The 57,671-nt window shown below is 64.7% G+C and carries 43 protein-coding genes (2 of these 43 cut by a window edge); 15 read left to right on the top strand and 28 right to left on the bottom strand.

Annotation, left to right across the window (positions count from 1 at the left end; all coding sequences use genetic code 11):
* A protein-coding gene (locus tag LWH48_RS03160; RefSeq protein ID WP_232911234.1) for an IS1380 family transposase crosses the window boundary here: on the bottom strand, positions 1 to 843 show its 5' portion. 477 nt of this gene lie to the left of the window's left edge; 843 of the gene's 1,320 nt are visible here — the first part of the coding sequence; it begins with the start codon at positions 841 to 843; its stop codon lies beyond the left edge, outside the window.
* Positions 844 to 1,029: 186 nt separating this feature from the next.
* On the opposite strand from LWH48_RS03160, the gene LWH48_RS03155 reads away from it, so the two are divergent.
* The 4 genes from LWH48_RS03155 (at position 1,030) to LWH48_RS03140 (ending at position 4,811) form a co-directional block, all read left to right on the top strand.
* Entirely contained in the window at positions 1,030 to 1,251 is a 222-nt protein-coding gene (locus LWH48_RS03155; RefSeq protein WP_232911233.1) for a hypothetical protein, read from the top strand.
* Positions 1,252 to 1,367: 116 nt separating this feature from the next.
* The gene (locus LWH48_RS03150; RefSeq protein ID WP_232911232.1) at positions 1,368 to 1,982 is read left to right on the top strand and encodes a cell division protein ZipA C-terminal FtsZ-binding domain-containing protein; all 615 of its coding nucleotides are present in this window, start codon (positions 1,368 to 1,370) and stop codon (positions 1,980 to 1,982) included.
* A gap of 372 nt (positions 1,983 to 2,354) precedes the next feature.
* Entirely contained in the window at positions 2,355 to 2,852 is a 498-nt protein-coding gene (locus LWH48_RS03145; RefSeq protein WP_232911231.1) for a DUF3015 family protein, read from the top strand.
* Positions 2,853 to 2,954: 102 nt separating this feature from the next.
* Positions 2,955 to 4,811, top strand: a complete 1,857-nt coding sequence (locus tag LWH48_RS03140; RefSeq protein ID WP_232911230.1) for an Lnb N-terminal periplasmic domain-containing protein — start codon at positions 2,955 to 2,957, stop codon at positions 4,809 to 4,811.
* A 95-nt stretch (positions 4,812 to 4,906) separates the two neighbouring features.
* Here the strand turns inward: LWH48_RS03140 and LWH48_RS03135 are convergent, their stop codons facing one another.
* The 18 genes from LWH48_RS03135 to LWH48_RS03050 all read right to left on the bottom strand — a co-directional run bounded on the left by LWH48_RS03135 (position 4,907) and on the right by LWH48_RS03050 (position 25,482).
* Positions 4,907 to 5,320 (bottom strand): type II toxin-antitoxin system HicB family antitoxin, encoded by a 414-nt coding sequence (locus LWH48_RS03135; protein WP_232911229.1) that lies wholly within the window; start codon positions 5,318 to 5,320, stop codon positions 4,907 to 4,909.
* A 35-nt stretch (positions 5,321 to 5,355) separates the two neighbouring features.
* Entirely contained in the window at positions 5,356 to 5,538 is a 183-nt protein-coding gene (locus LWH48_RS03130) for a type II toxin-antitoxin system HicA family toxin (protein WP_232911228.1), read from the bottom strand.
* Positions 5,539 to 5,631: 93 nt separating this feature from the next.
* Positions 5,632 to 6,606: a sensor domain-containing diguanylate cyclase gene (locus LWH48_RS03125; protein ID WP_232911227.1), complete on the bottom strand. Its 975-nt coding sequence runs from the start codon at positions 6,604 to 6,606 to the stop codon at positions 5,632 to 5,634.
* Positions 6,607 to 6,750: 144 nt separating this feature from the next.
* A complete protein-coding gene (locus LWH48_RS03120; protein ID WP_232911226.1) occupies positions 6,751 to 7,059 on the bottom strand; it encodes a hypothetical protein in 309 nt (102 codons plus the stop codon).
* Positions 7,060 to 7,119: 60 nt separating this feature from the next.
* The gene (locus LWH48_RS03115) at positions 7,120 to 7,473 is read right to left on the bottom strand and encodes a DUF4870 family protein (protein ID WP_232911225.1); all 354 of its coding nucleotides are present in this window, start codon (positions 7,471 to 7,473) and stop codon (positions 7,120 to 7,122) included.
* 80 nt (positions 7,474 to 7,553) lie between these two features.
* The gene (locus tag LWH48_RS03110) at positions 7,554 to 8,000 is read right to left on the bottom strand and encodes a hypothetical protein (protein ID WP_232911224.1); all 447 of its coding nucleotides are present in this window, start codon (positions 7,998 to 8,000) and stop codon (positions 7,554 to 7,556) included.
* 104 nt (positions 8,001 to 8,104) lie between these two features.
* A complete protein-coding gene (locus LWH48_RS03105; RefSeq protein WP_232911223.1) occupies positions 8,105 to 9,124 on the bottom strand; it encodes a YfaP family protein in 1,020 nt (339 codons plus the stop codon).
* 36 nt (positions 9,125 to 9,160) lie between these two features.
* A complete protein-coding gene (locus LWH48_RS03100) occupies positions 9,161 to 9,661 on the bottom strand; it encodes a hypothetical protein (RefSeq protein WP_232911222.1) in 501 nt (166 codons plus the stop codon).
* A 10-nt stretch (positions 9,662 to 9,671) separates the two neighbouring features.
* A complete protein-coding gene (locus tag LWH48_RS03095) occupies positions 9,672 to 10,403 on the bottom strand; it encodes a hypothetical protein (RefSeq protein ID WP_232911221.1) in 732 nt (243 codons plus the stop codon).
* Between the two features lie 33 nt (positions 10,404 to 10,436).
* Positions 10,437 to 12,026 (bottom strand): formylglycine-generating enzyme family protein, encoded by a 1,590-nt coding sequence (locus LWH48_RS03090; protein ID WP_232911220.1) that lies wholly within the window; start codon positions 12,024 to 12,026, stop codon positions 10,437 to 10,439.
* Positions 12,016 to 13,260 (bottom strand): ABC transporter permease, encoded by a 1,245-nt coding sequence (locus LWH48_RS03085; RefSeq protein ID WP_232911219.1) that lies wholly within the window; start codon positions 13,258 to 13,260, stop codon positions 12,016 to 12,018. Before LWH48_RS03085 ends, LWH48_RS03090 begins: the two co-directional genes overlap by 11 nt.
* Entirely contained in the window at positions 13,244 to 13,942 is a 699-nt protein-coding gene (locus tag LWH48_RS03080) for an ABC transporter ATP-binding protein (RefSeq protein WP_332875603.1), read from the bottom strand. Before LWH48_RS03080 ends, LWH48_RS03085 begins: the two co-directional genes overlap by 17 nt.
* A 5-nt stretch (positions 13,943 to 13,947) precedes the next feature.
* Complete coding sequence (locus LWH48_RS03075) at positions 13,948 to 15,924, bottom strand: vWA domain-containing protein (RefSeq protein WP_232911217.1); 1,977 nt, start codon at positions 15,922 to 15,924, stop codon at positions 13,948 to 13,950.
* Positions 15,921 to 17,078, bottom strand: a complete 1,158-nt coding sequence (locus LWH48_RS03070; protein WP_232911216.1) for a hypothetical protein — start codon at positions 17,076 to 17,078, stop codon at positions 15,921 to 15,923. The genes LWH48_RS03075 and LWH48_RS03070 overlap by 4 nt, the downstream gene beginning before the upstream one ends.
* Entirely contained in the window at positions 17,071 to 19,797 is a 2,727-nt protein-coding gene (locus LWH48_RS03065; RefSeq protein ID WP_232911215.1) for a putative virulence factor, read from the bottom strand. The genes LWH48_RS03070 and LWH48_RS03065 overlap by 8 nt, the downstream gene beginning before the upstream one ends.
* Positions 19,794 to 22,859, bottom strand: coding sequence for a virulence factor SrfB (locus tag LWH48_RS03060; protein ID WP_232911214.1), 3,066 nt, complete (start codon positions 22,857 to 22,859; stop codon positions 19,794 to 19,796). The genes LWH48_RS03065 and LWH48_RS03060 overlap by 4 nt, the downstream gene beginning before the upstream one ends.
* Positions 22,860 to 22,877: 18 nt before the next feature.
* The gene (locus tag LWH48_RS03055) at positions 22,878 to 24,365 is read right to left on the bottom strand and encodes an SrfA family protein (RefSeq protein ID WP_232911213.1); all 1,488 of its coding nucleotides are present in this window, start codon (positions 24,363 to 24,365) and stop codon (positions 22,878 to 22,880) included.
* Between the two features lie 409 nt (positions 24,366 to 24,774).
* Positions 24,775 to 25,482: a hypothetical protein gene (locus tag LWH48_RS03050; protein ID WP_232911212.1), complete on the bottom strand. Its 708-nt coding sequence runs from the start codon at positions 25,480 to 25,482 to the stop codon at positions 24,775 to 24,777.
* A 219-nt stretch (positions 25,483 to 25,701) separates the two neighbouring features.
* On the opposite strand from LWH48_RS03050, the gene LWH48_RS03045 reads away from it, so the two are divergent.
* Positions 25,702 to 26,382 carry a transglycosylase SLT domain-containing protein gene (locus LWH48_RS03045; RefSeq protein WP_442908288.1) on the top strand — a complete coding sequence of 227 codons (681 nt, stop codon included), beginning with the start codon at positions 25,702 to 25,704 and terminating at the stop codon, positions 26,380 to 26,382.
* Between the two features lie 15 nt (positions 26,383 to 26,397).
* Here LWH48_RS03045 and LWH48_RS03040 read toward each other — a convergent pair whose 3' ends face one another.
* Positions 26,398 to 28,143 (bottom strand): methyl-accepting chemotaxis protein, encoded by a 1,746-nt coding sequence (locus LWH48_RS03040; protein ID WP_232911211.1) that lies wholly within the window; start codon positions 28,141 to 28,143, stop codon positions 26,398 to 26,400.
* Between the two features lie 260 nt (positions 28,144 to 28,403).
* Between LWH48_RS03040 and LWH48_RS03035 the strand changes: the two genes are divergently transcribed.
* The 3 genes from LWH48_RS03035 (at position 28,404) to LWH48_RS03025 (ending at position 33,352) form a co-directional block, all read left to right on the top strand.
* Positions 28,404 to 30,122, top strand: coding sequence for a methyl-accepting chemotaxis protein (locus LWH48_RS03035; RefSeq protein WP_232911210.1), 1,719 nt, complete (start codon positions 28,404 to 28,406; stop codon positions 30,120 to 30,122).
* Between the two features lie 534 nt (positions 30,123 to 30,656).
* Entirely contained in the window at positions 30,657 to 32,033 is a 1,377-nt protein-coding gene (gene ltrA / locus LWH48_RS03030; RefSeq protein ID WP_232911209.1) for a group II intron reverse transcriptase/maturase, read from the top strand.
* 194 nt (positions 32,034 to 32,227) lie between these two features.
* Positions 32,228 to 33,352, top strand: coding sequence for an RNA-guided endonuclease InsQ/TnpB family protein (locus LWH48_RS03025; protein ID WP_232911208.1), 1,125 nt, complete (start codon positions 32,228 to 32,230; stop codon positions 33,350 to 33,352).
* A 93-nt stretch (positions 33,353 to 33,445) separates the two neighbouring features.
* On the opposite strand, the gene LWH48_RS03020 is transcribed toward LWH48_RS03025, so the two are convergent.
* Both LWH48_RS03020 and LWH48_RS03015 read right to left on the bottom strand, forming a co-directional pair.
* Complete coding sequence (locus tag LWH48_RS03020; RefSeq protein ID WP_232911207.1) at positions 33,446 to 35,182, bottom strand: PilZ domain-containing protein; 1,737 nt, start codon at positions 35,180 to 35,182, stop codon at positions 33,446 to 33,448.
* A 183-nt stretch (positions 35,183 to 35,365) separates the two neighbouring features.
* Positions 35,366 to 37,348 (bottom strand): sensor domain-containing diguanylate cyclase, encoded by a 1,983-nt coding sequence (locus LWH48_RS03015; protein ID WP_232911206.1) that lies wholly within the window; start codon positions 37,346 to 37,348, stop codon positions 35,366 to 35,368.
* Between the two features lie 367 nt (positions 37,349 to 37,715).
* On the opposite strand from LWH48_RS03015, the gene LWH48_RS03010 reads away from it, so the two are divergent.
* Together LWH48_RS03010 and LWH48_RS03005 are read left to right on the top strand one after the other, a co-directional pair.
* On the top strand, positions 37,716 to 41,120 hold the full coding sequence (locus LWH48_RS03010) for a bifunctional diguanylate cyclase/phosphodiesterase (protein WP_232911205.1): 3,405 nt from the start codon (positions 37,716 to 37,718) through the stop codon (positions 41,118 to 41,120).
* A gap of 116 nt (positions 41,121 to 41,236) precedes the next feature.
* Entirely contained in the window at positions 41,237 to 42,724 is a 1,488-nt protein-coding gene (locus LWH48_RS03005) for a sensor domain-containing diguanylate cyclase (RefSeq protein ID WP_232911204.1), read from the top strand.
* A 111-nt stretch (positions 42,725 to 42,835) separates the two neighbouring features.
* Here the strand turns inward: LWH48_RS03005 and LWH48_RS03000 are convergent, their stop codons facing one another.
* The 5 genes from LWH48_RS03000 to LWH48_RS02980 form a co-directional block, all read right to left on the bottom strand.
* Complete coding sequence (locus LWH48_RS03000) at positions 42,836 to 45,979, bottom strand: putative bifunctional diguanylate cyclase/phosphodiesterase (RefSeq protein ID WP_232911203.1); 3,144 nt, start codon at positions 45,977 to 45,979, stop codon at positions 42,836 to 42,838.
* Positions 45,980 to 45,992: 13 nt separating this feature from the next.
* Positions 45,993 to 46,997 (bottom strand): sensor domain-containing diguanylate cyclase, encoded by a 1,005-nt coding sequence (locus LWH48_RS02995; RefSeq protein WP_232911202.1) that lies wholly within the window; start codon positions 46,995 to 46,997, stop codon positions 45,993 to 45,995.
* On the bottom strand, positions 46,997 to 47,812 hold the full coding sequence (locus LWH48_RS02990) for an alpha/beta fold hydrolase (protein WP_232911201.1): 816 nt from the start codon (positions 47,810 to 47,812) through the stop codon (positions 46,997 to 46,999). Before LWH48_RS02990 ends, LWH48_RS02995 begins: the two co-directional genes overlap by 1 nt.
* Positions 47,813 to 47,873: 61 nt before the next feature.
* Positions 47,874 to 48,485, bottom strand: a complete 612-nt coding sequence (locus LWH48_RS02985; protein ID WP_232911200.1) for a hypothetical protein — start codon at positions 48,483 to 48,485, stop codon at positions 47,874 to 47,876.
* Positions 48,486 to 48,544: 59 nt separating this feature from the next.
* Positions 48,545 to 50,203 carry a methyl-accepting chemotaxis protein gene (locus LWH48_RS02980; RefSeq protein ID WP_232911199.1) on the bottom strand — a complete coding sequence of 553 codons (1,659 nt, stop codon included), beginning with the start codon at positions 50,201 to 50,203 and terminating at the stop codon, positions 48,545 to 48,547.
* A 225-nt stretch (positions 50,204 to 50,428) separates the two neighbouring features.
* On the opposite strand from LWH48_RS02980, the gene LWH48_RS02975 reads away from it, so the two are divergent.
* Complete coding sequence (locus LWH48_RS02975; RefSeq protein ID WP_232911198.1) at positions 50,429 to 51,304, top strand: tripartite tricarboxylate transporter substrate binding protein; 876 nt, start codon at positions 50,429 to 50,431, stop codon at positions 51,302 to 51,304.
* Here LWH48_RS02975 and LWH48_RS02970 read toward each other — a convergent pair.
* Entirely contained in the window at positions 51,301 to 52,041 is a 741-nt protein-coding gene (locus tag LWH48_RS02970) for a putative metalloprotease CJM1_0395 family protein (protein WP_232911197.1), read from the bottom strand. The genes LWH48_RS02975 and LWH48_RS02970 overlap by 4 nt on opposite strands.
* An 88-nt stretch (positions 52,042 to 52,129) precedes the next feature.
* Between LWH48_RS02970 and LWH48_RS02965 the strand changes: the two genes are divergently transcribed.
* The 4 genes from LWH48_RS02965 to LWH48_RS02950 all read left to right on the top strand — a co-directional run.
* Entirely contained in the window at positions 52,130 to 52,351 is a 222-nt protein-coding gene (locus LWH48_RS02965) for a DUF2835 domain-containing protein (RefSeq protein WP_089677059.1), read from the top strand.
* Between the two features lie 215 nt (positions 52,352 to 52,566).
* A complete protein-coding gene (locus LWH48_RS02960; RefSeq protein WP_232911196.1) occupies positions 52,567 to 53,448 on the top strand; it encodes an ABC transporter substrate-binding protein in 882 nt (293 codons plus the stop codon).
* The gene (locus tag LWH48_RS02955) at positions 53,445 to 55,355 is read left to right on the top strand and encodes a diguanylate cyclase domain-containing protein (RefSeq protein WP_232911195.1); all 1,911 of its coding nucleotides are present in this window, start codon (positions 53,445 to 53,447) and stop codon (positions 55,353 to 55,355) included. Before LWH48_RS02960 ends, LWH48_RS02955 begins: the two co-directional genes overlap by 4 nt.
* 127 nt (positions 55,356 to 55,482) lie before the next feature.
* Positions 55,483 to 57,671: the 5' portion of an EAL domain-containing protein gene (locus LWH48_RS02950; protein ID WP_232911194.1), read on the top strand. Its footprint extends 1,810 nt past the window's final position; the window shows 2,189 of its 3,999 coding nt (coding positions 1–2,189); its start codon is at positions 55,483 to 55,485; its stop codon lies beyond the right edge, outside the window.

The following is a 57,671-nucleotide window of genomic DNA, read 5'->3' as shown; positions in this document are numbered from 1 at the left end:
ACGCTCCTTCTCCCAACTCTTCTCGAAGCGGATAGCCGACGTGTAGTCGATGTCCAGAGCCAGCTTGGCCAAGCGCTTGTTGCCGGCGAGGCCGATGATGTAATCGACGCCGTGGCGGTCACACCAGTTGAGGATCAGTGGACGGCAGAAGCCGCTGTCGCCTCGGAAGACGATCTTCACCTCAGGCCACGCCTGGCGCAGCCGCCGAACCAACAGGGCGAGGATGGCACCGGCGTGGTGAGCGGCATCCAGCGAGGCCGGACGCAGATAGCTGACCAGCAGCTGGTCGCCACAGAATACGAACAGCGGCAGGAAGATGTAGTGGTTGTAGTAGCCGTTGAAGTGCCGCCCGAGCTGCTGGCCATGCACCCGATCGTCGGTGGCATCGAAGTCGAGGTAGAGCGGTTTCTTGGGTGGCCGCCGGAACGAGCGGATGAACTGCTCGATCATCTCTTCGTGGATGGTGATCGCCCAGTCCCGGTCGGCTTGCTGCTCGAAGCGGCACAAGGTGGACTGGCTGGCCAGCACGCCATCGGTATCGACGGCGGTCTGCAGGGCGATGTCGTGACGCAGGGCCTGGTGGTCATTGAGATCCTCATAGCCCAGCGCCAGGCCGAACACGCGCTGCCGGACCAGGGTTTCGGTGCGATGCAGACAGCGTTGAGGGTCGCGCTCGTCGCTGAGCCGGCGAGCGACGGCGCGGGTCAGGCCCATCTCGCGATCGAGCTGCCGCAGCAGCAGGATACCGCCGTCGGAAGTGACATCACCGCCATCGAAACGGGCGATGACTTGACGGCCTTTGCAGCGTGGAAAGGAAGCGGACGGCGTGGTACATTTTGTCATGGCGGCTGAGGCGGTTGATTCTGGTGTAGGAGCTTGAATCATAACCGATTTTCAGCCGCCTTTTTCATGTCTGATGCAATATCCAGGCTAGCCCACTGCTGGAACTCGACCAGTCTGAATCCGTCGCCATAGAAAGCGCCAAGAAGCTCTATCACCGCGCGCATAAACTGCAGACGGAGTGAGCGAATGACTGAAGACGAGCACCAGCAGGTGATCGATGAATTGCAACAGGTGATCGGCGAGACACAGGAAACGATCCACCGCTTCGAGCAAACGGGCATGGAGACCGAGATGCCGGAGGATTACGACCAGCTGCTGGCCATTCTGGATGACGCCGTGACCCAGCAGCGGGCGCATACGCTGGCGATGTTGACTTTATCGGACATTGCATTAGAAAAAACGACTTAATCCATTGCTTTCTCGTCTTGTTTGACTTATCAATTAGCCTGCTTGGTTTCGTCCTGAGGCCTTGCGAGGCCCAAGGTGCCTTCCGAAAAGACACGAAAATCGTTGACGAGAGCCCAATGTATACCATGACGACGTTGCTGCTGGTCGCCATCATCGCGATGTGGATCAGCCTCAATTGCGGCCTGGTGCTGGTTTACCTGTTATGGAGCGGGCAATCCCCGTGGCAGCAGCGCGGTGTGGTGAAAAGCCGCCGGGCGAGCTTACCCGCCGGCGCCGGCACCGTTGCGAAAGAAACTTCAATGGCCCCGGTACTGGTGGATGAAAAAACGGGAGCCTGGGGACTTGTCGTGGTGTTCGATAGCCCCTCGGCAGGGCTGAACCTGAACATCGGCAACGTGCTGGCGGCGGCGGGAGGCGTGTTCGAGAGCGAGACTCGCTCGTTCACCATCGCGGGGGTCTCGCCGCGCAACCCGATTCTTGTCGCCAATGCCTATCCCCCAGCGACCCTGCCCTCGTTCAATGACAACAGTGGCCAGTGGCCGATTAAGGGCCTTAGCATCCGCATTATGAAGGAACGCCGCTCCTCTTCACCCAACAAGCTGCAGCTCGTGCGCCTGGTGGCGCTTGCCAAGGATCTGGCGCGGCTTGGGGCTAACGTGGTCGACGCGCAGAACCAGCCGATTACCGAAGCGGGGTTTCAGGCCGTCATCGATGGCAAGGCGAGGTTCTGAGCCGGGGCGGTCTGGTCGCTGGCGCTCCGTGCGATGACACCCTATTGATGCCCAGTCAGGCGTGGCGTTATCACTCAGGTGATTTGATCCAGCTGCGGGCGCATACGCTGGCGATGCTGGACGCCTGACCTCTCCCTGAGCCTTCGACCATCGTCACCTTCCACAAGGCGCAATTCGCTTTATTCCGTGTATCCGAATGTGTAAAATTGTAGTCGGTTCAAAGGGAGCTTGAACTCGCCGCCTGGCCTTTCTCTGGCCATCTATTCCATGGCGAGCCCTCCAGAAACACGCAACGAATATCGGGGGTCGTCGGCCCCTCCCGGTAGCTAAAAGAACGAGGCCGGCATCTGGAAACAAAGGGAACTGAAACGCATGAAATTCGTCACCGTCTCCGCCGCCGCGCTGGCCGGCAGCCTGATACTCCTGGGCGCGACCACCGCTTCTGCTGCCACCCAGGGCGACATCAACCCCTGGCAGCACTGCGGCATCGGCGCGGCCATCTTCGACGAGAACGGCACTGCCGCCGCCATCTCCAACGTGATCTGGGACCTGGGCACCACCGCCGTGACCTCCGCCACCGTCTCCCCCGAGACCTGCAGCAGCAAGGAAGTCGAGGTCGCCCAGTTCGTCGACCAGACCTACGACCAGCTGGCCATGGAAACCGCCATGGGCGAGGGCGAGCACCTCACCGCAGCACTCGGCCTGATGAACTGCGGCGCCGAGGCCCGCCAGGGCGTGGTCAGCCAGCTGCGTGCCGACCTGCAGGAAGCCAGCGCCGTCGCTGGTTACGCCGACCAGGCGCACGCCGACAAGGCCTACGGCTTCTACACCAGCCTGAACCAGGCCGCCGTGGACTGCAGCGCTAGCTAAGCGCTTGCCCAGGCAACTCTGTTAGCGTTTCGCGGGGTCGGGCATCGCCCGACCCCGCGTCGATAGACAGGCCTTTCCCCGACTTCCCGCAAGGACCCCGTTATGCGACGCCACCTGGTGACGCTGCTGGCCCTGCTGTGCCTGAACGCCGCCGGCGCCCAGGCCGCCGAGCGCGCGCTTCATGACCACCCCCAGTGGCAGTCGCTGCTGCACTTCGACCGCGACGGCATGTTCCGCGAGGCGCGCAGCGCCGTGCTGAGCGAGGCCTTCTTCCTGGCCGATAACGGTGCCTTCGACCCCGCCGCCGAGCTCCAGGCCACCCTGGCTGCCCTGCGTCAGGCTCCCCGCGAGGGCGAGCCCCATGCCCGCTGTCGTTTCCCCGCCCGTGCGCTGTGGCTCAACCGCATGACCGGCGAGACCTGGCACGTGGCCGAGTGCCCGGAGTGGGACGCGTGGCGCGATCAGCACGCCGGCGCCGAGGCAGGGCTGATGTTTGCCTCGGGGTATCTCGGCAACCCTGCCTCCTTCTTCGGCCACCTGATGCTGCACCTGGAGCCGCCCGAGGACGGGGAGGGCGAGTCACTCACCCGGCTGCTGGACACCAGCCTCAACTTCGGCGCCGACGTGCCCGAGGAGGATGGCCTGATCCCCTACATGGCCAAGGGTGTGTTTGGTGGCTACGAGGCGCGCTACTCCCGCGCCCCCTTCTATCGCAACACCGCGCTCTACTCAGAGCGCGAGATGCGCGACCTGTGGCACTACCGCCTGGCCCTGCCCGAGGCCGATCGCGAGCTGTTGGTGGCCCACCTCTACGAGGTGATCGGCCAGGACTTCGACTACCTCTTCCTCACCGAGAACTGCGCCTCGCGCATCGCCCGCACCCTGGAGCTGGTGGTGGAGGAGGACCTCACCCCCGGCAGCGCCCCCTGGGTGGCTCCGGAGGATCTGGTGCGCGCCATCGGCGAGGCCGAGGTCGACGGCCGCCCGCTGCTGGAGAAGACACGCCACGTGCCCTCGCGGCGGCTGCAGACCGAGTGGCGCTACCTGGCGCTGGCGCCCGGGGAGCAGGCCGCCGCCCGGGCGGTATGGCCGGAGGTCGAGCGCCTGAAGCTCGAGGCGCCGGCGTTCCAGGCGCTCACGCCCGAGCGTCGCGCCCCGGTGCTGGATACCCTGTTGGGTCACGCCGCCTTCCTCGAGCAGACCGGTGACGAGCCGGGGCTGGCCGAGATCGAGCGCCGCCTGCTGCAGGCCCGCCTGGTGCTGCCGGCGGGCAGCGAGCCACTGGCCCCCGGCGAGCAGGTGCCGCTGCATGAGGCCACGCCGCCGGCGCGAGTCAGTGTGGCGGGTCTCTACAACGACGAACTGGGCGGCGGCGCCCGCCTGACCCTGCGCCCGCTGCAGTACGACCTGCTCGACGCCAACGCCACCCGCATGCCCAATGCCGCGCTGGAGATCGGTCGCACCGAGCTTGACCTCACCGACGAGGGCCCGCGTCTGCGGCGTCTCGAGTTTTTCCATGTCACCAACCTGCACGCGCGCAGCGTGCCGCTGCCGGCGCTGCCCGATGTGGCCTGGCACGCCTCCGCCGGCATCGAGCGCGGCCGGCTGAATTGCCAACGTTGCCTGGAGGGCCATGCCACCCTGCTGGCCGGCAAGTCGCAGCGGCTGGGCCGCCACCTGCCGTTCGCCATGATCGGCGGCCGGCTGCGCAGCGAGCGGCACCAGGCCGGCCCCGTCGCGCCCATGGCGCAACTCGGCGTGCTCAGCCACTGGAGCGCCCGGCAGCGCAGCCTGGTGCAGGTCTCGCATGTGGATGCGCTGAAGGGCGAGCCGGGCCGCCGTACACGCTGGCAGTTCCAGCACCGCCTGGCACTTGGCAAGGCCCTAGACCTGCGCGCCGGCGTGGAGGGCGATGACCACGCCCACGAGGTGAGCCTGGGGATGTCGTGGTACTTCTGAGAAATCTCAGCGCGAGACGCCGCGGGCCCGCTTGCCGCGCAGCAGGGCGCGGTCTCGCGGTTGATAGATAGATGTGACGCCGCTGGGCGATCCATTCATTGGGCATGGCGCTCGAGTTCGTGCAGGGCGGCGCGAGCGAGAAATCCCGAGCGGCTCTTGAATTCGGCGTGTCGCTCGACCGCGGTGTCGATGCGTTTGATCAGCAGGTCGGGCAGGGTGACGTTGACCTTATGGCTCTTTCCCAGATAGGGGGTCATGTCGATCTCGACGGCGGCCCATACCCAGCCGGCATAGTCGGGATTTGCCAGCTGACGTTCGATGGCGCTGGCCGTCGGAATCGGATCTCCATGCTCGGCAAGGCTTTCAAGATGCCCCTCGATGGCCTCGCGGGCATTGATGATGGCCTCGTCAAAGGTGTCCCCGGCAGAGAAGCAACCCGGGAGGTCAGGCACCGCCACGCCGTAAGCGTGCTGCTCGTCGCCGACTTCAATGGCAATGGGGTAATGCATGTTGTGTCTCCTGTGGTGAGCCGGCGTGATCGGCCTCACCTGAGGCCAGCCTGCTTTCTTATTCCCTGTACCAAGCCTTTCTTTAGGTCCTTCTTCGGGTGCGGCACGGTGATTGTTCCGTTTTTGGTTGGGTGCCTGAAGTGATGGTGACTGCCTTTTATTCGATCCAGAGTCCAGCCGTCCGCCTCGAGTTCCTTGATCAGCTCGCTGCTCTTCACGTCAGGCTCCGTTCGTTTATGGGGTTATAGTAACCCTTGGGTAGTGGTTGGTCAAAATAGATAACCCCAATAACTCCGTCATGAGGCAGTGCCTCAGCGCGAGACGCCACGTGCCCGCTTGCCACGCAGCAGGGCGCAGTCGGCGCTCTCCACCAGCGAGGCGAAGTCATCGTGGGGGGTGAATTCGGCGATGCCGAGGCCCAGGGTGCAGCCGCAGTGCTGGGCCACCGACGCGCGCAGGCGCTCGGCGAGGCGCTTGGCATCTTCCGCCCGGGTGTCGGGCAGCACGGCCACGAACTCGTCGCCGCCGAAGCGGCCCAGCAGGTCGCTCTCGCGCAGGGTCTCGGTCAGGGTCTTGGCCACCTCGCGCAGGATGGCATCGCCGGCCAGATGGCCTTGGGAGTCGTTGATCGCCTTGAAGCCGTCGATATCGAGGATCAGCAGCGCCAGAGGGGCGTGCTGTCGACGGGCGCGCTGCATGGCGTGCTCGGTCAGGGCGGTCAGCTGGCGACGGTTGGGGATGCCGGTGAGTTCGTCGCGGCTGGCCAAATCCTCGAGCCGGGCGTTGGTCGCCCGAAGCTCGGCGGTGCGCTCCTCCACCAGTGCCTCGAGGCGGGCGTTCTGTTCCTCCAGAGCCTGGCGCGCCAGGCGCAGCTCGGTGACGTTCTGGGAGATGCCGAAGAGGTGGGTGATGTTGCCCTCGTCGTCGTGTAGCGGCACCAGCAGGGTCAGCCAGTGCAGGAGAACGTCGTTCTCCTTGTGGAAGTGGCCGGTCTCCTCGTAGCGGATCGGGTGGTTGCAGGCCAGGCAGTCGCGGTAGTGGCCGGTAACGCTGCGCGCCTGCTCGGGGTCGGGGAGCAGTTCCTCCATGGTCAGCCCCACGCAGGCGTAGCCGATGGTGGCCTGCTGGGCGGGGTTGACCGCCTCCACCACGAAGCGCTGCGGCGACTCCACGCGAATCAGGAACATGTGTTCGGGGAAGTGCTCCCAGATCTCCTGGAGCAGGGCGCGATCCTGACGCTGGCTGAGCAGGGCGTGAAAGGTCGAGACGGAAGGCTGGAGAGGCATGGCGACGCCGCAGGTGAGGGGCACTGCGGCCAGAGTAGTGTGGCGGCTCGGGTGTCGCAAGAGGGCGACGCTGGTGCGGCCATGCCTACTGCCTTAGTCAGTGAGAATAGTGTCTGGTCCCGCAGCTGCTTACACAGCCAACCGTCATTGGCACTCGGCTTCCCACTCGCCGAGAATATCCATGCGGATCGGTGCGTCGGGGCCATTGTGGTGACGAAATTCGTCGATGCGCTTCTCTACACAGGCTTGGATCGGATCGGCAGACATGCCGATGCCAGCTTCACATTCTTCTTCCCACTCTCCCAGGATATCCATCCGGATGGGGGCGTCAGGGCCTTCGAGTTGATGGAAGGTCTGGATGCGTTCATCGACGCAGGCCTGGACATTTGCAGGGCCAGCATGGGCGATGCTGGTCGCCAGCAGGCAGAGCAGGACGATAGCGATTCGTTTCATTGTTGATCTCTCCTGAGGGCAGGCGCATGACCACTGGCCATACGCCTGCGATCGGCGATGTCAGAACATCCAGGTGGTGGGGGCCGGGTGGGCCTGCTGAGCGGAAAGTGCTTTCCAGCCCTTGACCATGCGGATGACCAGCCAAACGATCCAGGCCAGCCAGACCAGCACGCCGATCAGTACCATCGAGAGCAGACTGGCGACGAGGATCCACAGGCAGCCCATCCAGAAGGTTCGGATCTGGAACTGATAGTGGCTGCGCAACCACTCGGGAGCGTCACTGCGGTTGACGTAGGCGATGACGACACCGATCACCGCGGTGATGCCGGTCAGTAACCCGGCGAGGTAGAGGATATAGACGGCCTTGGCCATGCCATCGGAGGTGTTGGCCGGTGCGGTAGTGCTGTTATCCATGCTCATTTTCCCTTGTATGTAATTCTGCTTGGCTGCTTGGCTGCTTGAGGTGCCCAGGGGCACGAGGTGGTTCGTTTTAGTCAGGCGTTCTTGTCCCGGGAAAGACGCTCCACGTTGAGCGCGATCGACAGGATGATGATCAGGCTCTCTTTCATCAGTGACATGGTAATGACCGAGAAGTAGGTCAGGATCAGGGCGCCGACCATGGAGGTGAGCCCGGTGAAGAAGGTGCCGTAGTAACCGAAGGCGACGGTGAAGAACGTCATTACGCTCAAGATGATGCCAATAAACCAGGAGAGGAAGATCATTCCGTCCCAGGCGGCACGCAGCCAGTCAAACACCGGAAATTCCGAACGAGAAGAAGCGATCACTTCGGCCTCATCACGGTGACGCATGTCGGCAAGGCGCAGCGCGGCCCCCTTCCAGATACTCCACGGAATGGTGAAGAAGCGGACCACACAGACAATCAGCGCACTGATTACGGCAGGTAGCAGGGCAGAAGAGACTTGGTTGCTAGGTTGAGACATGTCCGTTCCTTGAATCGTAGGGTTGGTGTTTGCTGTAGTGTGGTTGAGAAAGGTGGGGCACTCTATCTATGCGGAATACCCCACCGAGGCTTGAGCGCCCCGCCCTATGGGAAGGGGAACTCAAAGACTTGACGGGGAGATGGGGCGTTGACCGTTCCCGTCTGTGTTTCTGTATTACCATTTACGCTGATGGATAACTCGAAGGGGATCGGCTCACGTACCTCATTGCAGCGCGAATACAGAGAGACAGTGGCCGTATACACGCCTTCAGGATTGTTGCCAGAATCCCAGAAGATATTCTCAACGGGGTTCCGGAAGCTGGTTTGGCAGCTGGCGTTGGAATCCACATCGAGCTGTCCACCGGAGGGCGTGGAGGGGCTGCTGAAATACGCCGTGTCTCCGTTGGGATCGGTAACGGCCAGATCCAGGTCAGCGCTGCCTTCCCATCGCAGGGTGACCTGAATATCTCCGGTACCCAGCACAGGCTCCTCAATCGTGCGAGCAGGATCGGCTTCCTGCGCCACCGGGGGCACGACGGGATCCTGGCTTTTCAGCCAGGGCAGAGGGAGCCGCTCCCAATGCTGGAACAGCCACCACAGGCCAAGCAGCACCAGTGCTAGCAGTAACGGCAGGGTGACCGGCACCAGCCAGTGCCTGCGCGGTTTGCTCACAGGAGCCACTGGCATGGCGGAGGCTGCGGGTCCGGTCACTGGCGATGCTGCCGAAGCCGCCACCGGGACCGTAGGCACCCAGCGAATCAGCAGCGGTTCACCGCCTACCGAATAGAGGCTATCTGGCGCCGCCGACGTGGGAAGCTGCCGCAGCTCTGACACTGCTGGGTCACCACGCCGCTCCAGCTCGGCAATCAGATTACCCAGCGCCGCCAGGCGCTGGGCAAGCCGCTCCTGCAGGGCTTTCTGCTCTGCAGGCGTCAGCTCTTCAAGACGACGCGGCTGACCGGGGAGCTCCGTCCACCACTCCAGGTTGCCGGTGCGGCCCTGGCGTGCCACGGCAAACAGGTTGCCGATGCTCGGAGGGCAGTAGCGGTGGACCAACTCTTGTCGTCGCCCGGGTTGCTGCGGGTCGACAAGAGTATGGTCGTCATCACGCAGAATGCGCTGCATGGTCGCCCTCCCTGGCGTGGTCGTGGCTGGCCGAGATCACGGGGTGTAGCCCAGGCTCTGCTGCAGGCGGTTGACCTGTTGCTGCAACGACTCCAGCCGCGCCTGACGTTCTTCCAGGGTCTCTGACTCGGGGCTCGGCGCGTCGGCATCCGGTCCTGTCTGGCTTGCCAGTGCGTTGAGCTGATGCTGAAGCCCGAGCTGGTCCTGGCTACGGTCCTGCAGCTTGGCCACCAGGGCCTGGAGGTCGCGCTCCAGTTCATGATGCTGGGCATTGGTGACCCGCAGTTCGTTGCGTGTGGCACGCTGTTGCTCGGCGATCTGGCGGTCGATAGCGCGGAACAGGGCGTTTTCCTCCCGGTCGAGCCGAACCTGCTGCTCGCCAGCATCGATACGGGCCCGATAGCCGCCACCAGTGTCACAGGAGAACTTGGTCATCAGGCTAGCGTCCCGGTTGGAGGGGTCGCAGGCTTCCGGTGTGGTGGCGCAACCGCTCAGCAGCACGAGGCCGCCCAGGGCAAGAAGGACACGAAGGGGCATGCTGGTCTCCTCAACCCAGGGTGATGGCGGAACGCATGTTGTAGAGGTCATCGACTTCCTGCTGCAGGGCGAGAACCTGCTTGTTCATGACCTCGATTTCCTGCTCGACCTTGGCGATTTCCTGGGGGCTCGCTTCCTGGCGCTCCAGCTCGGCGACCTCTTCATACTCGGTCACGGTGCGCTGCATGTTGCCGAGGTCGCGACGCAGGATGCTGATGTTGTTGTCGATGGCAGCGAGCTCGCGCTCCGCCTCGGCCTGATCGACGCGCTGCTCGGCCATCTCCTGCTCCAGGCGTTCAATACGTGCGCGGTCATCGGCCATGACCTGACGCGCCGTCTCGGTACGTGCCACTACCTTCTGCGTATCTTCCTGGATGTCCTGGCTCATCACCTCGAGGCGCTCGGTGGTGGAGGCATACTCTTCGCGACGCTGGTCAAGGTAATAGTTGGCACCCATGGCGACCCCACAGGCGGTCAGGCCGGCAGATATCATGCAAGACGCCTTCTGGTTACCGCTCAGCAAGCATCCCGCCACGCCAACGGCGGCACCGGCGGCGCAGGCCTGATAGCCCGATTTGCTGAAGAACCTGGCGTCGTTGCCCTGGGTCAGTCGCGAGTCGGCGTTCTGGTCGGCGCCCAGCATGCTGCTGCCGGTGCTGGCACAGCCGGTGAGGAACAGCGCGCTGGCAACGGCGGAACCGATCAGCAGCTTCTTGAAGGTGGAGGGGACAGTCAGTGTCATGGTGGTTTCCCTTGCGTATTGAGGTTAGTGGTTTTATTGGTCTGCCATGGCCTTACAGCTTTCCAGCCAGGCCTCGGCGGTGATGCGCTGGTCATCGAAATACTGGCGTTGGTGCTGCCAGTAGGTCTGCAGGTAGGGGCTTAGCCCGCTCAGCTGGGGGTTGCGCGAGAGGATCTCGCCAAACACCTCCACCTGTTGGGCGATGGGCTCATGGCCATACAAGGTGGCGGATTCCACCAGGCTGCTAGCGTAGTAGCGGCTCAGCCCCTGTAGCCGCTGCTCCTGCTCGGTAAGGCGCGACTGGCGCATGGTGCAACTGGCATCCGGGTCATCGCCTTCACAGTTGAGTTGATAGTTGTCGGCCAGGAAGTCATAGAAGACGCCGTCGTCCTCGAGCTTGGTGCACAGGAAGGCGCCCAGGTTGAGGCTTGCGCGAATGGCCTGGTTGCGGGCCTCCTCCTGGCGCTGGTTACTGGCCCGCAGCTGTCTTTCAAGCGACTGCAGCTCCTCCTGCAGGGCATCGTCCTCGATGCCGGAGGCCAGCTCTGCCAGCTGCAGGACGGTGCCGGGAGAGCCATCCAGTTCCTCCTCGCCAAGGCCGAGTTCAGACCAACCCGCCTCGATGGCGGCAATGCGCTCCCGGGAGGTCAGGGTGGGGGCAACCAATGCCAGGCGCAGGCCGGTGGCACGACCGCGGTTGTGGGCGCCGTTGGCGGAGGGTTCGCTGCTGGTGTAGTAGGGCTCTTCTCCGCGCAGGGCTGAGCGCAGATCCTCGCGTGGCGTCAGGTAGCTGCCGCCGCGCACCACGAAGCCACCTGCCTGGCCGTGCTGGCGGTCCAGCTTGTTGAGCCGGAAGGGCTCGAACATCATCTCGGTGGCATTGCCCAGCATGTCATGAAGGCCCAGCGGGTTGGGGGCCAGCAGGCCGGCAAGCTGGAGGCGGCCATTGGAGGATTGGGCACCCGAATACCACTCGTGGGCGTTGAGCCCTTCGGGCATGGGGTAGCGAGAGTCACGGTACTCGGCGGTACTGACCTCCAGGCCGCCACGGGCGGCGAACTCCCACTCCACCTCGGTGGGCAGGCGCAGGAAGCCCTGAACACCATCTTCTCGCGGCAGGGCGTCGGGGGCATGCTCACGTAGCCACACGTTGTAGGCATCGCTCAACTGCATCGCGTCGAACCAGCTCAGCTCTACGTGCGGGAACCGCTTGCGGTTCGAAGGAGCAGGGCATTCATCGGCGGTCAGGGCCTCAAACTGCAGCTCGGTCAGCTCGTACTTGGCCAGCAGGTAATGGCGCGACGCAGCATCCTCGTCGCCGCTGAAGCTTCCCGAGATGAAGGCTGGGCGAGCTTGCTCCACATAGCCCCAGCCAGTGCCATCCTGGCCTACCTGTACCGGGAAATCGTCCAGTGGTTCGCTGGCTGGTACGTGGATCTGGCGAAACGCCATGGCCCCTCCGCAGGGCATCGGCAGGATGACATCGTCCTCTTGGGGGGATGGGTTGTAGAGCCGCTCGTCCCACTCTTCCTGGGCTTGCGCCGCAAGTGAGACGGTAAGGCCGACGCCTACCGCGGTGAGCAGTGTGGCGAGACGGATGGCAGGGTGCATTTCAGGCTTCACGTAGGCTCTCCGCGGGCTGGATGCCGAAGGCACGCGCCACGCCGATGACCGCCACCAGCAGGGCGACAGCGAGGGTCAGTGCCAGGGCAACGAGGGCGTGGGCGATGGTGATATGACTGACGACGCCGGCCGCCATGTGACTGGTGGCCAGGGCGCGGTTGAAGACGGCGGAGCCGAGGGCGAATAGCCCCAGGCCGACGATGTAGGCAAGCAGTGTGAGCAGGACGACCTGCAACGCCACATAGATGGCAACCGTGCGACGCTGGAAGCCGAGCAGGCGCAACACGGCATATTCACGCCGCTTGCGGTCGATATTGGCTATGAAGGCGCCGGCCATGGAGGCCAGACAGCCGGTCAGGGCGGTGATGGCGATGACACCGAAGATCAGCCCGAGTACGCGGTTGATGGCGCGCACATTGGCGATCTCGGCCAGCCGGCTGGCGGTCTCGATACGGCGGGCCTCGAGCGCTTCTACAACGCCGGCCACGGCGTCGCCGTCGCTGGCATATACGCGGGCCCGCGCGAAACGTAGCGGGTAGTCATCTCGCTGAGTGCCATGTTCCACTCCGAGCATGGGGCTGGCATGGCCGTCGCGGAAGCGTTCCAGCTCGATCAGCAGTGCCAGGTCGACGAAGGCTGCAGGGCGCGGGAAGCGGGTTGCCTCCAGTACCCCTGACACCTCTACCTGCAACTGCCCGCGCTCCTGGCGGTCATCCAGACGGCGACTGGCCGCCAGGGTCAGCTGATCTCCTTCGCTTACTTCGAGGCGTCGTGCGGCCGGTTCGCTGAGTACTACCTTGATGCCTTGCGGAGATTGGGCCTGGCCGCTCAGCAGGGGATCACCAGCGGCAGAGGGAATCAGCTCAGTGCCTTCCAGAAAGTGCTGGCGATCGCGCAGCAGATCGGCCTGGGTGTTGAGTGACCGGGTCTGGCCGATGGCGAAGCCGACGCCGGGCAGCGCACGCAACTCCTCGAGCCAGGCCTCGTCGTAGCTGCCGCTGGTCAGCATGCGGATCTCGAGGTTGCGCGGATCGTCGAGTAGTTCATGCTGAAGCTGACTGACCACCCCATGCTTGAGGCCGAACAGCAGGAGTAGTGGCGCGATGACCGCAACCAGCGCCGCGGCGACACACACCGAGACCTGGCGGTCATGCCATAGATCCTGAATGGCCAGGCGCAGGATCAGTGTCGCGCGGCCCGTTCCTACCGGGTGTGTGCTAGGGCTCTGGCTCAAAGCGACATCCTCCTGACGTCAGATTGGCCACCAGCCTTGGTAGCCTGAACTGGTTCACCAATGAGTGGTCGTGTGAGACCACCAGCGCGGCCATATCGAGCTCCTGGACCAGCGATAGGATCAACGCGAACAGCCGTTCCCCGGCCTGGGGGTCGAGGGCGGCAGTCGGCTCATCGGCTAGAAGCAGCCTTGGCTCATGGGCCATGGCGCGCACGAAGGCCGTGCGTTGGCGTTCGCCGATGGAGAGCTCGCCAGGCCGCTTGTCGAGCAGTGGCTCAAGGCCCAGGGTCGCGCAGGCATGCCTGACCCGCTCGCTACTGGCTGTAAGACCGAGTAGGCGGCGGGGGAGGGCAATGTTGTCGCGCACACTCAGAAAGGGCAGCAAACCGCCGTTCTGAAGCAGGAACCCCAACTCCCGAGAACGGATCCTGGCCAGGGCAGATTCGTCGCCGTCCTGGAGCATGGCGGCCAGGTCGATGGCGTTCGGCCCCAGCGCATACCGCTTCAGCGAGCGCGGCTGGAGCAGCAGCCCGAGGGCCTCCAGCAGGGTGCTCTTGCCGCATCCGCTGGGGCCCACGACGGCCAGCATGTCGCCGCTAGCCAACTCCAGGTGGGGCAGGTGTACCTCATGGCACCCGGTTCCCTGGCCTCGCGTGATGCTCAGTTCTCTCAAGATCAGCACGGTAGTCAGGGCATCATTTCAAGCGGGACCGGGTAGACGTCATCGCGAGGGTCGGCGCCTTCGGCAAGCGATACCCAACGATCCACGTCCTCGTTGTAGCGCTGGTAGTGACGCAGCTTGGTTGCCAGGCGCCGAATGAAGCGTTCCTGTTGCAAGCCGTCCCAGCTCAGCCAGGTGATCTCATCGAGGTTGAGCACCTCGCTCTGGTAGGGGAGATCCTCGAGGTACTCTCCCATCAGGCCCAGCTCGCCGAGTTGCTGACCTTCGCTCTGCTGCACCTGGTTTGGATCCGCTCCCATGGCGGCCGCGACGGAACGCAGGCGTTCGAACATGTCGGTGGGAGAGATCAGTCCGGCATTGGCAGCGTCGAGGATCTCGCTGACCACGTCGCTGAGGTCACTCAGCTGACCCTTGGTAAGGAGTACGCGAACCTCGGTGGTGGGAACGTGCTGGGCGATCAGGTCGCGGTCGCTGATCCATGCTTCAAATACCGGCGGTGCCTGGCTGCCGGTTGCCTCGCCGAGATAGGCCAGGCGCATGGCGTGACCGATCAGCTCCATATCATCCATCAGCCGCTGCTGGCTGGCGTCATCTTCGGTCTCATCCTCAGCGTGCAAGGCGCTGCCGATGGCTTCTTCGCCCAGATAGGCAGAATGCACCTGGTCCGTGATGGCCGTTGCCAGGGCGTCGACCCGTTGACCAAACAGGGCCACGTCGCCGGTATCCACCGGGTAGTAGAGCGAAGTGCCGGTGCCGGCAAAGGTAGAAAGGTTGCTGTATTGACCTTCCGCGACGGCATGGTCGCCACGCTCCTGCCCGCCGGGTGTCTTGAGGTGCAGGGTATACACTGCAATGCCATGCCGTGCGGCCTCGAGTCGAACCTGGTCTGCATCGAGTCCGGTGGAGGAGCGCTCGCCGTTGCCGTCGATGGCACTGGCATCGGTGATCAGCACGATGTATCGCGCACCGAAGTTGCTCCATTCAACGTCGTCGATGGCCTGCATCACACCGGCGTAGGCATCCTCTTCCCAGCCCACTGTGGAGGCCTGGGCCTCACTCAGGCCGGCAACACGGTCAACGAAGTCGTTGCCGTCCTCCACCTCGTTGGGGTCGGCAAACATGCGAGTCACATAGTCGATACCAGGGGCCGCATCAACACTGTCTCGGAAGGAAACCAGGCCGAAGCGGACCTGCTCGGTGAGCTCTTCCTGCTCGATGCGCTGATAGATTCGCTCGACTGCCTCCCGGGTTCGCTCGATATAGGGCCCCATGGAGATGGTGGAGTCGATGACGAAGACCACTCCGGCATTGAACTCACGTAGCTGGGCCGTGATGTCCTCGGCTTGCTGGGTGGTTTCGTCCTCCTGCGTAGCTTCGCTGACCGAGGCCACACGCAGTAGACGAGTCATGAAGCCCGCCTCGGTCATGATCTCCTCACCTTCCAGGATCGGCAGTAGATAGAACTGCTCGTGAAGGTCGACGAAGTACTCTGGCTCCTGGGCAACGATGCCTGGCGCCTCGCCATCCCGCTGCAACTGGGCACGCAGCGGCGCCACCTGGCCGGAAGGTTCGAAGTCGTCGAAGATCGTCATCAGGCCCTCGCGATCGTCGAAGAACATCAAGCGATCGCGGTTGGCTGGGTTGGTGAACGACAGGGTGAGCTGCATCTTCCAGTCGACGGCGCAGGCTTCCGGCAGCCAGCCGCTGGTGCTGCCATAGCTGTCCGGTCCGACTTCCAGCCAGCCCTCACCGTTCTGCTGGCTCCGTTGGTAAACGTAGAAGCGGCTGAATGCCGGCTGCAGCTCGCCGCCATCTCCACCGGCCTGGTCGGTAAGGCGGCAGCCGGGGGTGGTCAGCACACGCTGGTACAGGGTCTGCTTGCCTTCCTGAAGTAGCGGCCGCTGATCGGCCAGAGCAGGTGTAGCGATGGTGCCCATCGGCAGGGTCAGCGCCAGGCTCAGCAAGGTGTTGCGTGGGCTCATCCCTGAAGCTCCTCCAGTCGCTGGCTGGCTTCGGCGTTATCTGCGTCGAGGCCCAGCGCGGTTTCGTACCAGAAGATGGCCGTTTCCGCATCTGCCTCGGGGAAACAGGCGCTGGGTGAGTGTTGCGCGGGGTCGAACTCCTGGGCATAGGCCAGCGCCGCTGCAGCGTCACCATTAAGGGCCTGGTGGGCATATAACCGGCGCGCTACGCCACAGTGGTTGTTGTCCCGAGCGTCAGCGATGACTTCAAGCATGTTGTCTTCCGCGCTGCTGTTGCCTGTACAGGCCTGAATGAACTCGAGCTCACCGACTTCCCCCATGCGCTGCAGCGAGCAGGGGGCGGCAGCGGTGACGGCCTCACTTTCGGCAGGTGCTTGTGGTGCGCTCTCTGTAGTGGACTCAATGGGGTCAGCTTCTTCAGTAGGCTCCGGGTTTGGAGCTTCTGTCGCGCTAGCTTCTTCCTCAACGGCTTCCTCGACCGCGCTCCCTTCGTCGAGCCCCGGTTGGTTCTTGTCGCGCATGTACAGGCCGAACCAGGCGGCAGCGGCCACAATGGCAACGAGGATCAGTGCTGCCAGCAGGATCCATAGCCAACGCTTGCCTTTGCCCGACGGCTCAGATGTGCCTGGCGGTTCTGAGGACTCAGGTTCAGGCTGGGGTTCTGCTGGGGGCTCTTCTGCCGGCTGAGGCGCAGGCTCTGTTTTGGGCTCCGGCACCGTTGCTGCCGGTGGCTCTGAGGCAGGCATTGGCTCAGGCGCATCGAGTGCAGCACTGTCATCGACCGCTGGGGCGCTGCCCTGGGCGCCCGAAGGCATCAGCCCTTTGCCGAGGCGTAGTCGTGCTTGACCCACTTGGGTGCCGTCCGGCCCATAGACCCGCGCCATGTTGGTGGAGTGCGTATTTGCCAGCAGGGGGTCGACGATCTTTCCATCCACTATCGCCCCGAGATGGCCGTCGGTGGTGGGCTGCAGCGCCGGCAGGTGGAAGCGGAAGGCGTTGCTGCGCCACTCCCCGTCGTCTTGCAGGAAGCACTCGTCCTGATTGCGCTGGATGTCGACCGCCAGGCCCTCGTTGTCACCCTGCCAGCCGATGATTACCAGCTGACCCAGGCCGGGTTGGTTGGTGTCCAGCGGACGCAGTTCTACCTTACGCATGAGTCGCCTCCCTGGCGGTGAACATCTCCAGCACTGTGCCGAGACGTTCGTTCTGTTCGATGGAGATTTCACGCCCGCCACCGTGGCCGGCATTTTCCTGGGTCATCAGGCATAGGCCTGAAAGCCAGTCGCCCAGATAGACCACTGCCTGGTTGACCGGCTGCTCGGGTAGATTAGGCGGTTCTCCACTGGGAACTTGGCGCTGCTCATAGCCAAACAGTGGCGCCTTGGCGCCGACGAAGCTTGTTGGGCGCTGATCGGTAGGCAGGTAGTGAAAGCCGAGCCAGGCGATAAAGTCGCCCAGTACCAGCTGAGCCGTGAGTACCTGGCGTGCCGCCAGGCGGTCGCGACGAGCACCGCTCTGCACACGTCTAACCAGGGCTTCGTGTAGCCGCTCCTGTACCTTGAGCCGGCTGGCACCGGTGATCAGTTCATTGACCAACAGCTTTACCAGTTCGCGGTCGAGGCCAAGCATCCTCATCAGACCCTGGCGTTGGGGCAGCTCCCGTACATGGCCGACCCAGGCGTTGTAGACAGCCCGAGCAAAGCGGTGGTCGGCACTTTGCATCACCGGGACTTCAGGGGGAGCAGTGGTGGTGTCCGAAACATTGGCAGGGTCTTCGCCAAAGGGCAGGTCGCCGAAGCCTCCCTCCAGGCCAAAGGCACCTCCACCGTATAGACCGGCATCGTCTGTTGCCGTCTCATCCTCATCGACCTCCTGCTCAGTCACGAGGCTGTCCTCGCTGTCGCTGAGGTAGAGGTCGCGTACCAGCTCATCGTCGAGCTCGAGGTGGTTCTGCAATTCGCCCAAAGAAGGCAGTCGTGTCTGAAGTTCCTTCCAGAAGCGTTTGGCGGTTTCACGCTTCTCTGCCACCTCGCCGGCGGAGTCGCCGAAATGCCACTTGGCAAGGCGTTCCTTGATCAGGGTGTGCTGAGTGGTCTCGAGCTGGTTGGCGATACGCCCGAGCTTGTACTCGAGACCCGCGATGCGGCCCAAATAGTCACCGATACGCGACATGCCGCCGTCGTCCAGGGCCAGCATGGCTTGCCAGGCTTCATCAGGCTGGTTGACATGCTTCAGTACCGAGGGGCTCTCGACAAAGGTGGCTGCCATGCGCTCAAGCGCTTCGGCAGCATCGTCATGAATGGCGATCTCGCGCCCCCCCTCGTTAACCAGGAAGGGCACTGGTAGACGCGGCTTGCGCACCAGGAAGGTGTTGTCGAACGCCTGGCCGGGTGCCCATTCCTGCATCCAGTCGTAGCTGCCAAAGCGCTCGAGCATGGTCATCTTGATCAGCCCTTCCCACCCCTCGCGGAGCTGGCCGTCAGGCTGTTGGAGGGAGCCATTGATGCGCATGTCGAACATGGTCAGAGCCCAGATCAGTCCGGGGTCGCGGCTGCCCCGCTCGGCAGCCGTCTGGCCTTGAGTTTTCTCTATCCAGCGACTCAGCACCGGCCCCACACTGGTCACGTCGCTCTGCTTGCTGGAGCTGGTGCATACCACCAGGCCGTTCATTTCCTGACTGTCGGTGTAGCGCTCGAAGAGGTAGGCGACCTTACCGCGCAGCAGCAGCTGGGAAAGTCCCTCCTGGCTGCCAGGCTCGCCGATCTGACGCAGGCTGAGGCGGCCCCGGTAGCCGGGGAAGTCGAGCAGGTCGACCTTTTCGACTCGCGGGTCGCGGGTGGGCTCCACGAGTGGAAATGTCAGCTCGGCTGTCAGGGCAGCCAGTTGGGCTACAGGTAAGCTTACCGGTGAGCCGAGTTCCGAGCCCTTAACCGGGCAGATGTCCAGGGGTTGATCCTGGGGGGGGCCAAGACGCTCCAGGATATCCACGTTCATGATGCTGTCGCGCTGGCTGAATCCGTCACCATCACGCATCACCAGGCAGCGCAGCGGGGCAAAGACCCGAGAGGCATGGCCGAGAGTGCCGAGAGTCTGGGCGAGCTGGCGATAGAGGTTGGTCAGTTGGGGCTGCTCACCCCATAACAGTGAGAACAGCTCGGCACGCTGGTGGCTGTTGAGCCGTGGGGCCAGCTGGATGACCCGCGGCCAGTAGCGGGCGTTGAGCCTGCTGACCGACTTGGGAAAGCTGGCGTGGAGGTAGTCCCAGAGCTCCACGACCCCCTCCGGCGTTACCCCGGGGAGGATGTCGCCGTCGAGCGTGTTCTCGTGGGGAGCCAGCGCGGCGGCTACCTTGTTCTCGTCAATCTCGTAGACATCTTCGCGCTCGTGGTCGAAGTCGTTGAACCAGGCATTGGCCAGTACCTTGGCGACCTCGACCTCGCTGAACAGCTTAAGCTCTACGGGGAATTCTGCTGGTCCGGAGCTGGCTGAACGGCTGAAACGGGTGACCAGGCCGGTAGCTTCCTTGCCTCCGCCGACGGGGTTGACGTGTTCGATAAAGTCGAGCCTAGCCGGGCCGTACTGAGTCTCGAGCTTGCCGTTCTCGCCTGCGGCGAGCGCCGAGATGAGATAGGACTTGCCGGCCTGGGAAAGGCCGAAGAAGCCCACCGTCATCGGCGTGGTTGCAGCACGGGACAGGCTCTGTCCGAGATTGCGTGCACGGTAGAATTCGAGGCTAAGCTGGTCGGCTTCGCTATCCAGGCTGGGGGCACTATCGCGTACTGTGTCAATCCACTCCAAGGCGGCGCCGGCCCCCTTGTGGAAGGCCTGCCAGCCCGCGCTGAGCCGTTTCTGTTCAGGGGTCAACTGGTTCATGTCCGCTTCACGCTCCCGCTGTCCAGCCAGTAGTTGGTATCGCCAAGTCCGGCGTCGATAAGGGTGTTGAGCTGCAGCTTCAGGTCCCGGGTGCTGAAGCTGGCATCGCCATCGGTATCCACGCTGGCGACCTTCAGACGGTCACTGATCAGGCTGCCCTTGCTGGCCCGTTGGTCCACGGCCAACTTGACCTTCAGGACGGGAGCCTGGCCGTTCTTGGCTTCGGCTTTCGCCAACTTCTCGGCTCCCGCGGCGGTGAAGTCGAGGGTGTACAGCGGGGAGGCCGTCCAACGCTGTGCAGACAGCTGGCGATAGCCCAGGCGCAGCGGGCCGCGCATTTCGATGGCGGGGATGTCACCGCTCTCGTCTTCCAGCTCGATGGAGGTACCGTCCTCGGTAGTCGCGATGTCGCGGTAGGTCACATCGGCATCGGGGATGGTGTTGTTGTTATCGATCAGCCCGATATGACGGATCGTCGAGTAGGGGCGAAGGGCGGCCGCACGGAAGAAGAAGTTGGAGAGGTTACGCTGCACGCAGAGCAGGCAGAGCATTGCCCCCACCGAGGCGGTGCTCTTGGGGTCGTCGATGCGACCGTTGCGATGGAAGGGGTACCAGCTGCCGGTGCGGTAGCCCTGCAGCGGCAGGATGCGCCCCGGGGGTAGCGGCAACATCTTGCGCAGATAGGCCTGGATGCCCGGCAGGCGAGAAGGCCTGCCGGTGATCAGCAAGGTGTCACACTGGTACTGGAAGACCACTTCACATAGCGAGGCCAGGGTCTTACAGATATTGAAGCGGTCCTTCAGGAATGCGCGGTGAACCTCGAGCAGGTTCACGGTGAGCGGGATGCCAAGCAGATTGAAGTCGCACTCGGGTCCCAGCTCGCGGCGTAGAGCAACTTCCACGTATTGGTTGACCGCATCGCTTACGGCCTTTTCACCGAGACGCTCGCCGTAGGTGAGCGTCTCGGGGGGGCAGGGTGATTCCGGGTCGAAGGCTTCATAGGCTTCGAGAATGGCGAGGCCGAGCGGGGTGAAGACCTGCAGGTTGAGCTGCTGGCGGAGTACCTGCTCCTGGGCGTTGGCCCCTTCCTGGCCACATAGACGCGACATCATGGCGTCAGGAAAGGTCACACCAGCCTGTTTGAGGGCTGCTTCGAAGCTGGGTAGTACAAACAGCTGGATGACATCGAGCAGGATGTCGTCACCGGCGACCCGGAAACCATCACGGAAGCGCTGTTCGGGAACCACGAAGACGTTGCTGCCACTGCTGCCGCTGCCGTTGCGGTCCAGGTGGTAATCGGTGATCACCAGGTCGGTGGTGCCGCCTCCGATATCAATGGTGCCAAGGGTGATGCGCTCCCTGTCAGGCTTGCCATGGCGAGCCAGCGCATCGAAGAACTCTTCCGGATGACCGGCAAAGTTCTCCTTGATTTCCGTGTAGAGATAGACCAGCTGGCCGCAGGAAGCCTCATCCCATTCGACGCGAAGTCGCGGCATGGGCACGCGCAGGGTTCCATCGTCGGCCGCCAGGTAGGGATCTTTCTCTTCGTCGTCGTCGTGCCAGCCGAGGCTCTTCCACACCAGGGCGACCGACTGCTCCAGCCTTGCAACCAGCAGACTGCGTTCCGCTTGAGGCATTGCAGGCGGCACGGTGAGCGTGATGGAACGCAGCTGGCGTGGACGATTGGTGTGTCCTTGCCTCACACGCTGGGCTGGACTGTTGGCCTGCATCAATGCCTGTGCCAGCACCTCGGCCAGCATGAAGGTCATCAGTGAGCTGCGCGAATAGTGAGGCTTGAAGACCGGCATCTGATCATCTTCCTCAGCGAAGATGTACAGGGCATCACCGAGCTCGTTGATCAGGTGGGAGAACGGAGCCGCAGTAGCGTGGGGCTCTGTGTCGGTTCGTACATAGGCACTGTTGAAGCGCCAGCCATGCCGATAGAGCTCTTCATCCCACAGGTAACGCTTGGGGCTGGAGAGCCCCGTAGAGCCTTCAGTACCGCGGCGTCGGCCCGCCAGGCGACCTGCTTCGACGCCGACTCGGGCGATGGTGGGCCAGAGAAATGCATCGGGGCGACCGCTTTTCACCGACAGGTGGTCCTTGCCGAAGAAGGTCTGAGAGAATTCGACGCGGCTCTCGAAGGGCTCACGATAGACCCGCTCCGGGTCGACCAGATCCCGCAGCTCGAGGACGTAGTTGTGCTTCAGGCCCATGCCCGATTGGCCGTGATCCTCGATGAGGATGCCGCAGGTACGAGAGTTGCCCACGTCCAGGATCAGATCGACGGGAATGGCGCCTTCGCTCTGGGTGATGACCCTGATATCGGGGATGGCAACTCGGGGAGCAGGGTCGCGATGCTCTTCCTTGATGGGCCGGTGGAGCAGGCTGAGCACATTGAGGTAGTGGGCCAGGTGCAGTCGCTCGCCAAGCGCCTCGCTCATCTCCTGGCTGTCCAGCCCCTCGTTGGCCTCCTTGAACAGCTCTTCCAGCCATTTCTGGACCCACTCCTGATCCATGAACCACTTCATGTCGATGGTCATGGTGGCCACCCGGAAGTTGGCGCCGGCGCTGATGTCGTCAACGGTGGGGCAGAGGTAGGCCGTATGGCCGCTGCGTGGCAGGGTGCGGGTGTCGAAGGCGAGCGTGAGGCGGTGTGTATGGCCATCGAGATCCGGCTCGCCCAGGGCCACCAGACGCATCCGCGCCCAGTTGGCCGGGCCTACGTCGAACTTGCTGGGCGGACGGAAGCGCAGGAAGGGGAGAGGCAGCCAGGCGCCATCCAGCTGCTCAAGGCTTGTGGCCATGGGGACATCGAAATCCGACTCTCGGACTGCCTCGATGCGGTCCTCGAGCCCCGCTCTTTCTACGACGTGAAACAGCTCGCCATCTTCCTGATTAACCAGCAAGCGAGTCAGCATCTTGTCGGTATTGGCAAGGTATTTGAACTCACCTGCGGGTTCCTTGCGCGGGTCAAGTGTCAGGCCGAAGTCCATGAACTGAACGCCGGAGTGGCTGACCAGGGTAGCCACCTCTTCGAACTTGATGATTTCTGGCAACATGATCGGTTAACCGTCCTGTTAGCTGGCTTTCCGTAACTGCATGGGGAAAGGCTCGTCGTCGTAGCTGGCCGCGCAGCTGGCCGTTTCACCATCTGCCTGGTGGCACTGCACGCGGGGCATTTCATAGTGGCTGCCATCCTCGCAGCGGGCCCTCTCCAGGGCTTGCACCTGCAGCTGGCCTCCCTGCATGTTGGCCGCCACCGGGCCGGCACAGGTCATGCCGTCGCTTCCACCACGCTGGATGTACATGTGGCCCTCGCCCTGATCGAAGACATACGTGACCTGCAGGGGACGCCCTGTCTGGCTGTCCATGACGCCTGCGCCGCGCCAGTTCCCGTTCAGGAAGTCTGCCGCTCCGTCTTGGGCATCGTCTGGCAGGGTAAGTGGCTCCTGGGCGGGTGGCCTCGTTGTGCCAGGCTCTGCGGGAAGCTCGCCTGGAGAACCTGCCACTGGCAGCCCTTCGGCAGGGATCTCGGGGGGCACCATGCCTTCCGGCAGCCCAGCGGCATCAGGCATTCCGCCTGACTCCGGTAGGTCAGAGGGAGCGGCTTCGTCGAGCCTATCAAGGCCGGGTGGCTGGCCATCGATTCCAGTCATACCGGGCAAACCCATGTCAGGCACGGAAATGCCGGGCATGCTCGCCTCGGGAAGGCTGCCATCGATGGTAGGAGCCCCCAAGTCGCTGCCCAGGCTTGGAAGCGCCAAGCCTGGTGTCGTGGTCGAGCCGCTGCCCCAGCGATTGAACGGCCAGATATCGAAGCCTTCCCACAAGGACCCTGGGAAAGCGACAGATGGCGTGCTGACCTCAGGTGAGGAGGTGGTCAGGCCGGGAGTGTTGGCGGAGGGTGCGCAGGCTCTCAGCCCGAGGAGCAAAAGTCCCAGCAACAGAAGAATCAGTGGCAGCAGCCACCACCAGCGCCGCCACCAGGGGCGTGCGGGCTCCACGGGTGGCTCGGGTTCTGGCACTGGCTCGACAATGGGGCCCGGCGCCGAGAGCGGGGCAGGATTTGCCATTGCTGGCGTGGCGGGGGGGTACAGGCAGAGAAGCGGGTTGGCATGCCGGTCAGCCTCCGGGTGGATGAACCCCCAGAAAGTGATGACCGGAGTACCGTCGACAAGATAGACGAAGCCTTCATCCGGGAAGTGACATACCCACTTGACCAGACGGGAGAAGACTTCATGGTCTCCGCTCTGCCCGTCTTCTAAAGGCGCCTGGTTAAGGGCAATGATCTTCTGCCGGAAGGCCTCCAGTTGGATGCGGGCGTCCTCTCGCTCACCTTCGGTGGCGCTGCTCCAGGGAATGACATCACCCTGGATATCGCTGTACCAGTCGACGCCTTCCCCCTGCTGGTCGCGCTGGGGAACCGCCAGGTGGCGCTCCTTGCCAGGGAGCCGGCGCGAAATGACCTTGCGTAGCTGAAGCGCAGAGTGATAAACGGGCTGCCCGGTATCGCCCAGAGCCCGGAAGTGTTCCGTCTTGCCGCTATGCAGCAGAATCGCAGACATGCTCGCGTCTCCCCATGACATGGCCGTCGGCGCAGGTTGCGCAGTCGTATTGGATGCCAGGTGTCATAGGAAGAGCACGAGCTGGGCGCACTATGACGCGCGCCAGCCTCTTCAGGTGGTGTCCTTGCACTTGCTATGCCATCCCTTGCGTAATTCAGTGGCCGATTCGTACCGGCTCTCTTTTGGTACTTTTCTATAAATTAAATTAGCACGGACCGATTGCATATGGAACGGAGCTTTCTCGGTCATGCCTATCCCACAGTATCGGTTCTGAAGCGAGAGACTTTAATTTTTCTTCACATACAGTGCGATTTCTGGCCATGAGGAGGGGTTCTGGGCGTTTTTGCTGAGTAGAAGCAAGAAGCCAGGCATACATGCCTGGCTTCTGCCGTAATGAGCTTACGGGGCCTCAGAAGGTGTAGCTGATGCCGAACATCGCTACCGGGTAGACGGAGAGCTCATCGGCCTCGTCCTCCAGACGCTGCTCTTCCTTGCGCAGGTCAGCGTTGAACTGGTCACCTTCGGGAGTTCCATTGTTCTCGAAGTTCTTGGAGCTGCTGAGCGAGACCTCCACATCGGTGCTCATCACGCCCACCTCGGAGAAGAAGCCCAGGCCACGCTCATGGCTGCTGCGCCAGCCCAGTCCCACGTAGGGCTGCACGCCGTCGGCGATGGTCAGGTTGCCATTGAGGGTGCCCACGTCGTTGGCGGTGTAGGTGTTGCCGTTGTACTCGTACTCCTGGCCGTCTTTTGCGGTGCCTACCACATTGGCCTCCATGTCTGGGAGCATCGCGCCCGCGGTCAGGTAGAAGCGGCCGCCGAAGGGGTGGTAGGCCACTTTGAGCGAGCCGGCCTGCAGGTCGATGTCACCGGTATAATCGGCCTCATCGGTGTCGTAGTCGCCGTCAAACTCCAGGCCGCCGTGATAGCCGGCGATAACGCTGAAGTTGTCGTGCAGGCGCCAGGCGGCATCCAGGCCCAGGCCGGTGGTGCTGGCGCCGGCCCCGATGGAGACCCTGGAGTCGCTCATGTCGAGGGCGTGAGCGGTGCTGGCAGTAGCCAGGCAGGCAGCGATAAGGGTAGAGACAAGGCCGGTGCGGATGGTTTTCTGGTTCATGTTCTCGTTCAGTTCCCGTGGTGTATCAGTCCGACTCTCCTGTCGGCCACAAGAAAGCGAGCGAGGCGGGGCCTGGCTCGCTGACGGTCGGGCAGTCGTCCAACCGATTGATTTTGACCGGCAGTTTAGCCCTGAACTTTAATTAAATCTGCCCTCCGCTTCAGAATCGCCATGTGCCGCCGATCAATGGGATACCGCCGATATCAGGAACCCTTCATCATGATGTGCGAGAAATCGACCCTCGAGACCGTGAGGCGGCGCCACGGTCCGCTGTGGCGCGGGCTGGTGGCGGTGCTGCTGCCGCTGATGGTCTCCGGCTGCGCCATGCTGGCGCCGTCGCCGCCGGCGAACCAGACCAACATCTGCGAGATCTTCCGCGAGCAGCCGGACTGGTACGACTACGCCCGCGCCTCACAGGCGAAGTGGGGCACGCCGGTCGCGACCCAGATGGCGATCATCGAGCGGGAGTCGAGCTTCCGCAGCCATGTGAAGCCGCCACGCACGAAACTGCTCGGCTTCATCCCCTGGCGGCGTCCGTCGTCGGCCTATGGCTATGCCCAGGCCCAGGACCCGGTGTGGGGCGAGTACGAGGCCGATGCCGGGCGGCTCTTCGCGCGGCGCACCCACATGAAGCACGCCACCGACTTCATCGGTTGGTACAACGCCCGTACCCGGCGCATGACCGGCGTGTCGCTTTACAACCCGGAGCATCTCTACCTGGCCTATCACGAGGGGCAGGGCGGCTATCGCCGCGGCAGCTGGCGAGGCAAGCCGGCGGTGCGGCGCGCCGCCCGCGACGTGGCCAGCACCGCGGCGCGCTATCGAAGCCAGCTGGCGAGCTGCGAGGCGGAGTTCCGCTGCGACGGCCTGCTGGAGATCTGGCCCTTCTGCCGCGGGTAGGGCTGCATCCGCCGCTCAGAAGCTCTCCCAGTCGTCCTCGGTGTGCGACACCTGTCGGCGGTCCCTTCGTGTCATTGCGCGATTGTCACCGTGGCTGTCTGCCTGCGGGGCGGCCTCTGCCGCGTGGCGGGGTGAGGCGGCTTCCCGGGTAGCAGGGGTATCCGCCGCTGCTGCGGCGTTCGCTGCCAGTGCCTGGGTCGGCCCCACGCGGAAGATGCACACCGCCTGGTCGAGGTCGCGGGCCTGATCCTCCAGCGAGGCCGAGGCGGTGGCGGTCTGCTCCACCAGGGCGGCGTTCTGCTGGGTGACCTCGTCCATCTGGGTGATGGCGATGCTGACCTGATCGATGGCCTGGGTCTGCTCGTCCGAGGCGCGGCTCACCTCCTGCATCAGGGTCGAGACGCGCTTGATGTTCTCGACGATCTCCTGCATGGCGTCGCCCACCCCCTCGACCAGCTGGGTGCCCTGGTGCACCACCTCGCCGTTACGGTCGATCAGACTCTGGATCTGCTTGGCGGCCTCGGCGGAGCGCTGGGCGAGGTTGCGGACCTCACCGGCCACCACCGCGAATCCTCGGCCCTGTTCGCCGGCACGTGCCGCCTCCACTGAGGCGTTGAGGGCCAGGATATTGGTCTGGAAGGCGATGCCGTCGATCAGGGTGATGATGCTGCTGATCTCCTCCGAGCTGCGCGCCATCTCGTGCATCGTCTCACGGGCCTGCTGGGCGCGCTCGCCGCCCTGGCTGGCGGACTGGCTGGCTTGCTGGGCCAGGCGGTTGGCCTGGCCGGTGTGCTCGGTGTTGTGCTTCACCGTGGCGGCTACCTCATCCATGCTGGCGGCGGTCTCCTGCAGGCTTGCGGCCTGCTCCTCGGTGCGCTGGGAGAGGTCGGTGTTGCCGCCGGCGATCTGGCTCGAGGCGCTGGAGATGGCTCCAGCGGAGCGCTGGATATCAATGATCAGGTCGCGGATGCGGTCGCGGGTATCAGCCAGCACCAGCAGCATCTGGCCGACTTTATCACGGCTGCCGGCGTCGATCTCGTCGCTGAGATTGCCCTCGGCCATCTGCTCCAGGTGATGGCGCGCCCGGGCCAGCGGCCGCAGGATACGTTGCATCAGTAGCCAGCCCAGCACCACCCCGGCGATCAGGCCGAAGGCCAACACGCCAATCACGATCCAGCGCTGCTGCTCTGCCTGGGTGACGGCAGCCTGGTAGGCGGCCGAGGCTCTGGCGTCCTCCACCTCGATCAACGACTGCAAGGTGGCCACCAGCTCGCGGAAGGGCGGCATCGCCTCGACGAAGACGATCTCGTTGGCCTGGTTAAAGTCGCCCTCGGCATACAGCGGCATTGCGGGGCGGATGCCGCTGGCCACCAGACGCTCGAACTGCTGATCGAACGTCTCGACCAGCCGGCCGGCCTCGCCCTCAAGCCCGGCGCCGCGGATCTCGGCCCACAGGGTCTCTATCGCCGCCAGGTTACCCTCGACGTTTTCCAGGTGCATGTCCACCTCGTGATCATGCAGCTGACTAACACGCAGTCGCGAGTCGTGCTGGGCAGAGATCGAAAGCTCCATCATCGACTCGCGCAGCCGCTCGTTAAGTTCGCCGAGCCGCTGTGCCCGCTGCAGGTTCTCGTTGTAGAGGGCGTCGGCGCTGCGGCTGGCGGTGGCGATGCCGTTCAGACCCAGTAGGCCAGTGCCGGCCAGCAGGGCGAGCATCACGGTGATCAGCACGGTCATGCGCAACTTGATGGTCCAGGTCATGGAGCGGGGTCCTTGTGGTCGACGTCTTGGGTGTTACCAGCTTATGACTTTATGTTATCGACCTATCCTGCATTAGCTTGAAGTGAATGTATTGACCTTGGTCAAGATTCTAACGGTTGCGCACGGGACCGCCGGCTAGCGGGTGAGAGCGGTCGCCTGTCGTGCGTTGAGATTGCTCAAGTTTTCCGATTATCCGCCGATGATTCAGGGCGTTACCGATCGCGCCCTCGGGCGCGGCATCCATAAGAAGGGAGAACTCGATGCGCAACCTGTCCATTCGTGCCGGCCTGTTCACGGCCTTCGGTATCCTGATCGCATTGATCCTCGGGATCAGCGCGCTCGGCTTTCACGCCCAGGAGGTGAGCGGTGCCGCGCTGCACGACCTGGCGCGCATCAACCTCGCCCAGGCCAATGCCGCCAACCGCATGGAGATCAACGTCGCCGAGATGCGTAACCATATCGTGCGCTTCGGCGAGTACACCCGCGGCGGGCGTGAGCAGGACGCTGCCAGCGAGATCACCCTGGCGGGGGAATCCCTGCAGCGGGCCGAGGAGCGCATCGAGGACTTTCGTTCGGTGACTATCGGCGCTTCCAGTGAGCGAGAGCGTTTCGTGGAGGCGATCGATAGCACTTACGCCGATCTGATGAGCCCAGGCTTCAAGGAAGCGGTACTCGACGGCGATATGGAAGGGATCTTCGCCTATCGCGGGCAGGTGACCGAGTCCGGCAATCGCCTGGCTGAACTGGTGCGTGACTTTATCCACTTCTCCGAGGCGCGCGCCGAGATGCGTTACGCCAAGGCGGAGTCCGTGTCGGCCTGGCTGAAGCGTCTGCAGATCGCGGCGGTGGTGCTCACCCTGCTGGTCGCTGTGGGCGTCTTTCTGCTCATCACCCGCCGGGTGGTGGCGCCGCTGCGCGAGGCGGTGGCCCACTGCGGGCGTATCGCCAAGGGCGACCTGACCGCGCGGATCCCGAGTGAAGGCCGCAACGAGATCGGCCAGCTGCTGGCGGCACTGGGCGATATGCAGGGCCGGTTGCGTCATCTGGTGGGGACCCTGCAGCAGAGCAGCGACAGCGTGGCCACCGGTGCTGCGCATATCGCAGCGGGCAGCCAGGACCTCGCCTCGCGTACTGAGGAGCAGGCCTCGGCGCTGCAGGAGACCGCTTCCAGCATGGAGCAGATCGCCTCCACCGTGCGCCACAACACCGAGACCGCCGGCCGCGCCAACCAGCTCTCCGGTGAGGCGGCGGAGCAGGCCGAATCCGGCGCCCAGGAGGTGGAGGAGACCGTGGCCCAGATGCGCGGCATGGAGGAGAGCTCGCGCCGCATCGGCGAGATCATCGAGGTGATCGACTCCATCGCCTTCCAGACCAATATCCTGGCGCTCAACGCCTCGGTGGAGGCGGCCCGCGCCGGCGAGCACGGCAAGGGCTTTGCCGTGGTGGCCAGCGAGGTGCGCACCCTGGCCAGCCGCACAGCGGACTCGTCACGCGAGATCCGCACCATGATCGAGGAGGTGACACGGCAGGTGAGCGAGGGCTCCACTCAGGCAGGCCGCAGCGGCGAGAAGATCCGCGAGGTGGTCGGGGCGATCCGTCAGGTCGCAACCCTGGTCGACGAGCTGGCGCTCTCGGCCAAGGAGCAGCAGTCGGGGGTCGACCAGGTCGGCGCCGCGGTCACCCAGATGGACGCCGTGACCCAGCAGAACGCCTCGCTGGTGGAGCAAACCTCCACGGCTTCGGCCAGCCTGGAGGATGACGCCAAGCGCCTGGCCGCGCTGATCGACACCTTCAAGTTGGATGCTGCCCAGCGGGAAATCGGCGGGGAGCGCCCAGAGGCGCCTTTCCGGCCCGCCGAAGAGTCGCCTCGGGCGCCATCTGCACCGGCAGGCCGTGAGCAGAAGGGGCCAGGCGCCGCGCCGGGTGGCGTTGCGAGGCAATCGGCCCGCGCGAGCGAGCCGGAGTGGGAGGAGTTTTAAGAAGAGGAGAAAGACCGGGTCCATGTGGGCCATATTGCCCCGGAGGCCACCTGGCTCCGGGGCTTTTGCTTGTGCGCCAGGCATGGCGCGCAGCGCCTGACTGGCGCTGTTTCCAAGGGTGGTGCCTTGGAATGACTTGGGGGTGAAAGTCCCCTGCACGCCCGGCAAGGGGAAGTGCTAGCTGACGGCAAGGGTGTCTCCCGTGAGGGGGAATCCGAAGGCAGCCCGAAGCAAAACGCTGGCCTGACGAACAGGAAGCGGATACGAGGCGGCATGGCGGGGTGAGGTGGCAAGCATCACCAAAGCCCGGTACTTGCACGGAACGCCATGACGTAGATCCGACAGGCATAAGCGGGAAGGTCGCGCGTCTTACCCTGGGAGGTCTGGTGGTCTGCCACGGTGCTACCGGCGTCGAGAGGCGACGGGATGGGCCACCAGACGTCAGCAGAGGCCATAGTAAGTGCCGGTTCACCGCGGCACCAAGGGCCGAACATGAAGAACCGCGAGTAGGCGATGACGTCTCGAGGATCGATCATGAAGACAGGAAGTGGCGTTGATACCGCCACCCACCCAGAGGGGCAGGGGCGGCACCCCGAGTCTCAGCCGGTGGGCGTCGAGACGGTCCCGGCGTCGTCATCGTGGACGAAAGCGGAGCCCGCCCCGCTCATGGAGGCTGTGGTAGAGAAGGCCAACATGGCGCGGGCTTACCGCAAGGTGGTCGCCAACAAAGGCGCGCCGGGTGCCGATGGCATGACGGTGCACCAGTTGGCCGACCACCTGAAGGAATGCTGGCCAACGCTGCGCGAGCGGTTACTGGCCGGTGAGTACCACCCCAGCCCGGTCCGGGCCGTCGAGATCCCCAAGCCCAAGGGCGGGACGCGGCAGCTCGGCATTCCCACGGTCACCGACCGGTTGATCCAGCAGGCGCTGCTGCAGGTGCTGACGCCAATCTTCGATCCGGGTTTCTCCGCATCGAGTTACGGCTATCGCCCCAGACGCAGCGCCCAGCAGGCCGTCTCGGCGATGAAGACCCATGTCACCGCCGGCCACCGCTGGGTGGTCGACCTCGACCTGAAAGCCTTCTTCGACAGAGTAAACCACGACCTGCTGATGGCGCGGGTCGCGCGCCGCGTCCGCGACAAGCGGGTGCTGCGCCTGATCCGTCGCTACCTGGAAGCCGGGATGTTCCAGGACGGCCTGGCCGCGCCACGCCGGCAGGGAACGCCCCAGGGTGGGCCACTGAGCCCGCTGCTGGCGAATATCCTGCTGGATGACGCGGACAAGGAACTGGAACGCCGCGGTCACCGCTTCTGCCGCTATGCCGACGACATGCAGGTGTATGTCAGGAGTCGGCGAGCAGGTGAGCGCGTCATGGCCAGCCTGAGTGATTTTCTCGAGAGCTCGCTCAGGCTGACGGTCAATCGCGACAAGAGTGCGGTGGACCGGCCGTGGAACCGGGGGTATCTGGGCTACACGCTGACTCGGCACAGGTTGCCGAAGCTGACGCTGGCCAAGGCCAGCCTGCAGCGCCTGATGCAGCGTGTCCGCGAGATCCTCAAGCGCGGCAGGGGGCGCAACATACGGCGCGTTATTGAAGAGTTGATTCCGGTCCTGCGGGGCTGGGCCAACTACTTCTCCCTCGTCGACGTAAAGCGCCCGCTGGAGGCGCTGGATGGTTGGATACGTCGCCGACTTCGTTGCGTGATCTGGCGGCAATGGAAGCGCCCATGGACCCGGCGCCGGAAGCTTACGGCGCTGGGCCTGGATCACCACCGGGCGTGGAAGTCAGCGGGAAACGGGCGAGGCCCTTGGTGGAACGCCGGCACCTCGCACATGAATCAGGCCTTGCCACGGAAATGGTTCGAGCAGCAGGGTCTGATCTCGGTACTCGATACGGTCAAGAGGGCTTAGTCGTTCTTCGTGAACCGCCGTGGTACGGAACCGTATGCCCGGTGGTGTGGGAGGGCGCCGGGGGTGACCCCGGCCCCTACCCGATACCAGACAGCGCGTAAAGCATCGCCCACTCGGGCGGTGATATAAGCGCGCACCGCGCAGCGGTGCCTGTCGATGTTGATATTGCCAATCACGCCTGATATTTATACAGTATGACGAAACGTGCCTATAAAGAGCGGTTCTATCCCACCCCCGAACAGGCTGAGCTGCTGGCCAAGTCGTTCGGATGTGCGCGTTTCGTCTGGAACAATACGCTGGCCTATCGCACCGAGGCGTATCAGCAGCGGGGTGAATCGGTGTCGCATTCCGCAGCGGAAAAGCGGCTGGTAGCGCTTAAAGCCGAATATCTTTGGCTGAAAGATGTCTCCAGCGTGATCCTCCAGCAGACGCTGCGGGATCAGAAAGCCGCCTTCGACAACTTCTTCAATCCCAAGCTCAAAGCGCGCTATCCGCGTTTCAAGCGCAAGGATGGCCGGCAGTCGATCCGGCTGACCAAGGCCGCTTTCCGCTATCGGGATGGTGAGATCATTATCGCCAAGACCAGCACGCCGCTGCTGATCCGCCGGAGCCGCCCACTGCCCAGCGCGCCCTCCAGCATCACGATCTCGCAGGATCGTGCTGGCCGCTATTTCATCAGCTGCCTGTGCGAATTCGAGCCAGAGACGCTGCCGGTCACGCCGAAGATGGTAGGCATAGACCTCGGCCTGACCGACATATTCATCACCAGCGAGGGCATGAAGTCCGGCAATCCGCGCCACCTGAAACGCTACGAAGCCAAGCTGGCATATTGGCAGCGCCGGTTGGCGAAAAAGCAGAAAGGCTCGAAGAATCGGGCCAAGGCGCGAAACAAGGTGGCACGGCTTCATGCCAAGATCGCGGACTGCCGCCGTGATGCCACCCACAAAGCGACCCGCACGCTGATTAACGAAAACCAAGTGCTGTGTGTCGAGTCGCTGAACATCGTTGGCATGGTCAAGAACCGTTCCTTGGCCAAGGCCATCAGCGATGCGGGCTGGGGCGAGTTCGTCCGCCAACTCGAATACAAAGCGGCCTGGGCGGGCCGAGAACTGGTGAAGGTCAGCCAGTGGCTGCCCAGTAGCAAGATGTGCCACGGCTGCGGGCACAAGATTGAGAGGCTACCGCTGTCGCAGCGCCATTGGCGCTGCGAGGGCTGCGGCCAAGCCATCGACCGTGATATCAACGCGGCCAGAAATATCCGAACCGCCGGGCTGGCGGGGTTAGCCTGTGGAGCGACTGGAGCGGGGGCAGCGGCTTAGCTGCTGCCTAGTGAAGGCGTGTCGAAGCAGGAAGGTTCTCGGGGTGACCCAAGAACCCTCGCCTAAAGCGCGAAGCGCAGCAGGCGGGGAGTGTCAGTGCACCTTGTGCACATTCACGCCGTAGTCGGCGGGGTTGACGATGTCCTCGAGCTTTCCGATCTGCGAGAAGTCGCCGCTGCCCAACTCGCTGCTGATGTTGGTATCAGGGAAGCGCAGGTTCTTGACTACCTTGACCTGGATTGGCATTCCCTTGCCGTCGATGTCCAGAACCCAGGCAAGGAAGCCCCCGGAGAACTTGGCCAGGCTGCCTATCGGATAGAGTCCGTAGATCTGGATGTACTCAACCAGCACCGTCTTGTCGTAGGCCGTGGCCGCCTCGTGGATCATGCGGTAGGCGTCCAAAGGGGGGCGTGGTGGGATACCGTTACGCACATGCATCAGTTTGTTGACGGCCTTGATGACCGTCACTAGACGCACCAGCTCCGAGAGCTCTTCACCTCGCCGGCCGGCGGGATAGCCGGTGCCGTCGAGGCGCTCGTTGGCGTTCTCGATCACCTCTCGGCAGGTGGGACTGGACGTCCAGTCTAGCGCCGTCAGCTTGTCGCGCAGCGCGGCCACATGCCCGCGAAGCAGCTCCTTCTGCGGCGGGGTCATGTTGACCTTGAGCGAGGGCAGCTGCGGTCCGATCAGCAGCGGCTTGCCCAAGGTGTGCAGCAGGGCGCCCAGCACCGCCTCACGCACCTTGGGATCGTGAGGATCCCGGATAATAAGCATGTCAGCCAGAAGCCCAGCCACCTGCACTGCATGCCGAACCCACTCCGGCTCCTCGCGCAGCAGAGAGAGGGCGAAGAGGAATGCCTTGCGATCCTGCTCCACCAGGTAGCGTAGGGTATCGACACAGTCGTAGAAGATCTCTGCGGGAAATATGTCGCGGGTCTTCATATACATCAGACCCACCTGAAGACGGTGGGTAATATCCATCACGCCACGCTCCATGGGCGACTGGCGGGCGCGCTTCTCGCGCTCCTGGGCTTCACGCTGCAGAATCTTCTTCTCCTTGGCCCCGGGGACGAAGAGCGGGGAGTGGTAGTCGAGCTTGTCGTTGGCTCCAGTACGGTAGGCCGCTTCACGCTCAGATTCCGTCACATAGCGAAACAGCGCCTCGCTCTGGTGGGTGGTCAGCTGCATGAACTGCACGCCCACGACCGCATAACCGTGGTTGCCGAAGGGCCTAATGTGTCGGATCTTACCTTCGGCGAAGAAGCTTTCACCGTTGGGAAACTCGATGCTGATCCCAGGGATCTCCTGGTCGACATTGACCGCCACGCTCTCAGACAGGTCGATGTCCACCATGCAGCCCCCCACGGAGAGGTTGCGCAGTCGTCCCGGTACGTTGAGCTCGTGCAGGTAGACGTCGAGGCTGACCCGCGCCTGCATACCGAGGATGAAGGGGATGCGAATCGCACCGCGCTGCTCGGCGACGAATACCGACTCCGGCAGCTGGCACTCCAGATGGTAGAGGGTGCTGTCGGTCTTGTGCAGCCGGGCGGCGACGTTGCTCAGGCTGTAGGTCTCGCGTTCCAGCGCCTGGGACCCCTTGATCGCCTCGAGATCGAAGCTGATGCCGCCGTTGACCACATAGCGTTCGATGTCGCTGCCGGCGTACTCCACTTCCAGCACCAGACGTCCGTTGCTCAGGTCGAGTTCATGCACCTGAGCATGCAGCGGGTAGGCCATCTCCTTGGCATAGACCGACACGTCGTGGGTGTGCTGCAGCAGTGAACGGATCACTGCAGCCGAGGGGTTGGCGTACAGGGTAGGGAGAGCCATGTGAGTCACCTGCGCATGCGAGCGTCATTTTTATTGACCTACATCAAGAGCATAGGCCGATTTTTGCTATATAGGCACACACTATACCTCTTATTTAGCAAAACAATCGGCGCGGGCAAATTCCTTTTCGGCACAGGTCGAGCAATCATGAGGTCGCGTGCCAGCCCCGGCATCGTCGTCCGTTCACCCGGTCTGCCACGTAACGCGGTTTCGTCCCGCCTCCTTGGCGGCATAGAGGCCCCGGTCGGCGCGTTTGATCGCCGGCTTCAGGGTGGCCTCACCGGCGCCGACCAGGGTTACGCCGAGCGAGGCAGTGTAGGCGAGGGCGCCCTCGGCGGTATCGGCGTCGAGGCGAGCCGGTGTTGTCTCGATGGCCTGGCGCAGGCGATCCGCCACCTGCAGGGCCTGCTCGCGGTTGGTGTCGGGCAGCAGCACGGCGAACTCCTCGCCGCCCATGCGGCACAGCACGTCACCATCGCGCAGCACTCGGCGAGCCAGTCCGGCGAAGGCCTGCAACACCACATCGCCCACGTCGTGGCCGTGGCGGTCGTTAATGCGCTTGAAGTGGTCGAGGTCGATGGCGATCAGCGCCATCGGTGCTCCGCTGCGCTTGGCGCGGGCGATCTCCATGGCCGCCTGGTCCTCCAGGTAGCGGCGGTTTCCAAGCCCTGTGAGCGGGTCGGTGAGCGCCTGTTTCTCCAGGCGTGCCTCCAGTGCCTTGCGCTCGCTGAGGTCGAACACCATGGCGCGTGAATACTGGAAGCCGTCGTCGGTGACCTGGGCGGTGGCCTGGATCGCCACCGGTAGGCGAGTGCCATCGCGACACAGCAGCTCGCATTCGGCGCTGCCCTCCTGGCCTTCGCCCAGCACTTGGCGGAAGGCAGTATCGAAGGCTTCGCGGGTCTCCGGGGTCACGAAGTCGCGGTAGAAGCGTTTGTCGATCACCTCGTCGGCGTGATGGCCCAGCCAGTCGAGCTCAGTACGGTTGATCTTCACTACCCGGCCGTCACTGTCCAACGAGTGGTAGCCACAGGGGGCATGCTCGTAGAGGTCCTGCACCTCTCCGGCGTACTGGCGGGCCTCGCGGGAGAACAGCAATGCACGCTGCCGTAGCCCGCGCAGGCGGTGGTTGCTGAGCACCCAGAACAACCCGAAGGCCAGCGACAGCGCATAGACCAGGGCGATGGCCAGCGGCTGCACCGGGCTCTCGCCGAGCAGCCCCGCCAGACTGGGCCGCGAGACCAGGATGCCGAGGCGCCAGGGCTGGGTGCCCGGGTCGCTGACGATGCTCCCGGCCTGGCTGCGGTAGTGCTGGGTACGGATGTCGTGGGTGCGAAAGGCGAGCAGGCGGTCATCCAGCTCGGCCACTCCCTGATTGCGGTCCGACATGGCCGCCCAGGTGGCGGGGCGCTCCTCACTCAGCGGACGGCCGAAGCGTTCGCCCTGGCTGTCGGCGCCGGGCAACAGCCGTTGGCCCTGGGCATCCACCAGCAGCGCGTCGCCCTGAGCGGCCTGGCGGGTGTGCGGCAGCGAGGCGGCGATGCGCGACCAGTCGAGGGTAAACAGCAGCACGCCCAGGCGCTTGCCGCGCGCGTCGATGATCGGCGTGGCGATGTCGATGACCGTCGTCACCGGTGCCTGGGCGTCGCCTGAGGCGCCAGGGCGCGGCGGCGAGACATACAGGTCGCGGGCCTGCAGGCCCATGGCCTGGCGGAAGGCGGGGATCTCGCCATGCTCGACGAGCGGCGGTCTTGGCAGCAGGGGAGTAGTGGGCGCGCTTACCCACTCACGACCCTCGGTGTCGATCACCGCCAGGCGGGTATAGCGGCCGAAATGGGTGAGCAGGGTCTCGAACAGCGCCTCCAGCTGCTCGCGGTCGCGTCGTGCCGCCAGGTCCCAGGTAGGCGTCTGGCTGGCCGTCTGCCTGGCCAGGAAACGGCTCAGCAGGGGAAACTCCGCGGTGGCCAGCACCTGGTTGAAGCTCTCGTTCATCCCCTGCAGCAGCATCTCGTACTCCGAGGCCAGCAGCGCCTCGGCCGACCCGCGCGCACTATCGATCCTCGCCTCGAGATGCGAGGCGAAGATCGGTGTCAGTGTCAGGGTGACCAGCGCCATCGGCAGCAGGATGGCCACCGTCAGGCGGGCCCAGAGGAGTTTGATGATCACTGGCGGAGCCTCGAGTCGGGACAGCCGCGGTCCATGCAGGCAAGGGATCCTGGGTGTCGGGAGCCGTGTGAAGCCATCTTTCCCGTTGAAAGCGCGGAGTATCCAGCAAAAGACGCCTAACGTCCCCCCGAGTACCAGCCGTTTGCTCAACGGATCAGGCTCGGCCATCCCATCGGATGGCCCCGGCATCCTCCCGCTGCTCGCACCGGCTGGTTGGCGGGCGTCGTGATGTCGCCAGTCTGGCGAGCTCGTTGAAACCGGGAGCGGTGGCCAGGGTTACGATCAACGCGAGTTGCGCAGAAATTAGTGAATGGTGGTAGCGTACCTTGAGTGCCCACCATCATCGCCACCCTATAGAGCCTGCCTCATGCCCAGACGGTACCCGCAAGCCGGTCGAGCGAGGGTAAGCATCCCGCTGCGTGCTGCCGTGGCCATCGCGGTCACCCTGCTGGCCGGCGTCGTCGCCGCGGCCTTGGGTTACAGCAGCTATCGAAGCACTCAGCAATCGGTGGAGGTGGCGACCCGGGACAGCGTCACCCAGATCGCCTCGCTGCTCGACGAGCATATCGGGCGTATCTTCGAGCCCGCCGACAACCAGCTGCGTCTGCTGGCCTACAGCGAATTCGCCACCGCCGACTCCCATGAGGCACAGCTCGAACTGGTGCCCCTGGCGAGGGAAGTGTTGGCCGGCAACCCCATGGCCCAGGCAGTCTATGCCGGGTATGCCGATGGCCGCTTCGTGCTGTTCCGACCGCTGGATAGCGTCGAGGTCGCCGAGCGTTTCTCGGCGCCACCTACCGCCGATCTCATGGTGCAGACGATCGAGCCGCTCACCCCCCGGGAGGTCCGCGGGCGGTATCACTTCTTCGGGGCCGACGACGCGCTGATCGAGACGCGCATGCTCCCGGGCTATACCTTCGATGCACGCCAGCGGCTCTGGTATGTCGCGGCGGGCGATACCGCCCAAACGATCCTCACCGACCCCTACCTGTTCTTCACCACCCAGGTGCCGGGTGTCACCATGGCCAGGCGCAGCGCCGAGGGTGACGCGGTCATCGGGCTCGATATCGCCTTCCAGCAGCTCACCCAACATCTCGGCGGCCTGCGTGTCACCGAGAACGGGCAGATCGCCATCGTCGATGGCGAGGGTGCCGTAGTCGCTCACCACGAGGCGATGCGCATGCTGGTGCCGGAGGGGGAGGAGCGTTTCCGCCTGGCGTCGCTGGAGGAGCTGCCCTCGGCACCACTCAGGGGCGCCTTTGAGCTGCAGCCCGGCGACGCTGGAGCGCCCGCCATCCAGCAGGATGGCAACGGCTGGTATCAGGTACGCATTCCGCTGGCACCGATCGGTTCCCTAGATCTCTTCGCGCTGTTGGCGATACCGGAGGATGAGCTCTTCCTGGATGCCGAGCGCCTGATGAGTACCCAGCTGCTGGTGGCATTGATGATTTTCGTCCTGGCGGTGCTGGTGGCCTTGCGGCTCGCCCGCCACCCTGTAGCGACACTCCAGCGCATCGCGAGCCATACCCGTGCCATCGAGGCCTTCGACTTCGCCCGGCGCCCGCCCGTGCATTCGAACATTCACGAGATTGACCAGCTCGCCAATGCCACCGCCCGGCTGCAGCGCACCCTGGCCAACTTCCTGGAGACCAGCGTGGCGCTGAGCCGGGAGCGCGATATTGATACCGTGCTCGACAAGGTGCTGGCCACCGTGCTGGATGCCACCCGAGCCAGCGGTGGCGCCATCTATCAGCTGACCCAGGGGGGGGAACTGGAGCGTGTCTGCCTGCGCAACACCCTCTCGTCAGGTGAGGAGAATCCTCCCGCGAGGGTGTGGGTGGAGGAGGAGGGCCTGATTGCCCGCTCGGTTGCCGACAGGCGAACCCAGACGGAGGAGGCCCATACCACCCTGCACGTCGCCATGCCGCTATTGAACCGTGACCAACAGCCGATCGGCGCCATGGTCGTCTGGCTGCCACGGCGGCGGGAACCGCAGGCATCGCGGGAGGATACCCGCGTGGGGTTCATCGAGGCGTTATCATCGAGTGCCGCCGTGGCCATCGAGAACAGTCAGGCCATTGCCGCGCTGAGCCTTCTCGAGCGCGGTATCCAGGCTACCCCCAACGGGGTGGTGATGGCGGATGCCAGCCGCCCCGACATGCCGCTGGTGTATTCCAACGACGTTTTCTACGAGATCACCGGGTACGCGCCCGAGGAGGTGCTGGGCAAGAACTGCCGCTTCCTGCAGGGGCACGACACTGACCCGCAGGCGCTCACCGCCATTCGCGAGGCGATCCGGGCGCGAGCGTCGACCGATGTGACCCTGCGCAACTATCGCAAGGATGGCACCCCCTTCTGGAACCACCTCGCGCTGAGCCCGGTATTCGACGACGAGGGAGCCTGCACCCACTACATCGGGATCCAGGAGGACATCACCCGGCAGCGCGAGCAGCAGGACCAGCTGGCCTACCAGGCGACCCATGACGTGCTGACCGGGCTGCTCAATCGCAGCGCCTTCGATAAGCGGCTGCAGGCGGCCTTCACGCAGGCCCAGCAGCAGGGAGAGCATCTGGTGGTGATGCACCTCGACCTGGACGGCTTCAAGGCCGTCAACGACGGCCTTGGCTATCACATCGGCAACCAGCTGCTGGTAGCGGTGGGTAACCGGCTGCGCCAGGTGGTAGACGGCGACGCTTGCCTGGCGCGCATGGCCGGTGATGAGTTCTCTCTGCTGCTCCCGGGCTTCGAAGGCCGCGGCGCCTGCATCGAGATGGCGGAGCGGCTGCTGGAGACGTTCTCGCGCCCCTTCGTGATCGGCGACACGCCGCTGCATATCAGTGCCAGCATCGGCATCGCCTGCAACTGCAAGGGCGTGGATTACGCCTACCAGCTGATGCAGCGGGCCGATCTGGCGATGACCGATGCCAAGCAGCAGGGCCGCAACACCTGGCACTGGTACCAGGGGGATCAGCATCGCCTCACCGAGGAGGCCGTGTTGCTGCGCCATGAGCTGCATACCGCGCTGGAGGAGGGGCAGTTCGAGCTCTATTACCAACCCATCGTCGAGGCGAGGAACGGGCGCCTCTGCGGGTTGGAGGCGCTGATCCGCTGGCACCAGCCGGAGCGCGGGTTGATCTTGCCGGGCGTGTTTATCCCGCTGGCTGAGCAGACCGGCCAGATCATCCCCCTGGGGCGCTGGATTCTGTGCCGCGCCTGCCAGGACGCCGCCGCCATGCGTGCCGATGGGGGGCCTGCCGTGCCGGTCGCCGTGAACATCTCCTCGCTGCAGTTCCGGCGCGAGGGCTTCCTGGTCGACCTCCAGGAAGCGCTGGAAGAGGCAGGTCTGCCGCCAGAGCTCTTAGAGCTTGAGGTCACCGAGAGCGTGTTGCTGGAAGGTGCCGAGCAAGCTATCGCTCTGATCAACGAACTTAAGGCGATGGGAATCCGGGTCGCACTGGACGACTTTGGCACCGGCTTCTCGAGCCTTAGCTACCTGCGCGATCTGCCGATCCACAAGCTGAAGCTCGATCGCGCCTTCATCCAGGATATCGCCACCAATCGCAGCAATGCCGCCATCGTGCAGGGCATCATCACCATGGCCCACCACCTGGAGCTGGTGGTGGTGGCCGAGGGCATCGAGGAGCGGGAGCAGCAACAGGATCTGATTCGCCGCCACTGTGACTTGCTGCAAGGTTTCTACTTCGCCAGGCCGATGCCGCGAGAGGCCATCATGGCACTGCCGGGCTTGCTGCCTGCCCCTGCCGGGCCCTGATCTCAGCCGTATTCAAGGGTCGCTGTGCCACGATGGCTATCGTCTTGCCCTCGGCCTTGTTGTTGACCACTTGTTCAACCATGCTTAGACCAAGCCCCTATCACAGAGCCTTTCCCATGCATGGCAACACTCAGCGATCCTCGCTGCCCACCGAGGCGGCACCGGTTCCTCTTGACGCAGAAGCGTGCCTGGCGGCGCTCACGCGAGGAAGCACGGCGCTGATGACCATGGAGCACTGGACGGATGGGGTCGGCCAGCTGCTGGCCGAGCTTGGCCCAGTCACCGGTGCCAGCCGCGTCTGGATTCTGCAGGTGGTGGAGATGCGGCTCGACAAGGTCGTCCAGGACTACGTGTTCGAGTGGGCCGCGTCTGAACGCTATCAGTTGCTGGATTACTATCGTGGTCGGCTCTTCGCTACCTCGCGTGACGAACCGGAGTATCAGCAACTGGTGGCGGAGCGTCAGAGGGGGTGGCGCCATGATTTCTGTACCCCGCGGCTGCCGGAGGGTCCTATCAGACGTCACCTGGAGAGTCAGGAGACACTATCGATGGCGACTGTCCCTATCTTCGTGGATGGCCGGTGGTGGGGCACGCTGGGCGTCGATGACTGTGAGCGTGGGGTCAGCTGGGAGGGGGCGGGCCTCGACCTGCTGGAGGCGGCGGCGCGGATGGTCACCGCGGCGCTCTATCGCTACCAGTTGAACCATCGTTCGCGTCAAGTGGAGCTGTTCCACAAGGTCGCCGATTGCGGCGTCTGGGAGGTCAGCCTGCGAAACGGACGCGTGTGGTGCTCCCAGGGGCTCAAGTTGGCACTGGGCTACCCGGAGAGCTATCCTCGCTTGCCGTTGAGGCGCCTGGCGGCGCGCCTGCATCCAGAGGATCGTGCCGCGATCTGGTCACGGTTACGCGCGGCGCGCCACACTCCCGGACATGCTCAGTTTCGCCTCGATATCCGCGTACGGTTTTCTCGTGATACCTGGTCATGGTACGAGATCATCGCGGAGCTGGAACACAACGAGCAGGGCACACCGGTGGCGTTGGCCGGGGTGCTGGTCGACATCGGCAGACGCAAGCACGAAGAGGAGCAGGCACAGGCCGCCTCGGAGTGCGATGCGCTGACCGGCGCGCTGAATCGGCGCGGCCTGGACCGGTGGATGGCGGAAGGTCCCGTCGCCTCGCCTCGCCACCTGATCCTGCTCGATATCGACCACTTCAAGCGGATCAATGACACCTACGGGCATCTGGTGGGGGACGCGTTTCTGTCGTGTCTGGTCGATCGGTTGGCACAGGAGTTACGCCCCGAGGACTGCCTGGTACGCCTGGGTGGGGAGGAGTTCGGCGTCCTGGCGACCAGTATGCAGGATCGGCAGGTCATGTCGCTGGCCGAGAGGCTGCGCCGGCGTGTGGCGGAGGCCCCCTTCTGCGTGAAAGTGCCAGGACAGGGCGCGCCGTTGTCAGTCGGGATGACCATCAGCCTCGGTGTGGCCCGCCAGTCCCGTGATGACGCCGACGCACTCGGCCAATTGATGGCCGAGGCAGATGAGGCGCTCTACGCCGCGAAGCACGCGGGGCGCAATGTCGTCGTCGCTTTCCCGGGCCATTAAGCCCGAGCGACGTACTCCGATGCCTGACTTCACGAGCCAGTGCGCTCGCATCCTCGCCTGGACAGTCCTGCCTGGTAGGCTTCGAAGGCGCGGCTGCCCGGGTGCGGGTGGTCATGGGGTGTGTCCTGTGATGTCGTCAAGCGGCGCCGGTCGTGCAAAGTAGAAGCCCTGCATCAGGTCGCAGCCGCGCCGACGCAACTCCTCGCGCTGGGCGTCGGTTTCGATACCTTCCGCCACCACCACCATCGCCATGTGGTGCGCCATGGTGATCACCCCCTGGACGATAGCGGCGTTGCGCTCGTTGGTGAGGATGTCGTGGATGAAGCCGCGGTCGAGCTTGACCTTGTGGATCGGCAGATCGCGCAGGTAGCTGAGGCTCGAGAAGCCGGTGCCGAAGTCGTCCAGGGCGACCCGCACGCCCATCTCGCCGAGCCGCCGGATCAGCTCGCTGGCGTGGGCGACCCCCTCCAGCAGGATGCTCTCGGTGACCTCCAGCTCCAGCCGCTCGGGGGCCAGGCCGCTAACGGCCAGGGCTTGCTCGACCTCCTCCAGGAAGCCGGGCCGGCGGAACTGTAGCGACGAGATGTTGACCGCCAGCGTAGCCGAGGCGTCCGCATCGGCGAGCAGCGCCGCGGCATCCCGGCAGGCGCGCTGCAGCACCCAGCGCCCCAGTGGGATGATCTGGCCGGTCTGTTCGGCCAGTGGAATGAATACACCTGGAGAGATCAGCCCGCGATGCGGGTGGTGCCAGCGGATGAGTGCCTCGAAGCCGCGCACGCGGCCGTCATCAGACGCGACGATGGGCTGGTAGTACAGGACGAACTCCTCGTTGTTGAGGGCGGTGTAGAGGTCGTGGCGCAGCAGGACTTCCTCTGCGGTGATCCGCTGACCGTCGCCGCGGTACCACTGCCAGGTATTGCGCCCCTGGCGCTTGGCGCCGCTTACGGCGAGATCGGCCTGCTGTAGCAGCTCCTGGGCATGGCCGATCCCACCTTCGCTGGTGGCGATGCCGATGCTGGCGCTGATGTGTACGGCATTCCCGTCCAGGTAGTAAGGCCGGCTCAGCGCATCCAGCAGGCGGGTCGCCAGATGGTCACCTGTCTCATGGCTACGGCCGGGCAACACCAGGCAGAACTCGTCGCCGCTCAGCCGGGCGACGGTATCGCCGGGGGCGATCACACCGCGCAGCCGCTCGGCGACGGCGACCAGCAGGGCGTTGCCGACGGCGTGGCCCAGGCCGTCGTTCACTGCCTTGAAGCCGTCCAGATCCAGCAGCATCACCAGCAGCGGCTGGGAGCGCTCCTGTGAATCGCGGAAGGCCGCTGCAAGCCGCTCGTCGAGCAGCATGCGATTGGGCAGCGCGGTCAGCAGGTCGTGGCTGGCTTGGTAGGCGATCTGGGCCTCGTGCTCGCGCTGGCGGGTGATGTCCTTGGCGATGCCGAAGACGCCCTGGGTCTCGCCCTCGACGATGATCGGCAGGGTGGTCAGGTCAAGGGCACGCAGCTCGCCGTCGCGGTGGGTGAGGGTGAGTTCGACGCGCCCAGGCTCCCCGGCCAGGGTGGTCTGGAACAGCGCCTGCAGACGCGGGGTATCCTGAGGCTGCAGCAGCACCGAGAAGTGCTCACCCAGCACCTCCTCGTTCTGCCGCCCGGTGATCTCGCTGCAGGTGGCGTTGGCCGACACCAGGCGGCCCTCATGGTCGAGGGAGAAGACGCCATCCGGGTGGTAGAGATAGAGCGAGCGGAAGCGCTGCTCCAGGTCGTATTGCGCCTCCAGGCGCCGTCGCGCGGCGAGCAGCTCACGCGAACGCCCCAGCACCAGGCGCACTAGGCCCAGGCTCAGGGCCAGCAGGTAGCTCAGGATCAGCCCGGAGATGGCGAAACCACCGGGCATCAGGCCGGCGCGCAGCATGGCCGGCAGCGAGTCCAGATGTACCTCGAGGGTTAGCCGGCCGCCGCCCGGTAGGCCGACCAGACGAGTGCCGAGGTGAGGCAGTGGGTGTGCCGTCTCGGGGGGCGGCAGGCGCCCCGGCTGGCGCAGCTCGAGCAGCGGCCGGGAGGAGCGGACCTCGACCCGGAAGCGCTGCATCTGCACGCCGAGCTCCTGGGCCAGCAGCTGGGCGAGGTCGAGCCGGGCGACCAGCTGCCGCCCCTCGTTATCCACCGGGGTGGCGATCAGCAGCCGCGTGGGGGCGTCCGGCGCCGGCATGGCATGGGGCGCCTGCCAGGGTAGGGCGAGCCAGTCGCCGACCTCGGCGCGCATGATCTCATGGCGCAGGCGGCGCGGGTCGAGCAGGTGGGGCGCGCGCAGGTCGACGATCCGCCCTCGCGGGTCCATCAGCACCAGCGCCTCCAAGTAGGGGGCATGGCGGAAGTAGCTGTCGACGTCATGCCCCCGTAGCCGATCGGCGAAGAAGGCGGGTTCCTGGCCCTGGCGCCAGGCCAGGCGCTGGATCAGCTCCAGCTGGGCGGTCATGGTGCGGCGCGCGTTGAGCTCGACGTTATCCAGCAGCGTGGAGGCCTGGCGCTGGATGGTGGTCTGGGCGTTCCAGGTCAGCACATACCACGCCAGGCAACTCACCAGCACGCCGGCCACGGCGGTGAGCTGGGTCAGCCGGCCCACAGGCAGCATCGCCCGCGGGCCACGCACGGCCGCCCCCATCAAGGCGATACCGCCAAGCAGGGCGTAAAGGGTGGCGAGCATTGGTGCCGAGACGAAGCCGGCACCCCAGCCAGTGCGGCTGGCGGGAAGCAGCATCATCACCAGGGACAGGCCCCCGGCGAGCAGCGCCAGCGCACCGCTGGCTACCCATAGCAGCCGTCGCCATCGGCTCGCCATCCCCGCTAGGCTGCAAAGGGCGACCAGCATCAGCAGGAAAGCGGCGACTGACAAGATGCGCGACCCGCCCGTCACCCAGGAACTTCCCTGCCAGGGCCCTCCGGCCCAGGCGTTATGAACCAGGGTGTAGAGGGTGAAGGCGACCAGCGGCAGGGCCGCGACGAGGCGCAGCCAAGGTGCCTTATAAAGCCAGCCCAACAGGCAGAGTCCGCCCAGCAAGCCGGCGAGGGCGGCATCGGCCACCATCAGGCCGCTCAGGGGATAGGCCACGCCCAGCAAGTGGGCGCCGAGCCCGGCGCCGCCGAGCAGGGTGAAGGTAGCGGCGATCATCAGCAGGCCGATGTCCAGGGCCACATCGCGAATGCGGTAGGGCAGGTTGCTCTCATCGCGAGGGGGTGCGGCCGTCCTGGCGTGCATGGTGGGCTCCCGGTCAGTCACTGACGATGCGGTTGCGACCCGCGTGCTTCGCCGCATAAAGGGCGTCGTCGGCGCGTTGCATCAGGGTCTCACGGGTGTCGCCGGCGCGATACTGGGTCACCCCGATACTTAGGGTGATCGCCAGCCCCTCGAGAGGACGTGCCTCCACGGCTCGACGCAGCCGCTCCAGGGCGCAGCGAGCCGCACTGCCGTCGGTTCCCGGCATCAGCAGGCCGAACTCTTCGCCGCCGATGCGTGCGGCGAGGTCGTCGCCACGTATTTTGCAGGTGAGCAGCTCACCCAGGCGCTGCAGGACGCGGTCGCCGGCGGCGTGACCGTGGCGGTCGTTGACCGGCTTGAAGTGGTCGATGTCGAGCATCGCCACACTGAAAGGGGTGAAATCCCCGACAAGCGGTGCCTCCTTGAGCCGCTGGTCCAGCGCCTGGTCCAGCACTTGGTCAAAGCGGCGCCGGTTTGGCAGCCCGGTGAGGGCATCGCTGAGCGCCTCCTGGCCCAATCGCTGGTTCGCCTGTTCCAAGGCCGCCCGCTGGGTGCTCAGGGTGTCGTGCAGGGCCTCGAGTTCGGCCAGAGCCGCGCTCTTCTCGGCCAGGGCGCGCTGGGTCGCCTGACGGGCCTCGAGCAGTTCCCGCTCCAGGCGGTCCTTGCGCGCGATAGAGAGCATCGAGAGCAGGGTGAGGTTGGCACCTTGGTGCAGTATGAGGCGGGCGCTGCACAGCACCGGCATGGGCTCGCCCTCCTTGACCCGTAGCGTCAGGTGTACCTCCCCGGCCTCGCCGTGTTCGGCCACCCGGTAGGCCAGCAGCCCTAAATAGAGCATACGCGCCTCCGGGGTGAAGAGTTCGCTGGCTGGCTGGTCAATCAGGCGGCGCATGGGCATGCCCAGCCAGTCGCCTAGCGTCCGGTTGACCTGCAGGATCACCCCCTGCTCGTCGATCACCACCTGGCCGAAGGGCGCGAGGTGCCACCAGCGGGCCAGGTCGACTGCCTGAATCCCCATCAAGGACGGTCCACTCGGGTAGTGATCTGTCCCTGCAGCGTCCGGGCCAGCAGTTCGGGGTCGGTGAGTTGCGGGTAGTGGCCGGCGCTCTCCATCACCGCCAGCTCACTCTCGGGCAGGTGGGTCTGCAGGTACTCGGCGGCTTCCAGTGGCACGATGGCGTCCCGCGCGGTTTGCACGATCAGGCTGGGCACGCTGACTTCGGCCAGGTGGCGACGGGTGTCGCCCAGGAAGATGCTACGCGCCAACGGGCGCAGCACCTGCGGCTCCACCGCCAGGAAGCGCTCGCGCAGGTCGTGTTCTCGGTTGGCGGTGGCGGCATCGCCCAGCGCCACCTTCGAGAGGGTGCCAGCCCAGTCCAGGTAGTTCTGCTCCATCAGCTGCATCAGCCCGTCGAGCTGCTCGTGGCTGTAGCCGCCACGGTAGTCGGGCGGGTCATCCAGGTAGCGTGCCGAGCTGCATACCATCACCAGGCGGCGGAAGGCATTGGGACGCGCGATCGAGGCGAGCATGCCGATGGTGCCGCCGATGGAGTGGCCGAGCATCATCGCACCCTCAAGCGAGAGCGCATCGCACAGGGCGACGATGTCCTCGGCGTGGCCGGCCGGAGTGGCGTGGCGTTCGGGGTCGAAGACTTCGGGTGCGGCGCAGCCGAAACCGGCCAGGTCCAACAGGATCAGGCGGTAGTCGGCCTCCAGGAAGGGAAGCAGCCGCCGCCAGGCGGTCTGGTCGCAGCCAAAGCCGTGAATCAGCAGCAGTGGGGTCTCGCCACGACCGTGCTCGGTGACGTTCAACAGGTGGCGGATATCGGCCATCGGGGCTCCGTGAGTCGACATGTCGTGTTGCCAGGGAGCTTGGGCTCTGCGGCCCGAAAGCTCAAGACGCCGACATCACGGCGAACCGTTGCCGGAAGGCTTCCACCGAGAGGGGGCGTCGTTCGCCGTCGAGGATCCGCCCGCCGATCCCCTGTGCGGCCAGCACCACGTCGACGAAGGTGTCGGGGTGTCGGGCCACGCTGCGCTTGTTGAGGAACTTGATCAGCACCGAGATGCCGTCGACCTCGGTTGCCGCGTCCTGGTGCAAGGGCGGCAGGCGCCCAGGCGAGCTGGAGTGGGCAATAGTCAGCTGGTATCTGGCGCTTGCTGAGGTGATGTAATAAACGCCAAGCTCGGTGTCATAAAGAGCGTTGCGTTCCTTGAGCAAGGCGGCGAGTCGGCAGTTGGTTTCGGCCGAGGGTGTGTCGAAGACCACGAACCAGCATTGCTGCAGCGACTGAGAGGCCTCCCTTAGCCTGGCCTGGTGGTTGGCTTCCGCAACCCTGGTGTCATCCTGTAACGTCGCGGGTTTCGTTGGCGCCGCAGGGGCGGGCTCCTGGTCGTTGGGTTCCTCCTTCTGGCCGCGAAGCCTGAAGAACAGAGCCACGGCGGCCACTGCCAGGGCGATTGACAGTCCCAGCAGCAGCCTGGCCCACCAGCTCATCTCCTGCATCGTCTCACTCCTCGAATCTCCTCACCTGTGTGCTGGCTTGCCTGATGGCGGCCTGCTCTTCAGACACCTGCCGTGGCGCTTTCCCAGGCCGGCTCGTCACGCGCCTCCACCTGAGGCTGCGGCGTCTCCTCGCTATCGTCCTCGGCAGACATCGTGGCCGTCTCGCTCAGCTTGAAGGCGGTGACCATCTCCAGTAGCCGGCGGGCGGCGGCCTGCATCTCGGCGGCGGCATGGGAGGTATCGCTGACCAGCCTGACGTTCTGCTGGGTGGCGCTATCCATCTGGGTGACCGCGGTGCCGACCTGCTGGATTCCCGACTCCTGCTCCTTCACGGCCAGGGCGATCTCGTTCATCAGCCCCGACACCTGGCGGATGCCGGTGACCGTGGCTTCGATGCTCTCGCGGCTGCGGGTGGTCTGCTTGACGCCGCCGGCGATGCCGGAGGTGATCTCCTCGATCATGCCGCGGATCTCCTGGGCCGACTGGGCGCTGCGGCTGGCCAGGGTGCGTACCTCGCTTGCCACCACGGCGAAGCCGCGGCCGTGCTCGCCGGCGCGCGCCGCCTCCACCGAGGCGTTGAGGGCCAGGATGTTGGTCTGGAAAGCGATGGAGTCGATCACCCCGATGATCTCGCCGACCCGCCGTGAGCTCACATCTAGAGATTGCATCATCTCTGCCAGATGCTTGACCTCCCGAATGCCGAGCTCCGCCTTCTCGGTGGCCTCGCTGGAGACGTCGTCGGCGTGGCGGGCGGTGTCGCTGTTCTGGGTCACGATGGAGGACATTTCCTCCATGCTTGAGGCGGTCTGCTGCAGCGCTGAGGCCTGCTGCTCGGTGCGCGAGGCAAGATCCTCGCTGCCGCCGGCGATCTGGGTGGACGCCTGGCCCACCGTCTCGGCGCTGTGGCGAACCGCCTGGAAGCTGCGGTCCATGCGCTCGATGAAGGCGTTGAACTCGCGGGCCAGCTCGCCGATCTCGTCGCCGCGGCGGCTCTGGATGCGCGCGGTGAGGTCGCCTTCGCCCTCGGTGATGTCGCGGATCCGCGCGCTGACCTGGCGAATGGCCCGCGACATCAGGTTGGGGCCGACCAGGGCCAGCGCCAGGGCCAGCAGGAACACCACCACGGCGAAACCGGCGAGCCAGCGCTGCTGCATGGCCACCTCCACCAGGGTGCGCTCCTCCAGCGCCAGCCCGACCTCGTCGGCGCGCTCGCCGGCGAGGTTGTAGAGCTCGCGCAGGGCGTCGAAAGCCTCGGTGGCGTCGCCATCAAGCTGGGCCTGGGCCGCCTCGAGGTTACCCTGGGCGTGCAGGGTGAAGACCCGGGAGGAGGCTTCGAGCCAGGTCACGAAGCGTGCCTCGAAGTCACCCAGCGGTTCGGTGATCGCCGGGTAGTCGGCCAGTCGCTCGAGGAAGGCGTGCATGCGCTCCCGCGCCTGGTCGGCGTTCTCTTGATGCTCCTTGCGCCAGGCCCCGGCGGCCTCGCTGCCGGGGAGCGCGTCGAGCACCGCCAGCTCGGCCAGGCGTGCCTGATAGAGGTCGCGGTCGGCGTTGAGTACCGCCGATATCGCCGGGTTGAATGCGCCGCTGAATTCGGTCATCCGCTGCTTGATGGAGCCCACCAGTAAGGTGCTGGCGGCGAAGACGATAAGCAGCGAGAGGGCCACGCCGATGAAGGCGAGGGTGTACTTCACGTTGATGCGATTGAGCCGTGCGAGCATGAGCGATACCGCCGTTGTTGTCGTAGTTGGCGCTGTTGACTTAATAATCGGCCGTAGGGTGATTATCTTAAACGCTTGCTTTCCACGCCCCCTGACATAAGTCTGTGAGTTTCGGTTCGATATGAGGAAGTCGCCATGCCCGGATGGAGAGGGCTTCGCTGGCTGGCAGGGTGTTGGCTTTTTTGTCTTACCCTCGGCGGCGTCGCTCAGGCGAGCGATCCTGCAATGCGGCTAGTAGTGCCCTTTGGCCCGGGTGGCGCCAGCGACGTGCTATTTCGTGAGGTGGGTAGGGCGCTGGAACGCGAGCTGGGGAGTTCGATCCGCTACGACAACCAACCGGGTCATAGCGGGATGCGTGGCGCGTTGCTGGTTAAGGAGGCACCCCCGGACGGCCGCACACTGCTCGGCAGCCACCAGACCCTGATCCTTGCTCGGCTCAGTGGTCGCTCGTCTCTCTCCCATGAGGCATTCACGCCGATGGCGCTGCTGACGCGGACGGTGAACATCCCGGCAGCACGTCGCCAGGTCGGAGTATCCTCGGCGACCGAACTGGTCGCTCGTCTGCGGGCAGAGGACGCCGTCCTCAGGGTCGGCATGATACCCGACTCCACCGATGCCTTCTTCTGGCGGCAGTTCCTCCAGGCGGCGGGGCTGTCGCAGGAGGCGCTGACCTGGGTCGGCTATCCCGATACCGGCTCCCAGGTGGCGGCGCTGCTGGGCGGCGAGATTGACCTGGCCATGCTCAACCTGCCGGCCGGCAGGCGGCTCTTCGATCACGGGGCACTGGTGCCGCTGGGGGTGGCGGATGATCGGCGGCTGTCGGCACTGCCTGAGGTGCCGACCCTGCGTGAGCAGGGGTTCGATGTCGTCAACACCACCGACCGCGGCCTGTTCGCGCCACCGGGCACCCCGCGCGAGGCACTGGACCCCTGGCTCGGCGCCCTGCGCCGAGTGCTGTCGCAGCCGGGGCTAGTTCACCGCCTGGAGAGCGAGCATGGGACGCGGGTCGATTTTCGCGGCCCCGACGCCTATGCCGACTATCTGGAGGTCCAGGCGAAGACGCTGTCGTCTCAGCTCGACGAAGTGCCGCAGCGGCGTTAGGCGAGGCTGCGCAGGGCCTCCTGGGCGCCGCTGCTTGCGGTACGCGCGATGATGTCGTAGCGGCTGAGGGCCAGGTCGGCAGGTGCCCGGGCGGCATCGATGCGGTCGCTGGCCTCGACCGATGCGCTGCGTGGCTCGCTGCTCTCACTTGGGGTGGGGGCCCCTTCGCGGGCACCGTCCATCTCGCTCTGCTGCTGCGCCAGTTCCAGCTGGGCCGCCATCATGTAGCCGCGGGCACGGGCGGCGACCTGATGGTCCTTGGGTGAGGGGTCGGCGGGGGCCAGGGCGGCGGCGATCACCTGCTGCATCTTGTCCATTGTGGCGCGCGGGTCGCCTTGCACGGGGCCGTAATCGATGGGCACCTCGCCGGCGACCACGTAGCGGTTGCCGTCCGGGCCGCGCTCGAAGGAGTAACTGGGTGCTCCGGTATAGGCGCCGCCGGCAACTTGGTGGGCCAGCTCGTGGCGGCGGATCTCCTGGTCGGTGACTTTCATCTGTTCGACCTGGCGCAGCTCCGTCTCGCTCAAGGCCTCGCCATTTGGCTTGGTGGCCGCTTCGCTTTCGGTGGGACGACGCGTGCGTTCGGTATCGCGGGCCTGGGCGCTCTGCTCGGTGGCGTTCCTGGCGCTGTTGTCGGCGGTGGCTTCCGCCGGATCGGTCGTTGGCTGAGAGGTCTGGAGCTGGGGTTGTGCTCCGGTCTGCAGCGGCACCGGGCCTACTACTGTTGTCGCGAACATGAATCACCTCGGCGATGGCGCCCGCTGGCCGGGCCTCGTTTCTGTTAGAGTATTGCCAAGCCCAGCTCCTGCCGCAACCCGCCCTGCCATGCCCAGCATCGACGTGGTCATCGAACTCAGCTACGAGGCCTGCCTGGCCCACTATGAAGGCCGGGTAGGTCAGGTGCATACCCGCAGCCTCGACGGACGTCGCGTGGTGTTCCCCGCCGAGGCGCTGCGCCGTGTAGTGACACGGGATGGGGTGCACGGTACCTTCCGGTTGACCTTCAGTGATACCGGGCGCCTCAGCGCCATCCGGCGACTGGGGTGATGCGGGCTTGCGTGACTCCCCCATTGCTTTGAGCGAAGTCAATGCTTACGCGACCTTCGGCTTGGGCTTATATACACCGCGCGGGTCGCCTGGCATTCTGCCTGACTAATCCTCTATATCGACGCCTTGCCATGCACCGTCGCGATGTCCTTTCCCTGCTGGGGTGCCTGATGGCGGCACCCGCTGGGCTGGTAGGTTGTCGGCCGAGTCGAGCGATGACGATCGGCCTGCACCCCTGGCCCGGCTACGAGCCCCTCTATCTTGCCCAGGCGTTCGGCTGGGTACCGACCTCCGTTCGCCTGGTGGAAGGGCGTAACGCGGGTGATTCCTTGCGTGGGCTCGAAGACGGCTCCCTCGACGGGGCGGCGTTGACCCTTGACGAAGTCATCAAGGCTCGGGCCGCCGGACTGCCTCTGCAGGCGGTACTGGTCTTCAACGACTCGGTGGGGGCGGATCAGGTGATGGCGCGGGGGCCGCTTGCCACGCTCGGCGACCTCAAAGGAGCCCGGATTGCTGTGGAGCAGACCGCCGTGGGCAGCCTGGTGCTCGCCAAACTGCTTGAAGCCGCGGCACTGTCGCCCGCCGAGGTCACCCTGCTGGATATTCCGCCAGATCGACAGGTAATGGCATGGCAGCGAGGCGAGATTGATGTTGCCGTGACCTATGAACCCACTGCCAGCCGCCTGGCGCGACTGGGGGCCGAGCTCCTCTACGACAGCAGCGAGTTTCCCGAGCTGATCCTGGACGTGCTGGCGGTCAGGGAGGACCGCCTGAACTGGCGCGAAAGGCCGCTCACCGACCTGGTGGCGTCTCACTTCCGTGGGCTTTCCCATCTGCGTATGTTTCGCGAAGATGCCTTCCGGCGCATCGGTGCCTGGCGCGGCCTCTCCTTCGAGGAGGTAAGGGCCTCCTATGCGGGCATGGAACTGCCCAACGTGGCCACCAATCATCGTTACCTGGCGCCGGAAGGGGGCGTGGCCAAGGCGGCGGAGAAGTTGGCCGAGATCATGGGGACCTGGTCACTACTGGAGGCTCCGGTCAGCCTTGAGCACCTGGTGCGCAGCGACTTCCTCCCGACCCGCGCGGTGTTACCGTGAGTTTCCGCTGGTTGCTGCCCCTTGTGGCCTGGCTGATGCCGGTTGTCGCCTCTGCGGATCACGACCTGACGCTGGGTGTCTTCGCCTACCGCCCCGTGGAGGTGATAGAGGCGCGTTATCAGCCGCTCGCCGACTATCTTGGCGAGGCAATCCCCCATGCCAGCGTCGAGCTGCGGGTACTCACCCTGGATGAGATCGACCAGGCCATCGCCCACCGGCAGCTGGATCTGCTGATGACCAATCCGGCACACTTCATGGGGCTGCGGAGTCGCAACAGCCTGACCGGTGCCCTGGCGACCCTCATCAGCCGTGAGCAGGGGGAGGCGGTGACGGCGCTGGGAGGCGTAATCCTGGCCCGCGCCGAGGAGGGGGCGCCCACCAGTCTTCAGGAGGTGGCTGGCTTGCGCATCGGTATCCCGGGCAAACGGTTTCTTGGAGGCTACCAGGTCCACGCCTACGAGCTGCATCAGGCGGGTGTTCCCCTCGATGACCAGGACGACCTGGTCGAACTGGGCAGCCACGATGCGGTGGTCTCAGCGTTGCTGGAAGAGCGGGTCGACGTGGGCTTCGTGCGTACCGGTATCATCGAGCGCATGCAAACGGAGGGGCGGTTGGACCCCTCCCGGCTCAAGGTGATTCATCCGCAGCACTTCGCCGGATTCCCCTTCGCTGTCTCGACGCGCCTTTACCCCGAGTGGCCCTTCATCGCCCTGCCACATGTGCCGGCCGAAACCATGCGTCAGGTGGCAGTGGCGCTCTTCTCGCTGTCACCGGACCAACCGGCCGCCCAGGCGGCGCTACTGGCAGGCTTCGCGCCGCCCCAGGACTACCTGCCGGTCGAGAACCTGGCTCGCACCTTGAGGCTGCCGCCCTTTGAGCAGGTGCCGGCCTTTACCTGGCGTGATGTGGTGCATCGTTTCCGTCCCGCGTTGCTGGTGGCCGTTGGCTCCGCCCTGATTGTGGCGCTGCTGTTGCTGCTTCTGGCGCGTGGCAACCGTCAGCTCAAGGCCCAGCATCGGCGTCTGAGATTGGCGGCGAGCGTCTTCACTCACTCCCATGAGGGCATCATGATCACCTCGCCGGGTGGCACCGTGGTGGACGTCAATCGCGCCTTTGAGCGCATCACCGGCTATCCGAGCGAGGAAGTGCTTGGCCACAGTGCTCTGATGCTGGCCGCACAGGACCATGGCAACGACTTCCTGTTGAAGATGCGGCAGGTGCTGATGGAGCAGGGCCACTGGGAAGGGGAAATGGAAGGGCGTTGCCGTGACGGCACCATCAAGCCGCTGCGCCTGACCCTGAGCCCAGTGCTCGACCCTCACGGCCAGGTACAGCGCTACGTCGGCCTGCTGGTGGATATTACCCAGCTGAAGCGGCACCAGCGTGAGCTGCAGCAGGCGGCACAGCACGATGCCCTGACCGGGTTGCCGAATCGCCTGCTGCTCTCCGACCGGCTGCGTCAGGCCCAAGCCCAGGTCGACCGGCGTGGGACCTGGCTCGGCCTGGTCTTTATCGACCTCGACGGCTTCAAGGCCGTCAACGACTCGCTGGGGCATGATGTCGGGGACCAGCTGCTGGTGGCCCTCTCGGCACGCATGGGTGGCGTGCTACGTGCCTACGACACCCTGGCGCGTCTGGGTGGGGACGAGTTCGTCGCGGTGCTGGTGGACTTGGTCACGCCTGAGGAAGGGGAACTGGTGGCCAAGCGCCTCTTGGAGAGCATCGATGCCCCTCTGGAGCTGGCCGGCGAACGGGTTCAGGTGTCGGCCAGCCTCGGGCTCGCCTGCTACCGGCCGGGTTCGGGAAGTGAGGAGGTGGATGCTGACCAGCTGCTGCGCCAGGCGGATCAGGCCATGTATGAGGCCAAGCGCCGTGGCAAGAACCGGCTGCATCGCGTCACTCTGTGATCCCGTGTTGACGCCATCTTGGGACCCTCCCGCGGTGACTGCTTGCGGCTAATGGAGGAGGGCGCAATGTGGCGTTGCGGGGCGAGTCGTTGCACCATTGGTGAAAACAATGACATGGACGTGAAGCATGCCTTTCAAGACTCGTGACCTTGCCCTGGACACCTGGCTGATGATGGTGTCGGCCACTTGCATGCTGATGGGGCTTGCTGCGCTGCTTGCCAATGTCGCGACGGCCGCGGGGCAGGTACTGCTGGCCGTAGATGCCGCGATGGCGGCGCTCTCCGCCGGCGTGGGGCTGCTGGGCGTGCTGCTGCGTCAGCCCCGGCTGCGAGGTGGTGCCGGCATCCTGCTGGGGGTGGTGGCGCTCTTCGCGGTGCTGCATAACGGGATGGTGGGCAACTCGGCCTCAGCTGCTTGGGGCTGGGAAGGGAGCAGCCTCAGTTCATTGGGGGCTTCATTGCTTCTGGTGATCTCGCTGTGCCTGATACTGGGTAGTTCGCTGCGGGTACTGAGGCGCCTGTGGCGCCTGGTTGGTATGTTGCTGGTCGGTGTCGGAGCCCTGCTTCTGTGGTGGCTTCCCGGTGCCAGCGAGATAAGCACTATCAGCCACGATAGCTCCTCACCTCTTTTGGTGGCACTCTTCGCGCTGCTATTCGGGGCGGCGATGCTGGCGGCGAGTCTGCGCTCCATGAACGGCACCCCACCACTGGGGCGGACGGCTATCGTAGCCTGCCTATTGGGGGTGGGTATCAGCAGCGCCGCCTGGTACCTACTCAGCTGGCAGCAGCAGGCGCGTATAAACGCGCGCGCCGAGTTCGTGTTCGACAATATCCGGCTCAATGCCGAGCAGGTAATGAGCTCGCGGCTGCAGCTGCTTCGACGCCTTGCCGAGCGTCTCAATGCCGCCCCGAGCGGACTCGATCAGGGCGTGATCGACGAGGATCTTGCCGGCCAGCTGCGCGATCTTCCCAGCGCGCGTGCCTTCGGCCTGGTGGATGGCGGTGGCAACTGGCGTTGGACGCGAGGGCGGGACTTTCAGGATGAGTCTTGGCTGTCTCGGCAGGTGCGCGACACGGAGGTTCAGGAGTGGATTGCACTGCCATTTGAACAGCCGCGAATGATGGTGCCGGATCTTGAGCATCCCATGCTGGCTCTGGTTGTGATCGCCGTACCTCGCCATGGACAGCAGTTGCTCGCCGTTATGGACATGGCCACCTTGCTTGAGCGCGAGCTGCGCGTGCCATTGGGGGAGTTTCAAGTAGCGCTGCGTCGCCAGGGCGACACGATCCTTCAGCTCGCTGCCCCCGGGGTCACTCCACAGCCACTTGATCAGTCGCCGCGCCTGGTGACTCGCCATATTGGCCTCCCCGGGGGGTTGATGCTCAGCCCGTCGATTCACCCGGCTTCCCATTCGTCTTGGCCACGTGTGGTGGGCATGCCGGCATTGATTGGCCTCGGTGGTCTGACGTTGAGCTACCTGCTGGCCCTGAGCCTGGGGCTGGTGCGGTTGAGTGCTGAGCGTTCTCGGGACCTCGATCGCTCGCGCCGCCACTTATTGCAGCAGCAGGAAATCCAGGCACGTATCGCAGAGGAGGCGCCTCTCGAGGAGACGCTAGAGGCTGTCTGCCGCATGCTTGAAGAGCAGTTGCCCGGGCGTCTCTGTTCCACCATCATGCTGGCCGATCGCGAGGGGAAATATCTTCGCCTTGCTGCCGGCCGCAAGCTGCCCGAAGCTTACCGCCAAAAGATCTGGCGAATTGCCATCGGAGAGGGCATCGGGGCATGCGGCAGCGCCGCCCACCGGCGTGAGGTGGTGGTATGTGATGATCTGCCCAATGACCCCGCCTGGGAGGGATATCAAGAGCTGGTCAGGGAGAACGCGCTGCTCGCTTGCTGGTCTTACCCGATCATTTCCAGTGATACCCGCCTGCTCGGCACTTTTGCTGTCTACTCCCCAGAGCATGCACGGCCTACCCTGGCGGAACTCGAGCAGATGCGACAGGCGGTGGATATCGTCGCCTTGGCCGTCGAGCGGGATCAGGATCGTCGCTCTCTGCGCGAGAGTGAGCAGCGCTATCGCTCTCTGTTCGCCTATCATCCTGATGCGGTCTTCTCGCTGGATCTTCAGGGGCGCTTCGCCACTGCCAACCCGCACTGCGAAGCGGTAACTGGCTTCGCACTCGATGAGATCATTGACGGTCACTTCTCCCGCTTCGTGCATAGCGATGACCTGCCGCGCATCCAGTCACACTTCGAACGCTCCCTGCGCGGTGAGCCTTGCCGCTACGAGCTGGAAGTGTTCAATCGTGACGGGGA

The sequence above is a fragment of the Halomonas sp. G15 genome (assembly GCF_021282295.1).
In the GTDB taxonomy this organism is placed as follows: domain Bacteria; phylum Pseudomonadota; class Gammaproteobacteria; order Pseudomonadales; family Halomonadaceae; genus Halomonas; species Halomonas alimentaria.
Note: the sequence above shows the minus strand (reverse complement) of the source record. Positions and strands in the feature narration are given on the sequence as shown.

Excerpts from the sequence above, each read along its gene's own strand:
- LWH48_RS03155 (WP_232911233.1), top strand. The coding sequence starts at position 1,030 with ATGACTGAAGACGAGCACCAGCAGGTGATCGATGAATTGCAACAGGTG.
- LWH48_RS03150 (WP_232911232.1), top strand. The coding sequence starts at position 1,368 with ATGTATACCATGACGACGTTGCTGCTGGTCGCCATCATCGCGATGTGG.
- LWH48_RS03145 (WP_232911231.1), top strand. The coding sequence starts at position 2,355 with ATGAAATTCGTCACCGTCTCCGCCGCCGCGCTGGCCGGCAGCCTGATA.
- LWH48_RS03140 (WP_232911230.1), top strand. The coding sequence starts at position 2,955 with ATGCGACGCCACCTGGTGACGCTGCTGGCCCTGCTGTGCCTGAACGCC.
- LWH48_RS03135 (WP_232911229.1), bottom strand. The coding sequence starts at position 5,320 with ATGCATTACCCCATTGCCATTGAAGTCGGCGACGAGCAGCACGCTTAC.
- LWH48_RS03125 (WP_232911227.1), bottom strand. The coding sequence starts at position 6,606 with ATGCCTCTCCAGCCTTCCGTCTCGACCTTTCACGCCCTGCTCAGCCAG.
- LWH48_RS03120 (WP_232911226.1), bottom strand. The coding sequence starts at position 7,059 with ATGAAACGAATCGCTATCGTCCTGCTCTGCCTGCTGGCGACCAGCATC.
- LWH48_RS03115 (WP_232911225.1), bottom strand. The coding sequence starts at position 7,473 with ATGGATAACAGCACTACCGCACCGGCCAACACCTCCGATGGCATGGCC.
- LWH48_RS03110 (WP_232911224.1), bottom strand. The coding sequence starts at position 8,000 with ATGTCTCAACCTAGCAACCAAGTCTCTTCTGCCCTGCTACCTGCCGTA.
- LWH48_RS03105 (WP_232911223.1), bottom strand. The coding sequence starts at position 9,124 with ATGCAGCGCATTCTGCGTGATGACGACCATACTCTTGTCGACCCGCAG.
- LWH48_RS03100 (WP_232911222.1), bottom strand. The coding sequence starts at position 9,661 with ATGCCCCTTCGTGTCCTTCTTGCCCTGGGCGGCCTCGTGCTGCTGAGC.
- LWH48_RS03095 (WP_232911221.1), bottom strand. The coding sequence starts at position 10,403 with ATGACACTGACTGTCCCCTCCACCTTCAAGAAGCTGCTGATCGGTTCC.
- LWH48_RS03075 (WP_232911217.1), bottom strand. The coding sequence starts at position 15,924 with ATGAGCCCACGCAACACCTTGCTGAGCCTGGCGCTGACCCTGCCGATG.
- LWH48_RS03070 (WP_232911216.1), bottom strand. The coding sequence starts at position 17,078 with ATGCGTAAGGTAGAACTGCGTCCGCTGGACACCAACCAACCCGGCCTG.
- LWH48_RS03065 (WP_232911215.1), bottom strand. The coding sequence starts at position 19,797 with ATGAACCAGTTGACCCCTGAACAGAAACGGCTCAGCGCGGGCTGGCAG.
- LWH48_RS03060 (WP_232911214.1), bottom strand. The coding sequence starts at position 22,859 with ATGTTGCCAGAAATCATCAAGTTCGAAGAGGTGGCTACCCTGGTCAGC.
- LWH48_RS03055 (WP_232911213.1), bottom strand. The coding sequence starts at position 24,365 with ATGTCTGCGATTCTGCTGCATAGCGGCAAGACGGAACACTTCCGGGCT.
- LWH48_RS03050 (WP_232911212.1), bottom strand. The coding sequence starts at position 25,482 with ATGAACCAGAAAACCATCCGCACCGGCCTTGTCTCTACCCTTATCGCT.
- LWH48_RS03045 (WP_442908288.1), top strand. The coding sequence starts at position 25,702 with ATGATGTGCGAGAAATCGACCCTCGAGACCGTGAGGCGGCGCCACGGT.
- LWH48_RS03040 (WP_232911211.1), bottom strand. The coding sequence starts at position 28,143 with ATGACCTGGACCATCAAGTTGCGCATGACCGTGCTGATCACCGTGATG.
- LWH48_RS03035 (WP_232911210.1), top strand. The coding sequence starts at position 28,404 with ATGCGCAACCTGTCCATTCGTGCCGGCCTGTTCACGGCCTTCGGTATC.
- ltrA (WP_232911209.1), top strand. The coding sequence starts at position 30,657 with ATGAAGACAGGAAGTGGCGTTGATACCGCCACCCACCCAGAGGGGCAG.
- LWH48_RS03025 (WP_232911208.1), top strand. The coding sequence starts at position 32,228 with ATGACGAAACGTGCCTATAAAGAGCGGTTCTATCCCACCCCCGAACAG.
- LWH48_RS03020 (WP_232911207.1), bottom strand. The coding sequence starts at position 35,182 with ATGGCTCTCCCTACCCTGTACGCCAACCCCTCGGCTGCAGTGATCCGT.
- LWH48_RS03010 (WP_232911205.1), top strand. The coding sequence starts at position 37,716 with ATGCCCAGACGGTACCCGCAAGCCGGTCGAGCGAGGGTAAGCATCCCG.
- LWH48_RS03005 (WP_232911204.1), top strand. The coding sequence starts at position 41,237 with ATGCATGGCAACACTCAGCGATCCTCGCTGCCCACCGAGGCGGCACCG.
- LWH48_RS03000 (WP_232911203.1), bottom strand. The coding sequence starts at position 45,979 with ATGCACGCCAGGACGGCCGCACCCCCTCGCGATGAGAGCAACCTGCCC.
- LWH48_RS02995 (WP_232911202.1), bottom strand. The coding sequence starts at position 46,997 with ATGGGGATTCAGGCAGTCGACCTGGCCCGCTGGTGGCACCTCGCGCCC.
- LWH48_RS02990 (WP_232911201.1), bottom strand. The coding sequence starts at position 47,812 with ATGGCCGATATCCGCCACCTGTTGAACGTCACCGAGCACGGTCGTGGC.
- LWH48_RS02985 (WP_232911200.1), bottom strand. The coding sequence starts at position 48,485 with ATGCAGGAGATGAGCTGGTGGGCCAGGCTGCTGCTGGGACTGTCAATC.
- LWH48_RS02980 (WP_232911199.1), bottom strand. The coding sequence starts at position 50,203 with ATGCTCGCACGGCTCAATCGCATCAACGTGAAGTACACCCTCGCCTTC.
- LWH48_RS02975 (WP_232911198.1), top strand. The coding sequence starts at position 50,429 with ATGCGGCTAGTAGTGCCCTTTGGCCCGGGTGGCGCCAGCGACGTGCTA.
- LWH48_RS02970 (WP_232911197.1), bottom strand. The coding sequence starts at position 52,041 with ATGTTCGCGACAACAGTAGTAGGCCCGGTGCCGCTGCAGACCGGAGCA.
- LWH48_RS02965 (WP_089677059.1), top strand. The coding sequence starts at position 52,130 with ATGCCCAGCATCGACGTGGTCATCGAACTCAGCTACGAGGCCTGCCTG.
- LWH48_RS02960 (WP_232911196.1), top strand. The coding sequence starts at position 52,567 with ATGACGATCGGCCTGCACCCCTGGCCCGGCTACGAGCCCCTCTATCTT.